At 64.0% G+C, this 45404-nt stretch carries 41 protein-coding genes and 2 tRNA genes (1 of these 43 cut by a window edge); 19 read left to right on the top strand and 24 right to left on the bottom strand.

Annotated elements, in window-relative coordinates; translation table 11 throughout:
- Positions 1-258 precede the first annotated feature (258 nt).
- Complete coding sequence (tyrS, locus tag FZZ93_RS13515) at positions 259-1458, bottom strand: tyrosine--tRNA ligase (protein WP_149322842.1); 1200 nt, start codon at positions 1456-1458, stop codon at positions 259-261.
- 111 nt (positions 1459-1569) lie between these two features.
- Between tyrS and FZZ93_RS13510 the strand changes: the two genes are divergently transcribed.
- Positions 1570-2700, top strand: coding sequence for an anhydro-N-acetylmuramic acid kinase (locus tag FZZ93_RS13510; protein WP_149322841.1), 1131 nt, complete (start codon positions 1570-1572; stop codon positions 2698-2700).
- A gap of 7 nt (positions 2701-2707) precedes the next feature.
- Here FZZ93_RS13510 and FZZ93_RS13505 read toward each other — a convergent pair whose 3' ends face one another.
- Entirely contained in the window at positions 2708-3742 is a 1035-nt protein-coding gene (locus FZZ93_RS13505; RefSeq protein ID WP_149322840.1) for a type IV pilus twitching motility protein PilT, read from the bottom strand.
- Positions 3743-3797: 55 nt separating this feature from the next.
- Here FZZ93_RS13505 and FZZ93_RS13500 point away from each other — a divergent pair, with 55 nt between their 5' ends.
- Genes FZZ93_RS13500 through metW form a run of 5 tightly spaced genes read left to right on the top strand, consistent with a single transcriptional unit; the run spans position 3798 to position 7834 of the window.
- Positions 3798-4502: a YggS family pyridoxal phosphate-dependent enzyme gene (locus FZZ93_RS13500; RefSeq protein WP_149322839.1), complete on the top strand. Its 705-nt coding sequence runs from the start codon at positions 3798-3800 to the stop codon at positions 4500-4502.
- Positions 4503-4562: 60 nt separating this feature from the next.
- A complete protein-coding gene (proC, locus tag FZZ93_RS13495) occupies positions 4563-5387 on the top strand; it encodes a pyrroline-5-carboxylate reductase (RefSeq protein WP_149322838.1) in 825 nt (274 codons plus the stop codon).
- 26 nt (positions 5388-5413) lie between these two features.
- Positions 5414-6007, top strand: coding sequence for a YggT family protein (locus FZZ93_RS13490; RefSeq protein ID WP_149322837.1), 594 nt, complete (start codon positions 5414-5416; stop codon positions 6005-6007).
- Positions 6008-6050: 43 nt separating this feature from the next.
- Positions 6051-7208, top strand: coding sequence for a homoserine O-succinyltransferase MetX (gene metX, locus FZZ93_RS13485; protein ID WP_149322836.1), 1158 nt, complete (start codon positions 6051-6053; stop codon positions 7206-7208).
- Positions 7208-7834 carry a methionine biosynthesis protein MetW gene (metW, locus tag FZZ93_RS13480; protein WP_149322849.1) on the top strand — a complete coding sequence of 209 codons (627 nt, stop codon included), beginning with the start codon at positions 7208-7210 and terminating at the stop codon, positions 7832-7834. Before metX ends, metW begins: the two co-directional genes overlap by 1 nt.
- Positions 7835-7840: 6 nt before the next feature.
- Here metW and sfsA read toward each other — a convergent pair whose 3' ends face one another.
- Together sfsA and FZZ93_RS13470 are read right to left on the bottom strand one after the other, a co-directional pair.
- Positions 7841-8572: a DNA/RNA nuclease SfsA gene (gene sfsA / locus FZZ93_RS13475; protein WP_149322835.1), complete on the bottom strand. Its 732-nt coding sequence runs from the start codon at positions 8570-8572 to the stop codon at positions 7841-7843.
- Entirely contained in the window at positions 8572-9744 is a 1173-nt protein-coding gene (locus FZZ93_RS13470; protein ID WP_149322834.1) for a pyridoxal phosphate-dependent aminotransferase, read from the bottom strand. The genes sfsA and FZZ93_RS13470 overlap by 1 nt, the downstream gene beginning before the upstream one ends.
- Before the next feature lie 250 nt (positions 9745-9994).
- Here FZZ93_RS13470 and dksA point away from each other — a divergent pair, with 250 nt between their 5' ends.
- The 12 genes from dksA (at position 9995) to FZZ93_RS13410 (ending at position 22286) form a co-directional block, all read left to right on the top strand.
- Entirely contained in the window at positions 9995-10432 is a 438-nt protein-coding gene (gene dksA / locus FZZ93_RS13465) for an RNA polymerase-binding protein DksA (protein WP_064700528.1), read from the top strand.
- Between the two features lie 134 nt (positions 10433-10566).
- On the top strand, positions 10567-11463 hold the full coding sequence (gene gluQRS, locus FZZ93_RS13460) for a tRNA glutamyl-Q(34) synthetase GluQRS (protein ID WP_149322833.1): 897 nt from the start codon (positions 10567-10569) through the stop codon (positions 11461-11463).
- An 8-nt stretch (positions 11464-11471) separates the two neighbouring features.
- Complete coding sequence (locus tag FZZ93_RS13455; RefSeq protein ID WP_149322832.1) at positions 11472-11651, top strand: hypothetical protein; 180 nt, start codon at positions 11472-11474, stop codon at positions 11649-11651.
- A gap of 15 nt (positions 11652-11666) precedes the next feature.
- On the top strand, positions 11667-14642 hold the full coding sequence (locus tag FZZ93_RS13450; RefSeq protein ID WP_149322831.1) for an ATP-binding protein: 2976 nt from the start codon (positions 11667-11669) through the stop codon (positions 14640-14642).
- Complete coding sequence (locus FZZ93_RS13445) at positions 14620-16005, top strand: sigma-54-dependent transcriptional regulator (RefSeq protein WP_149322830.1); 1386 nt, start codon at positions 14620-14622, stop codon at positions 16003-16005. The genes FZZ93_RS13450 and FZZ93_RS13445 overlap by 23 nt, the downstream gene beginning before the upstream one ends.
- A 250-nt stretch (positions 16006-16255) precedes the next feature.
- Positions 16256-16642, top strand: coding sequence for a hypothetical protein (locus FZZ93_RS13440; RefSeq protein WP_149322829.1), 387 nt, complete (start codon positions 16256-16258; stop codon positions 16640-16642).
- A gap of 275 nt (positions 16643-16917) precedes the next feature.
- Positions 16918-18318, top strand: a complete 1401-nt coding sequence (gene pcnB, locus FZZ93_RS13435) for a polynucleotide adenylyltransferase PcnB (RefSeq protein ID WP_149322828.1) — start codon at positions 16918-16920, stop codon at positions 18316-18318.
- Positions 18315-18818 (top strand): 2-amino-4-hydroxy-6-hydroxymethyldihydropteridine diphosphokinase, encoded by a 504-nt coding sequence (gene folK, locus FZZ93_RS13430; RefSeq protein ID WP_149322827.1) that lies wholly within the window; start codon positions 18315-18317, stop codon positions 18816-18818. The genes pcnB and folK overlap by 4 nt, the downstream gene beginning before the upstream one ends.
- Before the next feature lie 113 nt (positions 18819-18931).
- Positions 18932-19723, top strand: coding sequence for a 3-methyl-2-oxobutanoate hydroxymethyltransferase (gene panB, locus FZZ93_RS13425; protein ID WP_149322826.1), 792 nt, complete (start codon positions 18932-18934; stop codon positions 19721-19723).
- Entirely contained in the window at positions 19723-20571 is an 849-nt protein-coding gene (gene panC / locus FZZ93_RS13420; RefSeq protein ID WP_149322825.1) for a pantoate--beta-alanine ligase, read from the top strand. Before panB ends, panC begins: the two co-directional genes overlap by 1 nt.
- 29 nt (positions 20572-20600) lie before the next feature.
- Positions 20601-20981 carry an aspartate 1-decarboxylase gene (gene panD / locus FZZ93_RS13415; protein WP_149322824.1) on the top strand — a complete coding sequence of 127 codons (381 nt, stop codon included), beginning with the start codon at positions 20601-20603 and terminating at the stop codon, positions 20979-20981.
- A gap of 129 nt (positions 20982-21110) precedes the next feature.
- Positions 21111-22286 (top strand): acetyl-CoA C-acetyltransferase, encoded by a 1176-nt coding sequence (locus FZZ93_RS13410; protein WP_149322823.1) that lies wholly within the window; start codon positions 21111-21113, stop codon positions 22284-22286.
- A 59-nt stretch (positions 22287-22345) separates the two neighbouring features.
- Here FZZ93_RS13410 and FZZ93_RS13405 read toward each other — a convergent pair whose 3' ends face one another.
- The 16 genes from FZZ93_RS13405 to rlmE all read right to left on the bottom strand — a co-directional run bounded on the left by FZZ93_RS13405 (position 22346) and on the right by rlmE (position 39193).
- Positions 22346-23539, bottom strand: a complete 1194-nt coding sequence (locus tag FZZ93_RS13405; RefSeq protein ID WP_149322822.1) for an MFS transporter — start codon at positions 23537-23539, stop codon at positions 22346-22348.
- An 85-nt stretch (positions 23540-23624) separates the two neighbouring features.
- The gene (gene pnp, locus FZZ93_RS13400) at positions 23625-25757 is read right to left on the bottom strand and encodes a polyribonucleotide nucleotidyltransferase (protein WP_187774535.1); all 2133 of its coding nucleotides are present in this window, start codon (positions 25755-25757) and stop codon (positions 23625-23627) included.
- A 355-nt stretch (positions 25758-26112) separates the two neighbouring features.
- On the bottom strand, positions 26113-26382 hold the full coding sequence (rpsO, locus tag FZZ93_RS13395; protein ID WP_149322820.1) for a 30S ribosomal protein S15: 270 nt from the start codon (positions 26380-26382) through the stop codon (positions 26113-26115).
- A gap of 90 nt (positions 26383-26472) precedes the next feature.
- Complete coding sequence (gene truB, locus FZZ93_RS13390; RefSeq protein WP_149322819.1) at positions 26473-27399, bottom strand: tRNA pseudouridine(55) synthase TruB; 927 nt, start codon at positions 27397-27399, stop codon at positions 26473-26475.
- A complete protein-coding gene (gene rbfA, locus FZZ93_RS13385; RefSeq protein ID WP_149322818.1) occupies positions 27399-27818 on the bottom strand; it encodes a 30S ribosome-binding factor RbfA in 420 nt (139 codons plus the stop codon). The genes truB and rbfA overlap by 1 nt, the downstream gene beginning before the upstream one ends.
- A gap of 18 nt (positions 27819-27836) precedes the next feature.
- Positions 27837-30383: a translation initiation factor IF-2 gene (infB, locus tag FZZ93_RS13380; RefSeq protein WP_149322817.1), complete on the bottom strand. Its 2547-nt coding sequence runs from the start codon at positions 30381-30383 to the stop codon at positions 27837-27839.
- 28 nt (positions 30384-30411) lie between these two features.
- Positions 30412-31905 (bottom strand): transcription termination factor NusA, encoded by a 1494-nt coding sequence (nusA, locus tag FZZ93_RS13375; protein WP_149322816.1) that lies wholly within the window; start codon positions 31903-31905, stop codon positions 30412-30414.
- A gap of 40 nt (positions 31906-31945) precedes the next feature.
- Entirely contained in the window at positions 31946-32407 is a 462-nt protein-coding gene (gene rimP / locus FZZ93_RS13370) for a ribosome maturation factor RimP (protein ID WP_149322815.1), read from the bottom strand.
- Positions 32408-32628: 221 nt separating this feature from the next.
- A tRNA-Met gene (locus FZZ93_RS13365) sits at positions 32629-32705 on the bottom strand.
- A 123-nt stretch (positions 32706-32828) separates the two neighbouring features.
- Positions 32829-32915, bottom strand: a tRNA-Leu gene (locus FZZ93_RS13360).
- 29 nt (positions 32916-32944) lie between these two features.
- Positions 32945-33307: a preprotein translocase subunit SecG gene (gene secG / locus FZZ93_RS13355; protein ID WP_149322814.1), complete on the bottom strand. Its 363-nt coding sequence runs from the start codon at positions 33305-33307 to the stop codon at positions 32945-32947.
- 4 nt (positions 33308-33311) lie between these two features.
- Positions 33312-34061: a triose-phosphate isomerase gene (gene tpiA, locus FZZ93_RS13350; protein WP_149322813.1), complete on the bottom strand. Its 750-nt coding sequence runs from the start codon at positions 34059-34061 to the stop codon at positions 33312-33314.
- A 48-nt stretch (positions 34062-34109) separates the two neighbouring features.
- A complete protein-coding gene (glmM, locus tag FZZ93_RS13345; RefSeq protein ID WP_149322812.1) occupies positions 34110-35459 on the bottom strand; it encodes a phosphoglucosamine mutase in 1350 nt (449 codons plus the stop codon).
- Positions 35452-36318 (bottom strand): dihydropteroate synthase, encoded by an 867-nt coding sequence (gene folP / locus FZZ93_RS13340; protein ID WP_149322848.1) that lies wholly within the window; start codon positions 36316-36318, stop codon positions 35452-35454. The genes glmM and folP overlap by 8 nt, the downstream gene beginning before the upstream one ends.
- Positions 36319-36406: 88 nt before the next feature.
- Positions 36407-38386 (bottom strand): ATP-dependent zinc metalloprotease FtsH, encoded by a 1980-nt coding sequence (gene ftsH, locus FZZ93_RS13335; protein WP_149322811.1) that lies wholly within the window; start codon positions 38384-38386, stop codon positions 36407-36409.
- Positions 38387-38602: 216 nt separating this feature from the next.
- The gene (rlmE, locus tag FZZ93_RS13330; protein WP_149322847.1) at positions 38603-39193 is read right to left on the bottom strand and encodes a 23S rRNA (uridine(2552)-2'-O)-methyltransferase RlmE; all 591 of its coding nucleotides are present in this window, start codon (positions 39191-39193) and stop codon (positions 38603-38605) included.
- Positions 39194-39460: 267 nt separating this feature from the next.
- Here rlmE and FZZ93_RS13325 point away from each other — a divergent pair, with 267 nt between their 5' ends.
- The gene (locus FZZ93_RS13325; RefSeq protein ID WP_149322810.1) at positions 39461-39787 is read left to right on the top strand and encodes a YhbY family RNA-binding protein; all 327 of its coding nucleotides are present in this window, start codon (positions 39461-39463) and stop codon (positions 39785-39787) included.
- Positions 39788-39905: 118 nt separating this feature from the next.
- Here FZZ93_RS13325 and greA read toward each other — a convergent pair whose 3' ends face one another.
- The 4 genes from greA to dapB all read right to left on the bottom strand — a co-directional run.
- Positions 39906-40382, bottom strand: coding sequence for a transcription elongation factor GreA (gene greA / locus FZZ93_RS13320; RefSeq protein ID WP_149322809.1), 477 nt, complete (start codon positions 40380-40382; stop codon positions 39906-39908).
- Positions 40379-43609, bottom strand: coding sequence for a carbamoyl-phosphate synthase large subunit (carB, locus tag FZZ93_RS13315; protein ID WP_149322808.1), 3231 nt, complete (start codon positions 43607-43609; stop codon positions 40379-40381). Before carB ends, greA begins: the two co-directional genes overlap by 4 nt.
- A 57-nt stretch (positions 43610-43666) precedes the next feature.
- Positions 43667-44812, bottom strand: coding sequence for a glutamine-hydrolyzing carbamoyl-phosphate synthase small subunit (gene carA / locus FZZ93_RS13310; protein ID WP_149322807.1), 1146 nt, complete (start codon positions 44810-44812; stop codon positions 43667-43669).
- 287 nt (positions 44813-45099) lie between these two features.
- Positions 45100-45404 carry the final stretch of a 4-hydroxy-tetrahydrodipicolinate reductase gene (gene dapB / locus FZZ93_RS13305; RefSeq protein ID WP_149322806.1) on the bottom strand. The gene runs 502 nt beyond the window's last position, so only the last 305 of its 807 coding nucleotides appear in the window; the start codon falls outside the window, past its right edge — the gene reads right to left on this strand; it ends in the stop codon at positions 45100-45102.

Genomic DNA, 45404 nt, shown 5'->3' with positions numbered 1-45404 from the left:
GCAAAACAGGTGCTTCTGCCACCCTTCACCGCCTGCAACGTTGCCCGTCGCCGGCAGCGGATGCGTACTTTACGGATCTCAGGCCGGCGATGCAAGCCCTTTGCGACAAGAACGTGAAGAAAAGATAGCAAGCCGATGACAGTTCATCCACAACCCCTCGCAACACAGACCGGCTGTGTACAACCTTGCGCCCCGGCCGCCGACGAAAACGCCCGCTCGAGGCGGGCGTTCGTGGCCTTGTCACACGAGGAGCGGATATCAGGTGAGCGTCACTCGCGCATAGCGTTTCTTGCCAGCCTGGATCACATAGCTCTTACCAGTATCGAGCATGTGGTCGCGGGCGACCGCCTCACCATCAACCTTCACTCGGCCATTGCCCAGCATGTCCTTAGCCTGAGCGCTGTTTTGCACCAGTCCGGCGCGATTGAGCACGGCGGCGATGGGCGCCTGGTCATTTCCTTCGAAGTCGACATCCACTTCGGGCAGGTCTTCAGGCAGCTCGCCATCGGCCAGTTGATTGCCGGCACTGCGGTGCGCATTGGCCGCCGCTTCTTCGCCGTGATAACGGCCGATCAACTCACGCGCCAGTTCCATCTTGATGTCCCGAGGATTCGCCCCCTGCTCGACGGAGCGCTTGAGCGCGTCGATATCCTCGTTGGCCTTCAGGGATAGCAGATCGAAATAACGCCACATCAGGCTATCGGGCATGGATACGAGCTTGTTGAACATGGCACCCGGCGCTTCGTCGACCCCGACATAGTTGCCCAGCGACTTGGACATCTTCTGGACGCCGTCCAGCCCCTCCAGCAGCGGCATGGTGATGACGACCTGAGACTCCTGATCGAAGTGCTTCTGCACCTCCCTGCCCATCAGCAGGTTGAACTTCTGGTCGGTACCACCGAGCTCGATGTCGGCCTCCAGCGCCACGGAGTCATAGCCTTGCACGAGCGGATAGAGAAACTCGTGGATGGAAATCGACTGGCCGGCACGATAGCGCTTCTCGAAATCGTCACGCTCGAGCATGCGCGCCACGGTGCTCTGGGCCGCCAGCTCGATCATGTCGGCAGCACTCATGGAGGAGAACCATTCGGCATTGAAGCGCACTTCGGTCTTGGCGGGATCGAGCACCTTGAAGACCTGTTCCTTGTAGGTCTCGGCGTTGGCTCTCACTTCCTCTTCGGTGAGCGGCTTGCGCGTCACGTTCTTGCCGGTGGGATCGCCGATGCGTCCGGTGAAATCGCCGATCAGGAAAATGACCTCATGACCGAGATCCTGAAACTGACGCATCTTGGTCAGCAGCACACTGTGCCCCAAGTGCAGGTCCGGCGCGGTGGGATCGAACCCCGCCTTGATGCGCAGGGTACGGCCGGAGGCCAGTTTCTTCTCCAGCTCTTCTTCCAGAAGAATCTCGTGGGTACCGCGCTTGAGCAAGGCTAGCGCGTCGGCAACATCGGTCATTCTCTCCTCTCCACTCGGCAAGACGGTCCTCCCGGGACCTTGATCGGCGACTGTACCGCGCCAATGCTATCATGCTCGGCAACGACGGTTGAGCCTATCCCGGGAGTCCACATGAGCTTATTCATCGGCCTGATGTCCGGCACCAGTCTCGATGGCATCGACGCCGCCCTGGTCGACATTGCCCCCGACACACCACCACGACTCCTGGCGACACACGGCGAACCGATCCCGCCAGACCTGCGAAATCTCCTGTGGCGCCTCTGCCACGCCGAGCGCATCAGCTTCGCCGAGCTGGCTCGCGCTGAGGCCGATTTCTCTCGACTACAGGCCGGGACGGTCGACACCTTACTCGCCAAGCAGGACATCCCGGCTTCACGCATCGTCGCCATCGGCAGCCATGGCCAGACCGTGGAACACGCGCCGGCAGGTCACGATAGCGGCCCTGCCTATACCTTGCAGTTGGACAACCCCAGCCTGCTGGCCGAACTGACCGGCTGTCGCGTGGTCGCCGACTTCCGGCGCCGCGATCTGGCCGCGGGCGGTCAGGCCGCCCCCCTGGCTCCCGCCTTTCACCAGGCACTCTTCCGAGTCCCCGACGAGTGGCGGGCCATCCTCAACCTCGGCGGTTTCGCCAACCTCACCCTGCTGCCGCCCGAGGGCGATGCCCGTTTGCCACTGGGCTTCGACACCGGCCCCGCCAATGCGCTGCTGGACGCCTGGCACGCCCGGCATCGTGATGGGCACTTCGACGAGAACGGCGCCTGGGCGGCCTCGGGGCAAGTCGACGAGGCTCTCCTCGAGCGACTCCTGGACGAGCCGTTCTTTCACCAGCCACCACCGCGCAGCACCGGGCGCGAACTGTTCAACCCCGATTGGCTGGAGACGCGACTGTCCGGAAGCGAGCGCCCGCAGGATGTACAGGCGACGCTGGCCGAACTCACGGCCACCAGCATCGCAATGGGCATCGAAATGGCCCAGGAACGCCTCGAAGCCCCCTCGCCCGAACGCCTGATCCCCTGCGGCGGCGGCGCTCACAATCCCGATCTGCTGGCCAGGCTGGCCAGGCGATTGCCCGACACACCCCTGGAAGACAGTGCCAGCCTCGGCTGGCCCGCCGACTGGCTCGAGGCAGGCGCCTTCGCCTGGCTGGCCTGGAGAAGGCTCGAGCAATTGCCGGGCAACCTGCCCTCGGTCACCGGTGCCGCTGGGCCGCGCATCCTGGGAGGCATCTACGCGCCTTGACCCGGTATCACCTCCCCAGGGGAGCGTGCGCCCGCGATTGCGCCTCGTCAGGTGCCACCACGCCCTCGGCCACCAGCCGTGCCAGCGCCGCGTCCAGCGTCTGCATGCCCTGAGCGGCGCCGGTCTGCAGCACCGAATGGAGCTGCGCCACCTTGTCCTCGCGAATCAGGTTACGCACCGCCGGCGTGGCAACCATGACTTCATGAGCCGCCACGCGCCCGCCGCCATGGCGCTTCAACAGCACCTGCGAGACGACCGCCTGCAGGGATTCCGACAGCATCGCCCGCACCATGTCCTGTTCGGGGCCAGGGAAGGCATCGATGATACGGTCAATGGTCTTGGTCGCCGAGAGCGTATGCAGGGTTCCCAGTACCAGATGCCCCGTCTCGGCAGCGGTCAGCGCCAGCCGCATGGTCTCCAGGTCGCGCATTTCACCGACCATGATGACATCAGGATCCTCACGCAGCGCGCTACGCAAGGCGGCAGCGAAGCTTCGGGTATCCCGCGGCACCTCGCGCTGGCTGACCAGACACCGCTTGCCGTGATGCACGAACTCCACCGGATCCTCGATGGTCAGGATGTGCTCGCGGCGCGTCTCGTTGATGGCGTCGACGAGCGCCGCCAGGGTCGTGCTCTTGCCCGAACCGGTGGGGCCCGTCACCAGCACCAGCCCACGGCGCAACTCGGCCAGAGCCCCCAGAGTATCCGCCATGCCGAGCGCGGCCAGCCCCTGCACATCGCCGGGAATGGTACGAAATACCGCGCCGGTGCCTCGACCATGCTGAAAGACATTGCCCCGGAAACGCGCCACACCGGGAAGCTCCAGGGCAACGTCGGCTTCCAGATCGGACTCGAACGTTGCCCAATGCGACTCACCGAGCAGGCTTCGAAGTTCGCGGCGCAAGGTCGGGTCATCGACGGTCGGCACGTCGAGTGTTTCCAGTTCACCGTCGACGCGTATCATCGGCGCCATGCCCGCCGAAAGATGCAGATCGGAGGCACCCTGCTTTGCCGAGGATGCCAGCAGTTCGGTAATATTCATGCGATTCCCTCGCTCCCTGTACAGGGGTTCCTGTTGACATGACGGACCACACGACATGACGGATCCGGTGCTTTCCGAGTCCTTGACCGCCGTACGCGAACGCCTCGCGGCAGCACTGCGCGCCGCGGGCCGTCCCGATAACGACGCGCGCCTGCTGGCGGTCAGCAAGACCAAGCCCGCCGCCATGATCCGCGAGGCCTGGCGGCTCGGGCAGCGCGAGTTCGGCGAAAACTATGTCCAGGAAGCCCTGGACAAGCAGGCCGAACTGGCGGACCTGAACGACATCGTCTGGCATTTCATCGGCCCGCTGCAGTCCAACAAGAGCCGCATCGTCGCCGAACATTTCGCCTGGATTCATAGCGTAGACCGGGAACGGCTCGCGCGACGTCTCGACGCCCAACGCCCGGCCTCGTTGCCCCCCTTGAACGTCTGCCTGCAGGTCAACATCAGCGACGAGCCCAGCAAGTCCGGCGTCGAGCTCGCCGAGCTACCGGCCTTGGCCGAGGCCGTTCACGGCTTGCCGAATCTGCGGCTGCGTGGCCTGATGGCGATTCCGGCGCCCAGCGCCGACCCGAACGAACAACGTCGGCCCTTCATCCGGCTGCGCGAGGCTCTCGAGTCGCTGCGCGCGCGACTCCCCGAGGCACCGCTGGATACGCTGTCGATGGGCATGAGCGGCGACCTGGAAGCCGCAGTGCAGGAGGGCGCGACCCTGTTGCGCCTGGGCACCGCCATCTTCGGCACACGCCAGCGCCCCTGAAATTTTCTGCCCGCCGGCACGCCGTCGGGCCATCATTGTCACCCACACAGGACACACCGCATGGCAAGCCAAGTTACCTTCATCGGCGCCGGCAACATGGCCGGCGCGATCATCGGCGGGATGATCGACAGCGGTTATTCCCCCGACGCCATTACCGCCACCTCGCCCGATGACAGCGTGCTCGCACCGCTGCGCGAACGTCTGGGCATTCACACCGCGACCGACAACGCCAGCGCCGTGGCCCAGGCCGACGTGGTGGTCCTGGCGGTCAAGCCACAGATCATGCAGGACGTCTGCAGCGGCATGCGCGACGCCGTCCAGGCCCGCAAGCCGCTGATCATCTCGGTGGCGGCCGGCCTGCCCGCCGACACCCTGGAGCACTGGCTCGGTGGCGAACTGCCGGTGGTACGTTGCATGCCCAACACGCCGTCGCTGGTCGGCGCCGGTGCCGCCGGCCTGTATGCCAACACTCGAGTCACGCACGACCAGCAGCGCATCGCCGGTGAACTGCTCGAGGCCGTGGGGCTTGTCGAGTGGGTCGACGACGAGGCTCTGCTCGAGGCTGTGACCGCCGTCTCTGGCAGCGCCCCGGCCTATTTCTTCCTGATGTTCGAGGCCATGGAACAGGCCGGAGCCGACCTCGGCCTGCCCGCCGAAACGGCCCGCCGACTCGCCATGCAGACCGCCTACGGCGCTGCCCGCATGGCCATGGACAGCGACAAGACACCAGGCGAGCTCAAGCGCAACGTGATGTCGCCCGGCGGCACCACCGAGCGCGCCATCGAGCACATGGAAAACGCGGGCCTGCGCGACATCATGCAAGGCGCCATGCGCGCCTGCGCCGAACGCGCGAGCGAAATGGCCGACGAACTCGGCAAGCGCTGAAACACCACGGACACGGAGGAGCCCTGATGGGCAGTCAATTGGGAAACGCTGGCCTGCTGCTGGTCAACACTCTCGTCAACATCTATCTGTTCCTGCTGATGCTGCGCTTTCTGCTGCAGGCGTCACGGGCCGACTACTACAACCCCATCAGCCAGTCGGTGGTCAAGATCACCCAACCGGCGGTGCGCCCCTTCCAGAGTTTCCTGGGGCCGGTGATGGGACGCTTCGACCTGGCCACCCTGGCCAGTGGCCTGGTGCTCAAGCTCATCGCCATCATCGTCATTCTGCAAATCGCGGGTTATGGCATGGCGCCGCTGGGTAGCCTGGCCATCGGCGCGGTGGCCGCACTGGCCAATGCCATCCTCAAGATCTATTTCTTCGCACTGATCGCGATGATCATCCTTAGTTGGGTAGCACCACGCGCCAGCCACCCCGGGGCACTGCTGATCATGCAACTGGTGGAACCGATCATGGCACCGGTGCGCCGCGTCATCCCGCCGCTGGGCATGCTCGACCTGTCACCCATCGTGGTGTTCATCGCCATCAACCTGATCGATGGTATCGTGGTCGGCTCGCTGACCCGGGCCGCTGGCGTCGTCGGCGTGCTGGTTGGCCTCTAGGAATCCATACATAACGCCATAACGACGGGACACGACACGCCTGATGACCGAGATGCCTCGCGAATCGGTCGGCCTGGTGACGCCGCACACGGCGCACTTCGACGACCCTCTGGAACTGGCCTGCGGCAAGACGCTGCCGGCCTATGACCTGGTCTACGAGACCTACGGCACGCTCAATGCCGAGCGCAGCAATGCCGTGCTGATCTGTCATGCCCTGTCCGGGCATCACCACGCCGCCGGTTTCCATTCGCCGGAGGACCGCAAGCCCGGCTGGTGGGACGCCCACATCGGGCCAGGCAAGTCCATCGATACCGAGCGCTTCTTCGTGGTGTCGTTGAACAACCTCGGCGGCTGCCACGGCAGCACCGGTCCCACCAGCCTCAACCCGGAGACCGGCGAACCCTGGGGGCCCGACTTCCCGATGATGACGGTGCTCGACTGGGTGCACAGCCAGGCGCGGCTGGCCGACCGCCTCGGCATCCAGCGCTTCGCCGCCATCATCGGCGGCAGCCTGGGCGGCATGCAGGTGCTGCAGTGGGCGCTGACCTACCCCGATCGCATCGCCCATGCCGGGGTGATCGCGGCAACCCCCAAACTGTCGGCACAGAACATCGCCTTCAACGAGGTCGCCCGCCAGGCCATCCGCTCGGACCCCGACTTCTACGACGGACACTATGCCGACCACGACACTCTGCCCCGGCGCGGCCTCAAGCTAGCCCGCATGGTCGGCCACATCACCTACCTGTCGGAAGACGCCATGGGCAGCAAGTTCGGTCGCGACCTGCGCAGCGCCGACCTCAACTTCGGCTACGGCGTGGAGTTTCAGGTGGAGTCCTACCTGCGTCACCAGGGCGATACTTTCTCGTCATCCTTCGATGCTCATACCTATCTGTTGATGACCAAGGCCCTGGACTACTTCGATCCCGCCGCCAACTATGGTGGCGACCTGGCGGCAGCCGTGGCGCCCGCGAGCTGTCCCTTCCTGGTGATCAGCTTCTCCAGCGACTGGCGCTTCCCTCCCTCACGCTCCAGGGAGCTGGTCAATGCGCTGATCCGGGCCGGCAAGTCGGTCAGCTACGCCAACATCGACTCGCCACACGGCCATGACGCCTTCCTGCTGCCCGAACCTCGCTACCAGGCAGTATTTGCCGCCTTCATGGAACGCGTGGCACACGACCAGGGCCTGGAGGACCGCTCATGATGCGCACCGACCTGAAGCTGATCTATGACTGGGTCCCGCAAGGCGCCCGCCTGCTCGACCTGGGCTGCGGCGACGGGGCTCTGCTCGCCACCCTGGCCCGCGACAAGAACGTCACCGGCTACGGCCTGGAGATCGACCCCGAGGGCATCACCCGCTGCCTGGCACGCGGCGTCAACGTCATCGAGCAGAACCTCGACGACGGGTTGGCCAACTTCGAGGATGATGCCTGTGACCTGGTGGTGATGACCCAGGCCCTCCAGGCCCTGCGCCGCCCCGACCGAATGCTCGACGAGATGCTGCGCGTCGCCGAGGAATGCATCATCACCTTCCCCAACTTCGCCTACTGGCGCCACCGCGTATACCTCGGTTTGCGCGGCTACATGCCGGTGTCGAAATCCCTGCCCTATGCCTGGTACGACACGCCCAACATTCACCTGTCGACCTTCAACGACTTCGAGCACCTATGTCGCCAGAAGGACCTGGTGATCGTCGACCGGGCCGTCGGCGCCGGCGATTATCGCGACCACTGGGCCTCGCGGCTGTGGCCCAACCTGCTCGGCGAGATCGCCATCTTCCGGGTCACCCGTCGCAGCAACACACGCCAGGGGGTCAAGCCCTTCGGATGAGCCGCCTCACCTGAGCCGCACCGGCAGCGCTCCCCCCAAGCGGATGGCCAGGGGGCGCTGGCCATCGCCACGCTCGACGTCGATCCCCCTCGCCATGACCTCGACGCCCTGCCCGGCCACCCGGCGAAGGGTCTCGGCATAGGCCGGATCCAGATGCGCCGCCGGCGCCACATCGGCGATGGCCTCGTGGGCCACGAAAAACAGCAGGACGGCACGATGCCCCTCGGCCGCCAGGGTCGCCAGCGTTTCCAGGTGCTTGCGCCCACGCTCACTGACCGCATCGGGAAAGTAGCCGTGACCGTCCGTCTCGCGCAGGGTGACCTGCTTGACCTCGACATAGGTATCGCGCCCGGCCTCTCCCGGGCGGCGAAAATCCAGGCGCGCGCCCTCGACCCGGGCTTCACGGCGCCATTCGCCGACACCGGCCAATTCACCGACGACCTCTGCCCGCAACGCCTCCTCGACGATGCGATTGGCGCGCCCCGTATGCACCGAGGCCAACGCCATGCTGCCATCCGGCTGCGGCAACTCGATCAGCTCCCAGGTCCAGGCCAACTTGCGTTCGGGCTTGTCGCTCGGCGCCAGCCAGACCCGGCAGCCGGGTACGTTGACCGCGCGCATCGAGCCAGTATTCGGGCAATGGGCAACCACCTCGCGCCCATCATCGAGACGCACATCAGCCAGAAAGCGCTTGTAGCGTCGCACCAGGGTGCCGGCCACCAGCTCGGGGTAATGCATCAGGCACGCCCTCGCTGACGCACCAGGAAGCGCCCAAGACGCCCGACCGCCTCCTCCAGCCGGCCGACATCCGTGGTGAATGCGATGCGCACATGGCGCTCGCCACCCTGCAGGGCGAAGTCGGTCCCCGGCGTGATCGCGACGTTTTCCTCCTCGAGCAAGCGCAGGCAGAAGGCTTCGCTGTCGTCGCTGTAGCGCGAGATATCCAGCCACAGGTAGAAGGCGCCCTGAGGCGGCAGCGACGGTGCCAGTCCCAGCGAGGCCAGACCCTCGAGCAGGGCATCGCGGCGACGCTGTAGTTCGGCGCGACGCTGCTCGAGCACCTCCAGGCAATCGGGTCGGAAGGCCGCCAGGGCAGCGTGCTGTGCCGGCGTCGAGGCGGCCAGAAAGACATTCTGCGCCAGCCGGGTGAGCGGCTCGACCGCCGCCTCGGGCGCGGCCAGCCAGCCCAGGCGCCAGCCGGTCATGCCGAAATACTTGGAGAAGCTGTTGACGACGAAGGCCTCCGGCGCCACCGCGGCCGCCGACAAGGGTGTCAGGTCATAGGTCAGCCCCTGATAGATCTCGTCGACCAGCAGATGCCCGCCGCGCTCGGCCACCGCCCTCGCCACCTGGCCCAACTGCTCAGCATCGAGCATGTGACCGGTGGGGTTCGAGGGAGACGCTAGCATGGCCAGGCGGGTGTTCTCCTGCCAATGTCTCGCCACCAGCTCGACATCCAGTTGCCAGCCGCTCTGGGCATCGACCGGTACGGCATCGATCTCGGCGCCGGCCAGCGCCATGAAGTGGCGGTTACACGGATAGTTGGGATCGGCCATCAGCACCCGATTGCCTGGCTCCACCAGCAACTGACTGGCCAGCAGCAATGCGCCTGATGCACCGGGCGTGACCAGGATACGCTCGGGCGCCACCTCGGCGCCGAAGCGCTCGGCATAGTCTGCCGCGATAACCTCGCGTAGTGCCGGCAGACCAGCCGCCGGCGTGTAGCGAGTATGGCCCTCGCTCAGGGCCTTCTGCCCTGCCTCGATGACCGGCGCCGGTGTCGGGAAATCCGGCTCGCCGATCTCCAGGTGGATGACATCGTGCCCGGCCGCTTCGCGGGCCTGGGCGACCTCGAGCAGGTTCATCACGCGAAAGGCGGCGACGCCCTCCAGACGCGAGCTCCAGGACATGGCAGTCTCCTCTGCAGGTGAACGGCCTCTTTTGCCCGCGAGCGCCGCCGGCGGGCAACTTTCACGCTCGCCATGGTCAAAATTGGCATGTTACGACTTTTGGCACGCCGACGCAGTCTTATGGAGACTCGTGACACATTGGTCTTGCAAAGTCGTCATTTTTCCGATAAACAAGCATCCCTTTGGCGTGAGATACCTTAGCATCGCGGCGGGTATTGATCAGCAGTCACTAAAGTAGCGAGGCAGTCCCATGCCAGTAGCCGAACAGAAGATGGAAGCGCCCAAGAAATTCACCCCGTACGAGCCGGCGGCGGGTGAAGAGTACATGAACGAAAAGCAGCTTGAGCACTTCCGGCAAATCCTGCTGGGCTGGAAGCAGGAGCTGATGGAGGAGGTTGACCGCACGGTTCGCCACCTGCAGGAAGAGGCGAACAATTACGCCGACCCGGCCGATCGCGCTACCCAGGAAGAGGGGTTCAGCCTCGAACTGCGTACCCGTGATCGCGAGCGCAAGCTGCTGAAGAAGATCAACGAGACCATCGAGAAAATCGACGAGGACGACTACGGCTTCTGCGAGGCCTGCGGTGTCGAGATCGGCATTCGCCGTCTCGAGGCACGCCCCACCGCCACGCTGTGCGTCGACTGCAAGACCCTCGCCGAACTCAAGGAAAAGCAGCTCGGCGGCTGACACAGCGCTGTCACCGATGTTCCGCGCCGGGCCTGCATGGCCCGGCGTTCCTTCACCCGGGGAAACGCTGACGACAGCCGAGCGTACGCACCGGCATGCCAGCAGTGCCTCCCAGATCCGCCTCGGAGCCGTCCATGAGCGTCTATCGTGGCCGCTTCGCCCCCACGCCCTCTGGCCCCCTGCACTTTGGCTCGCTGATCGCGGCACTGGCCAGCTACCTCGATGCCCGTCACCAGCAAGGCCACTGGCTGCTGCGTATCGAGGATATCGACCCGCCACGCTGCCCGGCCGGCGCGGCAGACACCATCCTGCGCCAGCTCGAGGCCTTCGGCCTGCACTGGGACGGTCCGGTCCACTGGCAGCACGACCGGGGCGATGCCTATCAGGCGGCACTCGCCAGGCTCGAATCCCTGGACCTGGCCTACCCCTGTAGCTGCTCACGCAAGCAATGGCGTAATTACCCCATCTACCCCGGCTGGTGCCGGGCGGGCCCGCGCGAGCCTGACAAGCCCCTGGCCTGGCGCCTGCGCAGCGACCTCGGCCCGCGCCCGATCGTCTGGCGGGACCGCTTGTTCGGCCAGCAGCGCTTCGACCCCGCCGCTTTTGGCGATGTCGTCCTCAAGCGCAAGGATAATCTCTGGGCCTATCAGCTTGCCGTGGTGGTGGACGACGGCGAGCAGGGCATCACCGATGTCGTACGCGGCTTCGACCTGCTGGACAACACACCCTGGCAGCGCCAGCTGCAGCACGCCCTGGCGCTGCCGGAACCTCGTTACCTGCACCTGCCATTGATCCTCGATGACAATGGGCAGAAGCTGTCGAAGCAGAACCTGGCGCCGGCCCTGCCAGAACAAGCGGACGCAGTCCGCCCCCTGCTGCACCGTGCCCTGGTCGCTCTAGACCAGGCGCCCCCCGCAGCGCAGGCCACCGAACCGGTGAACGCGCAACTCGACTGGGCCATCGCCCATTGGTCACCACAGCGCCTGCAGGCAACCGCCGAAAAACGCGAGCCGCACGTCGCAAAACGCTGAGGAGGGTCATGTACGTCTACCGCATCATGCTGTTCCTGGTCTTCAGCGGTTATCTATTCTCGCCGCTGTTGATGAGCGGCTGGGCCAATCCCGGCGCCGCCTGGTATCGCCCCTTTCTCATCTGGGGTGGGCTGATCGCCCTGACCCTGTGGCTGGAACAGAAACGCAAGCTCGATGAACGGCGCTAGGGAGAAGAAACCGCAATGAGCCTGAATCTCCCCGGCCTGCTGGTACTCGGCATCGGCTATCTGTCATTGCTGTTTCTCTGCGCACTAGCCGTCGATCGCGGCTGGCTGCCGAGCCGGCTGGTCCGCCACCCGGCCGTCTACACCCTGGCGCTCGGCGTCTATGCCAGCGCCTGGGCGGTCTACGGCAGTCTCGAGTTCGCCAACCTCTACGGCTTTGGTTACCTGGCCTACTACCTGGGCGTCGCCGGCGCCTTCCTGCTGGCCCCGGTGCTGCTGGTGCCAATCCAGCGCATGACCCGCACCCACCAGCTCTCCTCGCTGGCCGACCTGTTCGCCTTTCGCTTCCGCTCGCGCTGGGTCGGCACCCTGCTGACCTTGATCAGCCTGCTGGCCGTGTTGCCCTTGCTGGCCCTGCAGATACAGACCATGGGCCACGCCATCCATCGCATCAGCGGTGTCGGCTCGCCCTCCCTGCTGGCCCTGGGCTTCAGCCTGTTGATCGCCTTGTTCGCCATGCTGTTCGGCGCTCGCCACTCACACCTCAGCGCCCGACACGACAGCCTGCTGGCCGTGATTGCCCTGGAGTCGCTGGTCAAACTGGCCGCCATGCTGGCCCTCGGCGCCGTCGCACTCTTCGGTGTCTTCGAGGGCCCAGCCGACCTGCAGACCTGGCTAGACGGTGCCGGACATGTCGATCAGACGCGCATCGCCCAGCTCGACCCGGCCCAATGGCGCACGCTGTTGCTGCTGTTCTTCTCGGCGGCTTTCTTGATGCCGCACATGTTCCACATCACCTTCGCCGAGACCCTCGATCGGCGCACCCTGCTCCAATCCAGCTGGGCGCTGCCGCTGTTCTTGCTGTTGATGGCCCTGCCGATACCGCTGATCCTGTGGGCCACGCAACGCCTGGGCATCGACGAAGTGGGGGCCAATGCCGCCTACCTGGCCTTCAACCTCTCCTCGTCATGGTGGGTCGATGGCCTGGCCTTCATCGCCGGCCTGGCCGCGGCAAGCGGCACCATGATCATCATCTCGCTGGCTCTGTCGGGGATGATTCTCAACCATCTCGTGCTGGTGGCACACCCGCCGATTGCCCAACCCGATCTCTATCGCTGGTTGCGCTGGCTGCGTCGCGGATTGATCGCGGCCGTGATCGTCGGCGGCTGGCTGTTCTATCGCCTGGTCGGCGTGCGCCACGACCTCTCCACCCTGGGGCTGGCTTCCTTCGTCGGCATGGCCCAGTGCCTGCCGGGCATGCTGGCCCTGCTGTACTGGCCGGGCGCCAACCGCAAGGGCATGGTATCCGGGCTCGCGGTAGGCCTGACGATCTGGCTGGCCGGCTTGTGGGTGCCCCTGCTCACCAACCATCCGCCGATGGTGTTCCTGCCGCCGGGGTTGGATACCCTGGCCGGCGAGCCCGCCTGGTACAGCGTCACCCTGGTCTCGCTGGCGGCGAATATCCTGACCTTCATCCTCGTCTCCCTGGCCACCCGGACCTCGGCCGGAGAGCGCGCAGCAGCCGAGGCCTGCTCCGTGGATGCCGTGGTACGCCCCATGCGATTGCCGCTGGTCGCCACCAATGGTGCCGAGTTCAAGCGCCATCTGGCTCGCGTGCTGGGCGAAGACGTGGCCCAGCGCGAGGTCGAGCGCGCCTTGACCGCCCTGCGGCTGTCACCCCTGGATAGCCGCCCCTATGCCCTGCGCCGCCTGCGCGACCGCATCCAGGCCAACCTCTCCGGCCTGATGGGGCCCTCGGTGGCCCAGGACATCGTCGACCGTTGCCTGCCCTATCGGCACAACGGCCCCAGCGCCACCGAGGACATCCATTTCGTCGAGAGCCGGCTGGAAGCCTATCGCTCACGGCTCACCGGCCTGGCACGCGAGCTCGATGGCCTGCGACGCTACCACCGCCGCACCCTGACCCGCTTGCCCATCGGCCTGTGCGCCTTCGGCGAGGATGGCGAGCTGCTGATGTGGAACGACGCCCTCGCCGAGCTTTCCGGCATCGAGGGCGACTCGGTGATCGGCGCCCACCGCGACACCCTCCCCGCGCCCTGGAACGACCTGCTCGGCCAGATTCTCGCCGCCCCCCAGGACCGCCTCTACAAGCAGCCGGCCAGCCTGGCACGGGGCGAACGTTACCTGACCCTGCACCGCGCCGGCCTGCAGGGCGAACAAGGGGAAGACGGCGGCAATGTCATCCTGGTGGAGGATCACAGCGAGATGAAGTGGCTGGAAGACGAGCTGGTCCACGCCGCCCGTCTCGCCTCCATCGGCCAGTTGGCCACCGGTGTCGCCCACGAGATCGGCAACCCCATCACCGGCATTTCCTCGCTGGCCCAGAACCTGCGTTACGACACCGACGACCCCGTCCTGCTCGAGACGGCTGACCAGATCCAGGCCCTGACCGACCGCGTCTCGAAGATCGTCGGTTCACTGGTCGGCTTCGCCCATGGTGGCCGACACGTGACCGGCGCGGATTTCGCGCCCACCTGCATGGCCGAGGTCACCGACGAGGCCTTGCACTTGATCCGGCTCGCCCGCTCGGGGGAGGATGTCCGATATCAGAACCGCTGTCCGACTGACCAGACCGTCACCGGAGACGCGCAGCGCCTGCAGCAGGTGATGATCAATCTGCTGGGCAATGCCCGGGATGCCAGCGAGCCGGGAGATCGTGTCATCGTCGAGGCCACGCCGGAAGATCGGTACCTGCACTTGACCATCACCGACGAAGGCCACGGCATCGACCCTCGAATGCGCGATCACCTGTTCGAGCCCTTCACCACCACAAAACCGGCAGGGGAAGGTACGGGGCTGGGCCTGCCGCTGGTCTACAGCATCATCGCCGAGCACGATGGTCAGATCGAGATCGAGTCCCCGCCCGCCGGGCTCGCCAGCGGCACCCGTATCCACCTGTGGCTGCCCCTCTATCCACAGAATGGCGAACCACAGAATAGCGAAAGCACCCATGAGCCGGATCCTGATCGTTGAAGACGAAGCCATCATTCGCAGCGCCCTGAGGCGCCTGCTGGAACGTCACGACCACGAGGTCAGTGAAGCCGGCTGCGTATCCGAGGCCCGCGAGCTCGATCCACAACGCTTCGACCTGGTGATCAGCGACCTGCGCCTGCCCGGCGACCCCGGCACCGACCTCATCACTCTCGCCGCCCCGGTGCCGGTGCTGATCATGACCAGCTACGCCAGCATGCGATCGGCAGTGGAAGCACTCAAGCTCGGCGCAGTCGACTACGTCGCCAAGCCCTTCGACCACGACGAATTGCTCGAGACTGTCTCTCGTGTGCTGCATCAGCAGGCCACCCGGCAAGCCGAGCCGCCCGACGTCACCGATGAGGGCGGCCAGCAGCAGACGATGATCGGCAACTGCCCCGCCATGCAAACCGTCTACTCACGTATTCGCAAGACCGCGCCTGCCGATGTCACCGTGCTGATTCAAGGGGAATCCGGCACCGGCAAGGAGCTGGTCGCCCGCGCCCTTCACCAGCAGAGCAAGCGCGCTGCCGCACCGCTGATCTGCGTCAACTGCGCGGCCATTCCAGAGACGCTGATCGAATCCGAACTGTTCGGCCACGAGAAGGGCGCCTTCACCGGCGCCAACACCGCGCGCACCGGCCTGGTGGAAGCTGCCGACCACGGCACCCTGTTTCTTGACGAGATCGGTGAATTGCCACCCGACGCCCAGGCCCGGTTGCTGCGCGTCCTCCAGGAAGGCGAGATCCGCAAGATTGGCTCGGTGGAAACACGCCACGTGAACGTGCGCCTGATTGCCGCCACCCACCGAGACCTGCACACGCTGTCGAAGACCGGCGAATTCCGCCTCGACCTGTATTACCGCCTCAACGTGATGCAGATCGACCTCCCGCCGCTGCGCGATCGCGAAGACGACATCCTGGAAATCGCCGACGCGCTGCTCGCCAAGGCCTGCCGTCGCCACGACCGCGAAGGCCTGCGCCTCTCTCGAGCCTCCCGACGCGTCATCCGCGACGCTCCCTGGCCCGGCAACGTCCGCGAACTGGAAAACGCCCTGGAGCGCGGCGTCATTCTTGCCGAAAGCCATCTCATCCATCCCGACGACCTGGGGCTCACACCGCCCCCTCGCCCGGCTCCGGCTCCCGAGACCAAGGTGATGACCCTCGACGACTCACCAGAAGACGACGACGACCTCGAAGATCTTTCCCTGGAAGACTACTTCCAGCACTTCGTGCTGGAACACCAGGACCAGATGAGCGAGACCGAACTGGCCCAGAAATTGGGCATCAGCCGCAAGTGCCTGTGGGAACGCCGCCAACGCCTGGGCATTCCCCGCAAGAAAGGCCCCCGCCGCAGCGCCGGCTGATTCGCACCGCGCGACCTCTCCCCCACCTCGACTAAAGTGCAAGCCCCCGTCTCCCTGAGCCGGGGGCGTTTTCATGGGGTCTCGAACCGGCATTACGCACCATTTGTTACCTTCCCACACAGCTTACGCGCCATCTCGGGGCAGTTTGGGTAACACTGCCATTGATGCATCAAGGTGACAAAATGATGAAAACCAATAAGTAACTGAAAATAAAGTGCTTTCCAGACAATGGCACAGCCTCTGCAACATTATGGACAAGAAAAACAAATCCGGATGCCGCCGCCGGTCCCAACAACAACAACAATGGCCAGACGCGGTGACAAGGCCCGAACCAACAACAACAAGTCTTTCGGGTCGAGACATTTGGCGCCATGCCGACAACAAGAACAGCAACGGCGATGGGCGCAGGTCCTTCGAGGTCAACAACAACAAGAACTCGAAGCCGGAGAAATCAGAACGCGACGCACCGGCAACCGGCCGACAACAAGAACAAGGGCCGTCAGGGTGCACTCCCGGTAACAACAACAAGCCACCGGGGGAAGGTATGCCAAGCATGCCGTCGTGGTTGGATTATTGTTTTGAATACGAGGCGGTCGCCGCCAGGAACGTCAATAAAGACAACAACATGCTTGCCTGAGACTCCTTGGTGACTGTGGTGCGTATTCAAGGCGATGTGCCATCACGAAGAAGAACCAGCAGCACGGATGCTGCACCTTGCTTGATCAGGGGAGGCCAGCCGGCCTCCCCTTTCTGTGTACGACCATGGCATGACAAGAACCCCGGCATCAGGCCGAATGAGACGTCCTGCACCTCGCGCACGACAGGGTCATGCTTTGCAAGGTGTCGGGTGTCCGCTACACTCAACGCTTTTCGTACTCTCCTTTTCGTACTCCCGCGAGTCGACATCACCGCATGATCAAAGGTTTTACCCGCTTTCTGCAGAGCCCGGGCGAGCATCTCAAGTCGCTGTTCGGCCCTCAGGATGCGCCAGCCGGAGGCCCTGTGCTGCGCATCATTCCCCGCGATGAACACCCTGTATCGCGTCAACTATTCAGTGATGCGGCGCTCAAGGTGCTGTACCGCCTGCACAATGCCGGATTCGAGGCCTTCCTTGTCGGCGGCTGCATCCGCGACGCCCTGCTCGGCCACATGCCCAAGGATTTCGACGTGGCCACCGACGCCACGCCGGACGAAGTGCGCGACCTGTTCCGCAATTCACGCATCATCGGGCGCCGCTTCCGCATCGTCCACGTGCGCTTCGGTCGCGAGATCATCGAGGTCACCACCTTCCGGGGCAAGCCCAACGATGACCACGGCAACCACATCGCCCAGCAATCCGACGACGGTATGCTGCTGCGCGACAACGTATGGGGCAACATCGAGGAAGACGCGCTGCGCCGCGACTTCACGATCAATGCCCTGTATTACAATATCGCCGATTTCTCGATTCATGATTTTGCGGACGGGGTGCGAGACATCGACGCCCGCACCCTGCGGCTGATCGGCGACCCAGCCACCCGTTATCGGGAAGATCCGGTTCGCATGCTGCGCGCCATACGCTTTGCCGCCAAGCTCGACTTCAGCCTGGCACCTGCCACCGAGGAACCCCTCGAGGAACTGTCCCCGCTGCTGCTGCAGGTACCAGCGGCCCGATTGTTCGACGAGGTCCTCAAGCTGTTCATGGGGGGTCATGGCGTCAAGACCTTTCACCTGCTGCGGGAATACGGGCTGTTTGCCATGCTGTTTCCCGAGGCCGACGAAGCTTTCGACGAGCTGCCCTGGGCCGAAGGCCTGATCGAGCAGGCCCTGGCAAGCACCGACAAGCGTGTCCAGGAAGAACGTCCGGTGACACCGGCCTTTCTGTTCGCCGCTCTGCTGTGGGGGCCGGTCCAGTTACGTCAACGCGCCCACCAGCAGGACGACATGCCGCCGGTTCCCGCGTTACAGGCGGCATCGCAGCAAGTGGTCTCTCGCCAGTTGCAGCACGTCTCCATCCCCAAGCGCTTCAGCCTGCCGATGCGCGATATCTGGGACCTGCAACAGCGCCTGCCGTCGCGTCGCGGCAAACGCGTCTTCCAGACCCGCGACCACCCACGCTTCCGCGCCGCCTACGACTTCCTGTTGCTGCGCGAGGCCGCCGGAGAAATCGAGCCCGGACTCGGCGACTGGTGGACCGCGTTTCAGCAGGCCGATGAACACGAGCAGCGTCGCCTGCTGGGCAAGGTCGATGCCGACCCGGCCGGAACCCCGGCGCCACGCAAGCGTCGCCGCCGTCGCCGGCGCAAGCCACGCAATCCCGCCGACGACACATGAGCCTTGCCTGGATCGGCCTCGGCAGCAACCTGGATGAGCCGAGCGCCCATGTCGAACGCGCCCTGGATGAGCTGGACAACTTACCGCTGACCCGGCGGCGCGGCGCCTCGCCGCTCTATGCCACGCGGCCCGTCGGCCCGGCGGACCAGCCGGACTTCATCAATGCCGTGGCTCAGTTGGAGACACGCCTGTCGCCGCTGGCCCTGCTTGACCAGTTGCAGGCTCTCGAGCAACGCCACGGGCGAATTCGCGAACGCCGCTGGGGGCCGCGCACCCTTGACCTGGACCTGCTGCTCTTCGATGAGCAGCGACTTGCTACCCCTCGCCTGACGCTCCCCCATCCGGAAATGACCCGGCGGGCTTTCGTGCTGGTGCCGCTGGCCGAGGTCGCCCCGGCCTTGGTGCTGCCGGACGGTCGAGATATCGCCTCCCTGACTGCCGCCCTGTCGGACGAGGCACCACCAAAGAGAATTCCACCCAAGGTGTTACCCAGAGCCTGACCAGGCCCGAGCAGTGTTACCTATCGACACTCCAGTGGGATTCGGGTAACAATCACGGGTTACACAGGGCCCCGGTCCCCGCCGGTTGGCCGATAACACAACGAGAGCACGCCATGAAAACCGTCACCCTGAGCACGCTGCAGGCCCACAAGCGCGCCGGTGAAGCCTTCAGCTGCCTGACCGCCTACGACACCACTTTCGCCCATGCCGCCAGCGATGCCGGCATCGAGGTCCTGCTGGTCGGAGATTCCCTGGGCATGGTGCTGCAAGGGCATTCCAGCACCCTGCCAGTGACCCTCGACGACATGCGTTACCACACCCGCTGCGTGGCCCGGGGCAAGGGTGCCAGCCTGCTGATGGTCGATCTGCCCTTCATGAGTAATGCCACCACCGAACGACTGCTTGAGGATGCCGGCGAGTTGATGCGTGCCGGCGCCGAGATGATCAAGGTGGAAGGCGAGGCCTGGATGGCCGAGGGCGTACGCGAACTGACGCGCCGCGGCGTGCCGGTCTGCGCCCACCTCGGCCTGACGCCACAGACCGTCCATCAACTGGGCGGTTACAAGGTCCAGGGGCGTGACGCCGATCAGGCCACGCGCATCCTGGAAGATGCCCGCCGCCTGGTCGAGGCCGGCGCCTCGGTGATCCTGCTGGAATGCGTGCCCGCCAGCTTGGGACGCGCCGTCACCGAGGCGCTCGATGTACCGGTCATCGGCATCGGCGCCGGCCCAGATACCGACGGCCAGATCCTGGTGATGCACGACATGCTGGGCGTGACGCCGGGGCGCAGCCCCCGCTTCGTGAAGAACTTCATGGCCGAGGCCGATGACATTGCGGATGCTTTCCGCCGTTATCATGAGGCCGTCAAGGCACGCCGTTTCCCGGCCGAGGAGCACTGTTTCTGATGCAATGCCTGCAAGAGATCCACGCACTGCGCGAGGTCTTGGCAAGCCACCGCCGCGCCGGCCGCACTATCGGCCTGGTGCCGACCATGGGCAACTTGCACGAGGGCCATCTCGCCCTGGTCGCCGAGGCCCGGCGGCGCGCCGATGTCGTGGTGGCCACCATCTTCGTCAACCCGACACAGTTCGGCCCCGACGAGGACCTGGACGCCTATCCACGCACCCTGGAAGCGGATCGACAAAAGCTCGCCGAGGCTGGCTGCGACCTGCTGTTCGCGCCCTCCGAGGCCACGCTCTATCCGCGCGGCGGCCATGCCCAGACCCTCGTTAGCGTGCCGGAAATCTCGGAAGGCTTGTGTGGCGGATCGCGACCGGGGCACTTCGACGGCGTGGCGACCGTGGTCACCATGCTCTTCAATCTGGTCCAGCCCGATCTGGCCTGCTTCGGTGAAAAGGACTATCAACAGCTGGCGGTCATCCGGCGCCTGGTGGACGATCTCCACCTGCCGATCGAGATCGTCGGCGTGCCCATCGTGCGCGACCACGACGGCCTGGCGCTGTCATCACGCAATGGCTATCTGAACACCGAACAGCGCCGCACGGCGGCTGAGCTTCAGCGTACCCTCCGCGAGCTGCGCGATGCCCTGGAAGGCGGTGCGGTGCTCGAGCCGACCCTCGCCACGGGACTGGCCCACCTGCGCGAATCCGGCTTCGAGCCCGACTATCTGGAACTGCGCGCTACCGACCTCGGCCCCGTCGACGCCTCGACGCGCGACGCCGTGCTGCTCGCCGCCGCGCGCCTCGGCCCAACACGCCTGATCGACAACCTGAGCCTGACCCTGCCGCGTTGAAGCGGGGCACCAACAAGAGGAGCTCATCCATGCTCACCCATATGCTCAAGGCCAAGCTGCACATGGCCCGCGTCACCCACGCCGTGCTCAACTATGAAGGCTCCTGCGCCATCGATGGCGAGCTGCTCGACATGTCCGGTATCCGCGAGAACGAGCAGATCCAGATCTACAACGTCGAGAACGGGCAGCGCTTCACCACCTATGCCATCCGCGCCGAGGAAGGCTCCAGGATGATCTCGGTGAATGGCGCTGCCGCCCACCTGGCCAGCGAAGGCCAGCGGGTGATCATCTGCAGCTACGCCATGTATACCGACGCCGAACTCGAGGCCCACCAGCCGGCCCTGGTCTATCTGCAGGAAGGCAATGCGGTCAGCCATACCAGCAACGCCATTCCCGTTCAGCTGGCCTGAGCGAAAACGCCGCCGGGTATGACACCCGGCGGCGTCTCCAGCCCCCTCCCTCATTCAGGGATTGCCGCAGCGCACAATGGTCGCCTATCCTGAAAGTCGGCACGTCCGCAAATTTCAGGAGTCATGATCATGTCAGAAGTGGTGATCGTCGCCGCACGCCGCACCGCCGTTGGCGCCTTCGGCGGCTCTCTCGCCGGCATTCCCGCCAGCGACCTCGGTGCCCATGTCATCAAGGATATCCTCGCCAGCACAGGCGTGGCCGCCGACCAGGTGGATGAAGTCCTGCTCGGCCAGGTACTGACGGCCGGCACCGGCCAGAATCCAGCCCGCCAGGCGTCCATCAAGGCCGGGCTGCCCGAGGCCGTGCCCGCCATGACCATCAACAAGGTCTGCGGCTCCGGTCTCAAGGCCCTGCACCTGGCCACCCAGGCGATTCGCTGCGGCGATGCCGAGCTGATCCTGGCCGGTGGTCAAGAGAACATGTCGCTCTCCCCCCACGTGCTGCCCAACTCGCGCAACGGCCAGCGCATGGGCGACTGGAAAGCCATCGACTCCATGGTCCACGACGGCCTGTGGGATGCCTTCAACGACTACCACATGGGCATCACCGCCGAGAATCTGGCCGAAAAATACGCCATCACCCGCGAGGCCATGGACGAGTTCGCCGCCGGCTCCCAGCAGAAAGCCGCCGCCGCCATCCGCGAGGGTCGCTTCAAGGGCCAGATCGTCGGCATCGACATTCCCCAGCGCAAGGGCGACCCGGTGCACTTCGACACCGACGAAAACCCGCGCGAGGTGACCGCCGAGAAGCTCGGCGCCATGCGTCCGGCCTTCAAGAAGGACGGCAGCGTCACCGCCGGCAATGCCTCGGCACTCAACGACGGCGCCGCCGTGGTAATGATGTGCAGCGCCGAGAAGGCCGAAGCACTCGGCCTGACGCCTCTGGCACGCATCAAGGCCTACGCCAATGCCGGCGTCGATCCCTCGATCATGGGCATCGGCCCCGCTCCGGCCACGCGCCGTTGCATGGAACGCGCCGGCTGGAGTCTCGACGAGCTGGACCTGATCGAAGCCAACGAGGCCTTCGCTGCCCAGGCGCTGTCGGTGAACAAGGAGCTCGGCTGGGATACCGACAAGGTCAACGTCAACGGCGGTGCCATCGCACTCGGCCACCCCATCGGCGCTTCGGGCTGCCGCATCCTGGTTACCCTGGTGCACGAGATGATCGCCCGCGACGCCCACAAGGGCCTGGCGACCCTGTGCATCGGCGGCGGGCAAGGCGTGGCACTGGCCATCGAGCGCTGAACGAACGACCTTCCACCCTCTTGCACCGAAACATGATGCCCCGCTTGCCGGGGCATCTTCTAGCGTGTCTTCTCGCCGACCACACTCGCCGGCGTACGCAGCACCAGCAGCGTGGCAACCAGGAAGAACCCGCCGGCCATCCAGGTCACGCCGGGCAGGCTGATACCGTCGACGACCCTTCCACCGACCATGGCGCCCAGACCGATCGACAGGTTGAACACGAAGGCCATCAGCGCGGTGGCGGCTTCGGTATTCGGCGCCGTGCGCAGGATCCAGGTCTGAATGCTGACCGAGACACTACCGAACACCGCTCCCCAGCCCATCAGGAGCGCCACGCCACCCACCGGCTGCCCACCGAGCCACGGGAAGCTGGCGACGACCAGCAACAGCAGGCTCGGTATCGCCAACACCGCGCGATAGGGGTGATAACCAGCGAAGGCACCGGCGGCCACGTTACCGATGATGCCGGCCGCGCCGTAGAGCAGGAGCAGGGTGCCGACATCATTCCGGGCAATGCCGCTGATCTGCTGCAGGATGGGGCTGATGAAGGTATAGGCGGAGAAATGGCCAACCACCACCAGGCCCGTGGCGATCACCGCCACCCGGACACCTCGATTCCCCAGTTGCTGGCCGAGCATTCGCAGCCGTACCGGCTCAGTAGGCGGGAGCCGTGGCAGCCAGACCCACAATGCCAGCGCGGTCATCAGGCTCAATCCGCCCAGGGCGCCGAAGGCCACGCGCCAATGGCTGTATTCCCCCAGCAAGGTGCCTACCGGCACGCCCAGCACCGAGGCGGCGGCTACCCCGCCGAAGATCACCGTCATTGCCCTTGGCACCTTGTCGGATGGCACCAGGCGGGGCGCGATACTGCCGGCAATGGCCCAGAATCCGCCGATGCTCATGCCAACCAGCACCCTCGCGCCCAGCAAGAGCTCGAAGCTGTCGGCCAGTACCGTCAGCATACTGCCGGCGACCATCAATATCATCAGCCCAGTCAGCATGATCCGACGATCCAGGCGCCCCACGGCGACCGGCAGCAGCGGTGCCGAGAAGGCCGCCACCACGCCGGGAACCGTGACCATCAAGCCGGCCAGCCCCGGCGTCACGCCCATGGATGCAGCGACCTGCGACAGCAAACCGATCGGCAACTGCTCGGCGGTAACCAGCAGAAAGATACCGGCCATCACCGCGACCACGCCCCACCAGTGAGCGCCGACCGTTTCCCCGGTACCGGCCGTGCGAGCGTCTTCCATGATCCCTCTCCCTTGATGACCAAACGAAACCGCCCTCGCAGCTTACGCTGCAAGGGCGGTTTACCTGGAGCTTCAGCTCCGGGCGTTACAGCTCGGCGTCGGCCGTCTCGGCTTCGAAGGCCGACTTCTCTTCGGGGGTGATCTCCTTGATAGTGAGCTTCACCCGGTTGCGATTGTCGATATCGAGCACCTTGACGATCGGCTCGTCGCCTTCGTTCAAGAAGTCGCGCACATCGTTGACCCGCTCGGGCACGATCTGCGAGATGTGCACCAGGCCATCGGTGCCAGGAATGATATTGACGAAAGCACCGAAGTCGGCGATGCGCACCACCTTGCCACGATACAGCTTGCCGATCTCGGGCACGGCGGTGATGGCCAGCACGGTGTCGATAGCCGCCTTGGCCGCCGATTTCTCCTCGGCATAGATGCGCACGGTGCCGTCGTCGTCCAGGTCGATGGAGGCGCCGGTATCCTCGCAGATCTTGCGGATCATGGCGCCACCCTTGCCGATGACGTCGCGGATCTTCTCCGGGTCGATCTTGATGGTGGCCATCGACGGCGCGTTCTCGGAGACTTCCTCACGACTCTGGCCGATCACCTTGTTCATCTGCTCGAGGATCTGCTGACGAGCTTCATGGGCCTGCTGCAGCGCCTGCTCCATGATTTCCTCGTTGATGCCCTCGATCTTGATGTCCATCTGCAGGGCGGTCACGCCTTCCGCGCTACCGGCCACCTTGAAGTCCATGTCGCCGAGGTGGTCCTCGTCGCCCAGGATATCGGTGAGCACGGCGAAGCCGTCTTCATCCTTGACCAGGCCCATGGCGATGCCCGCGACGGGCGCCTTCATCGGCACGCCGGCGTCCATCAGGGCCAGCGAGGAACCGCACACCGAGGCCATCGAGCTGGAGCCATTGGATTCGGTGATCTCGGAGACCACCCGGATGGTGTAGGGGAACTCGTCCTCGGAAGGCAGCATGGCCTCCACGCCCCGGCGCGCCAGGCGGCCATGGCCGATCTCGCGACGCTTGGGACCGCCCATGAAGCCAGCCTCACCCACGCAGTAAGGAGGGAAGTTGTAGTGCAGCAGGAAGCGATCCTTGCGCTCTCCTTCCAGTGACTCGATCAACTGGGCATCACGCAGGGTACCCAGCGTCGCCACCACGACGGCCTGAGTCTCACCGCGAGTAAAGACCGCCGAGCCATGGGTCTTGGGCAGGCTGCCGACCTCGATATCCAGCGGACGCACGGTCTTCAGGTCGCGGCCATCGATACGCGGCTCGCCCTTGACCACACGGCTACGCACCACGCGCTTCTCGAGACCGGCAAAAGCGCCCTTGACCTCATCGGCCCCGAACTTGCCTTCCTCTTCGCCGGCCAGCTGCTCCACCGCCTCGTCCTTCAGGGCAGCCAGGGCATCCTGACGCTGCATCTTGTCGGTAATGCGATATGCCTCGCCGACCTTGGCTTCGAAGCCGCTGGCCATGGCATCCTTGAGCGCCGTGTTCTCGGCAGGGGCTTGCCAGTCCCAACGCGGCTTGCCAGCTTCGGCGGCCAGCTCATTGACGGCATTGATCGCCACCTGCATTTCCTGATGGCCATAGAGCACCGCGCCCAGCATCTCGTCCTCGAGCAGCTCATTGGCCTCGGACTCGACCATCAGCACGGCCTTCTCGGTACCGGCCACCACCATGTTGAGCTCGGAACTGGCCAGTTCCTCGACGGTCGGGTTGAGGAAGTAGCCATGCTCTTCGGTGAAACCGACCCGAGCAGCGCCGATGGGGCCGTTGAAGGGCACGCCGGAGATCGCCAAGGCCGCGGATGTGCCGATCATGGCGGCAATGTCGGGGTCATGATTGCGATCAGTGGAAAGCACCGTACATACAACCTGGACCTCGTTCATGAACCCCTTGGGGAACAACGGACGAATCGGGCGATCGATCAGGCGCGAGGTGAGCGTCTCCTTCTCGGTGGGACGCCCCTCGCGCTTGAAGAAACCGCCGGGAATCTTGCCGACCGCGTAGGTCTTCTCCTGGTAATGGACGGAGAGCGGGAAAAAGGGCTGGGAAGGATTGACGTCCTTCTTCGCTACCACAGTGCACAGCACCACGGTATCGTCCATGGTGACCATCACGGCACCGTTGGCCTGGCGGGCGATACGCCCGGTTTCCAGGGTGACGGTACTGCGACCGTATTCAAATGTTTTCTTGACCGGATTCACGGCGACTTCCTTCAACTTTTCGATTCATGTTCGGGTCGTTTTGACTCGGCGACCATTTTAGGGGTTGACGGTCGCGAGGGCCACCGGTTAAGCGGCTCACCCGCCAAAGTGGTGGCCCGGATGCCGTTCCGTGAGTGCTGGTCACCGGCAATATTCCCATAAACGCAAAACGGGCAGCCCTGGGGCTGCCCGTTTCGAATGGCCTGCAGTGAAGAAAAGGAGGAATTCGCGTGATGAGCGATGAGAGGCTGGTCGCCGCCGGCGCGCAGGACCCGGAGTGTAGATGAAACTACATGAGGAGTCCGAGCACCGCCGGCGGCCAGGATCTCGAGCGCAGTAGCGAATTACCCTTTTCTTAGCGGCGCAGGCCGAGGCGCTGGATAATCGACTGATAACGCTCGAAATCCTTGCGCTTCAGATAGTCGAGCAGCTTACGACGCTGGTTGACCATGCGGATCAGGCCACGACGCGAGTGGTGATCCTGCTTGTTGGTCTTGAAGTGATCCTGCAGGCCGTCGATGTTGGCAGTCAGCAGAGCCACCTGTACCTCGGGGGAACCGGTGTCGTTTTCACCGCGACCGTATTCGTTGACGATCGTGGCTTTCTGTTCAGCGGTCAGTGCCATCTGTCTCTCCAGTAAGCAATATGCCTGAATGATGAATGTCGGGGACCACGCATATTTGCAGTCCCCACGCCCAGCCCCGTCGGGGCTGGCTCATGCCGAGCCCGCCACGGCGGAACTCAGCAGGCGCCGAGGGGCGATATCCCCGGCCGCCGTCACCACGCCGAGTCCCAGAAAGGCATCGCCGTGATAGAGCCTGGTCAAACTGTCGGCGGGCAAGCCGCCCGCCTCTCCTGTCGCCGCCTGTCCGAAGCGCAGGCAACGGGCGCCGGAAGCGCTCATGTCACGGCGCGGCAGATGCGCGACCAGCACATCGACCGGCAATAATGCCTCGTCCTGTGCCGCATCCCCAGTCAAGCCCTCGAGTGCCTCGAGGCTCAACATGCCTTCGCCTTCGAAGGGGCCTGTCTTGAGTCGCCGTAGGCCACTGATGTGGCCGCCGCATCCCAGGGCCTGGCCGATATCCTCGGCCAGCGTTCTAATGTAGGTGCCCTTGCTGACCCGCACCTCCATCTCGAAGGCCGCCTTCTCGCATGCGAGGAGGCGCGCATCATACACCGTCACGCGGCGCGCTGCACGCTCCACCGTCTTGCCCTCACGAGCCAGCTCGTAGAGCTTGCGACCCTGATGCTTGAGCGCCGAATACATCGGCGGCACCTGGTCGATCTCGCCGATGAAACCCCTCAGCGTCTCGCGCAGCCCGGCCTCATCGAGCACCGGCACCTCTCGGCGCTCGACGACCTCGCCCTCGGCGTCGCCCGAGTCGGTGATCGTGCCGAGTTCAACCCGGGTGCGGTACACCTTGTCGGCATCGAGCAGGAAAGAGGAGAACTTGGTAGCCTCGCCGAAGCACACCGGCAGCAGGCCAGTGGCCATCGGATCGAGCGTGCCGGTGTGCCCCGCCTTCTGGGCCTGAAACAGGCGCCGTGCCCGCTGCAAGGCATGGTTGCTGGACGCGCCCTGGGGCTTGTCGAGCAACAGCACGCCGTTCACCGGCAGTCCGCGACGGCGACGCGCCATCAGTCGCGCGCTCCCTCACCGTGCTCGTCATCACCCCCCTCGGGCTCATCGTCGCGACGGTCGCGATCGTTCGCCACCGCCTCGTCGATCAGCGAGGAGAGATGCTGGCCACGCACCACGCTCTCGTCGTAGTGAAAGCGCAGCTCGGGCGCGTGACGCAGCTTGATGCGACGTGCGATCTGGCTGCGCAGGAAACCGGCGGCGCGCTTGAGTACCGCCATGTTTTCCTTGATGCGCTCGGCATCCTGCTCGCCGAGCAGCGTCACGTGGACGTCGGCATAGCCGAGGTCGCGACTGACCTCGACACCACTGACGGTGACCATGCCCAGACGCGGATCCTTGATCTCGCGCTGGATTAGGACCGCCAGCTCCTTCTGGAGCTGATCGGCCACCCGGTCGGTACGCTTGAACTCACGCATGCTCGACTCCTCAGGCGATTAGAGCGTCCGCTCGACCTTGACCTGATCGAAGACCTCGATCTTGTCGCCGACCTGGACGTCATTGTAGTTCTTCACGCCGATGCCACACTCCATGCCGTTACGCACTTCATTGACGTCGTCCTTGTAACGGCGCAGGGATTCGAGTTCGCCCTCGTAGATCACCACGTTCTCGCGCAGCACGCGGATCTTCTTGTGGCGATGGACAATTCCCTCGACCACCATGCAACCAGCCACGGCACCGATCTTGGGTGCACGGAAGACGTCGCGGACTTCGGCCACACCAACGATCTCTTCCTTCCACTCCGGCTCGAGCATGCCACTCATGGCCTGCTTGACCTCGTCGATCAGCTGGTAGATGACGCTGTAGTAGCGCAATTCCAGGCCTTCACGTTCGATGATCTCGCGAGCAGCGGCGTCGGCGCGCACGTTGAAGCCGATCACGATGGCCTCGGAGGCCAACGCCAGGTTGGCATCGGTGCCGGTGATGCCACCCACACCGGAAGACACCACGGAAACCTGCACCTCACCGGTAGACAGTTCCTCGAGCGCCCCCTTGATGGCCTCCAGGGAGCCCTGCACATCGGCCTTGAGCACGATGTTAAGCTTGGCGGCTTCTTCCTGGCCCATCTGGCTGAACATGTTCTCCAGCTTGGCCTTCTGCTGACGCGCCAGGCGAACCTCGCGGTACTTGCCTTGGCGGAAGTTGGCGACTTCACGCGCCTTCTTCTCGTCGTCGAGCACCATGAAGTCGTCACCGGCTTCCGGCGTACCATCCAGGCCCTGGATCTCGACCGGCATGGCCGGACCAGCCTCATCGACCTGCTTGCCGAGCTCGTTGGTCAAGGCACGCACGCGGCCATAGTGCAGGCCGGCGAGCACGATATCGCCCCTTTTCAGGGTGCCGTTCTGAACCAGTACCGTGGCCACCGGACCGCGGCCCTTGTCGAGCCGTGACTCGACCACCACGCCCTTGCCGGGCGCTTCGGGCACGGCCTTGAGCTCGAGCACTTCGGAAACCAGCTGGATCGACTCCAGCAGGCCCTCGATGCCCTCACCGTTATGGGCGGAAACGTGCACGAACTGGGTGTCGCCGCCCCACTCTTCGGAGATCACGCCGTGCTGCGACAGCTCACTCTTGACACGGTCTGGATCGGCGTTCGACTTATCGATCTTGTTGACCGCGACCACCATCGGCACGCCTGCAGCCTTGGAGTGCTCGACCGCCTCGATGGTCTGGGGCATGACACCGTCATCGGCGGCCACCACCAGCACCACCACGTCAGTGGCCTTGGCACCGCGAGCACGCATGGCGGTAAACGCCGCGTGGCCCGGTGTATCGAGGAAGGTCACGCCACCGTGGTCGTCCTCGACATGATAGGCACCGATGTGCTGAGTAATGCCGCCAGCCTCGCCGGTAGCCACCTTGGCGCGACGAATGTAGTCGAGCAGCGAGGTCTTGCCGTGGTCGACGTGACCCATGACGGTGACAACGGGCGAGCGCGAGATTTCCTCGCCTTCGTAGGAGATGCCCTCGAGGACCTCGGTCTCCAGCGCATCGTCCTTGACCAGCTTGGGCTTGTGGCCCATTTCCTCGACCACGATGGCCGCGGTGTCCTGATCGATGGTCTGGTTGATGGTCACCGCCGCACCCATGGTGAACATGGCCTTGATGACCTCATTGGCCTTGATCGACATCTTGTCGGCCAGGTCGGCCACGCTGATGGATTCCGGAATGGAAACCTCGCGGACGATCGGCTGGGTCGGCTTCTGGAAGCCATGCTTACCGCCGCCCTGGCCACCACCACCACGGCGGCTGCCGCGACGCTCGGCGCGCTTGGCCTTGCGACCACCACGGCGGCGCTCCTCGCGGTCGCCGCGATCCTCCTCACGGTCGCCACGGTCTTTCTTGCCAGGCTTGCCGCTGGCCTTCTTGACCGCTGCGCGACGCCCCTCGGTGCGGCCTTCCTTGGGTGGTGCAGGTGCTTCCTCGGGCGCTGGAGCTGAGGTGTCGAGTTCCGGCACCGGAATCTCGAGCTCGGGCTCAGCCTTGGTAGCTTGTTTGGCTTGCGCCTGTTCCGCCTCGGCTTTCTCCGCCTCGGCCTTTTCGGCAGCCTGACGCGCAGCTTCCTCGGCACGATGCTTGGCTTCCTCAGCCTCCTGAGCCTCACGCTTGGCCTCGGCTTCGGCCATGTCTCCCACCAACTGGCGGGGGCCATGATCCTCGACCTTGGGCTCCTCGTCCGGCTCTTCCTCGCGCTTCACGTAGGTACGCTTCTTGCGAACCTGCACCTCGATGCTCTTGCCGCGCTCGCCGGTATTGATACGGCTGCGGGTCTTACGGGTCAGGGTGATGCGGTTCTTCGCCCCCGAGCCACTGCCACCGTGGCTCTTGGTGAGGTAATCGAGCAGCTTGCGCTTGTCCTCTTCGGACACGGCGTCGCCCTCGGACTTGTGCTCGAGTCCGGCTTCTTTCATCTGCTCCAGCAGACGGGGCACTTCGCGCCCCACCTTCGCTGCAAAATCCTTAACGGTCATTTCTGACATTACGACCCTCCTCAGCCCGTGACCCGTATTACTGTTCGCTCTCGAACCATGGCGCGCGGGCGGTCATGATCAGTGACGCGGCGCGCTCGTCGTCCAGTTCCTCGATATCGGTCAGATCATCGACGGACTGTTCGGCAAGGTCCTCCATGGTGACGATGCCCCGACTGGCCAGGATGAAGGCCAAGTGGCGCTCCATGCCGTCCATCGCCAGCAGGTCGTCGGCCGGCTGGGCGCCATCGAGTTCTTCCTCGGAGGCGATCGCCAGGTTCAACAACTCGTCCTTGGCGCGAGCGCGCAGCTCCTCGATGAGATCTTCATCGAACTCATCGATCTCCAACATTTCTTCCACCGGGACATAGGCGACCTCTTCAAGCGAGGTGAAGCCCTCTTCGACCAACAGACGAGCCACGTCGTCGTCGATGTCCAGATGCTGAATAAAGTGCTCGACCAGACTATCGATTTCCTGGTCGCGCTTGTTTTCAGCCTCAACCTCGGTCATGACGTTCAGACGCCAGCCGGTAAGCTCTGAGGCCAAACGCACGTTCTGACCGCTGCGGCCGATGGCCTGGGCCAGATTGTCCTCGGCGACAGCCACGTCCATGGCATGGGCGTCTTCATCGACAAGGATAGAGGCGACATCCGCCGGCGCCATGGCATTGATGACCAATTGGGCCGGATTGTCGTCCCACAGCACGATATCCACCCGCTCGTTCTGCAGCTCGGTGGAGACTGCCTGGACCCGCGAGCCGCGCATGCCGACGCAGGCGCCCACAGGATCGATACGTCGGTCATTGGTCTTGACCGCGATCTTGGCGCGCGACCCGGGGTCCCGGGCCGCACCCTTGATTTCGATGAGCTGCTCGGCAATCTCGGGCACCTCGATCTTGAACAACTCGATGATCAGTTCCGGACAGGTCCGGGACAGGATCAACTGAGCGCCACGCGCCTCGGGATCGACCTTGGTCAGCAAGGCACGTACCCGCTCGTTCATGCGGTAGCGCTCGCCGGGAATCATCTCGCTGCGCGGCAGAAACGCCTCGGCGTTGTCACCCAGGTCAATGATCAGCCCATCGCGTGTCGTCTTCTTGACAATGCCAGCCACCAGTTCGCCTTCGCGCTCGGCATAGAGGTTCACGACCTCGGCGCGCTCGGCCTCGCGAACCTTCTGCACGATGACCTGCTTGGCGGTCTGGGCCGCGATCCGACCGAAGACGGCATTCTCGATCCGTTCTTCGACCACATCACCCAGGCCCAGCGGTGGATCACGACGCTCGGCGAAAGAGAGCTTGATCTGGGCATCCGGTCCATCGAAGTCGTCGTCTTCTACCACCTCCCAACGCCGGAAGGTCTCGTAGTCGCCGGTGTAGCGGTCGATATGCACGCGCACACTGGCTTCCTCGTCCTCGAAGCGCTTGCGAGACGCGCTGGCCAGCGCGGCCTCGACGGCCTCGAAGATCACCTCGCGGGGGACCCCCTTCTCGTTGGAGATCGCATCGACGACCGCCAGAATCTCTTTACTCATGACTTAGCCTCGCCAGAAAACCCGTCCTTTTGCATCAACATCACCCATCGAACCGAGGAACGATGCGTGCCTGATCGATGCTCTCGATGGGAAAGCAATATTCCTCGCCGTCGAGTTGCAACAGCACCTCGTCGCCTTCAATACCGGCCAGCAGCCCCTGGAACTTGCGTCGCCCGTCGAACGGCGTACGCAATTTCACGGCCACGGTGTGGCCCGCATAACGCTCGAACTGTTCGAGAGTGAACAACGGCCGATCCATCCCGGGCGACGACACCTCGAGCCGATACTCCCCGGCAATGGGGTCCTCGACATCCAGCACCGCACTGACCTGGCGGCTGATATCGGCGCAATCATCCACGCCCACGCCTTGCGCATGATCGATGAAGATCACCAACCGTGAGTGCTTGCCCTGAGACAGATAATCGATACCCCAGAGCTCGAAGCCCATGGCCGTTACCACTGGTTCGATCAGCGTCTTCAGCGCGGTATCCTTGGTTGCCATGGAAGAATGCTCCTACAGCCGTTGCATCAGGCACCTGGCCAGGAGTGAACAGGAAAGTCAGGTGGCTGATTGGCGTTGCCTCGGGACAGCCGGCCGATTTCGACCGACAGGCTGGCCGCTAACAAAAAGCCCCTTCGCAGGAAGGGGCTTTTACAAGAAACCTGTATACCACTTCGGCTCTTTGGCATGCCCCTAACATCTCTGCATGCCTGCCAGGAAGATGGTAGCGGGGACCGGATTTGAACCGATGACCTTCGGGTTATGAGCCCGACGAGCTACCAGACTGCTCCACCCCGCATCAATCTAGGCCGGTGATTGTATGCTCGAACCCTATTAGCGTCAAGCTACAATGCTACCGTCTTGCCAATCCTGCTACTGAGGCCGACAGCTTGGCGAGGCGTCTCACCGTGTCGGTTTCAGATGGTGCCGAAGGCGGGACTTGAACCCGCACGACCGTAAGGTCACTACCCCCTCAAGATAGCGTGTCTACCAATTCCACCACTTCGGCATCAGGGGACGGCTGGAATAACAAGGGCTTTAGTTGCCGCCCTCCTCCAGCACTGGCGCTGCATTATCCGCACCATTGGAGCTTTCGTCAAGGGTTGGCTCGGCACTTTGTTGTTCGATCACCTTGGCATCAGGGATACCCGCTGCTTCCGGCGCCTCGCCCGCCTGGGACGCGAAGTACGCCAGGGCCAGGGAGGTGGCGAAAAAGGCCGCCGCCAGCACGGCGGTCGCGCGAGACAGGAAGCTGCCGCTGCCGCGAGAACCGAACACAGTCTGAGAGGCACCACCACCGAAGGAGGCGCCGGCATCGGCGCCCTTACCCTGCTGCAGCAGGATCAAGGCGACCAGGGCGATAGCGATCGCCACATGGATCATGAGAATGGCAACTTGCATGGATTCAACCTGCTGACTGACAAATGGCTAGGAAATCATCGATCTTGAGGGAGGCACCGCCTACCAGGCCGCCGTCGATATCCGGCTGGGCCAATAGCTCGGCGGCATTATCGGCCTTCATGCTACCGCCGTACAGCAACTGAGTCCCTTCAGCGAGACCGTCACCGTAGCGAGCGAGGCGGCGGCGGAGCGCGGCGTGAATCGCCTGCGCCTGTTCGGGGGTCGCGGTACGACCGGTACCAATGGCCCAGACTGGCTCGTAGGCAATGATCAGTCGGCGGCGCTGCTCGGCTTCCAGGCCATCCAGCACCGCTTCCAACTGGCCGATCACTACCTCCTCGCCGCGCTCGGCATCACGCTCCTCGAGGGTCTCGCCCAGGCACAGCACCGGCGTGAGTCCGGCCTCCAGTGCGCGACGCACGCGAGCCAGCACCGCCGAGTCATCTTCACCGAACAGCGTACGCCGCTCGGAATGACCGACCAACACCAGGCTCGCGCCGACCTCACGCAGCATCTCGCCACTCACCTCACCGGTGAAGGCACCGGAAGGCTGGTCACTGAGCGTTTGTGCTCCCAGGGCGGCCCGAGAACCGGCCAAGGCACGCGAGGCAGATTCCAGATAGGGAAAGGGCACCATCAACGCGACCTCGAGGTGCGACGGCAGGTCGGCATCGGTGAGCGCCTGGCCAAAGGACTCGACCAGGTTCAGGGAACCGTTCATCTTCCAGTTGCCGGCGATCAGCGGCATAGGCATGCGACATCCTCTTTCAAGGTGGGCCGAAATGGTATAGGAGCGCCATTGTCAAGACAACATGCTCTCGACATCATCGGCCAGGCGACGTGCCAGAGACTGAACATCCAGATGGGGGCGCCCCTCGACCATGACACGGATCAGCGGCTCGGTTCCCGAGGGGCGAAGCAACACGCGCCCCTGCCCCTCCAGCTCGGTTTCCATGGCGGATACCGCTTCCTGCAAAGCAGTGTCTTCCATCAGGGCCCGAGCGTCGGTGCCCGGCGTCAGGCGCACATTGATCAACGCCTGGGGCGCTTTCTCGAGGCCCTCTAGCAACTCGCCCAGCGCCCGCCCCTCACGCGCCATCACCGACAACACCTGAAGGGCCGACACGATGCCGTCACCCGTGGTCTGCACATGGCCGCAGACGATGTGCCCCGAGGACTCGCCTCCCAGCTGCCAACCGTTCGCGGCCAGTCGCTCCATGACGTAACGATCGCCGACCTTGGCGCGCTCGAAGGGCACATCCAGCGTTTCCAGCGCCGCGGCCAGGCCGAAATTGCTCATCAGGGTTCCCACGACCCCGCCTCCGAGCTCGCCTCGAGCGTGGCGGTCCCGGGCGATGATGTAGAGGATGTCGTCACCATCGACCTCGCGACCATCGGCATCCACCAGCAGGACGCGGTCGCCATCACCGTCGAAGGCCACCCCCAGATCGGCACCTTCGCGGATAACCGCCGCCCGCAGTGCCGCCGGCTGAGTGGAGCCGACCTCATGGTTGATATTGAGCCCGTCTGGATTGGCACCGATCAGGCTGACGTCGGCGCCCAGCTCGCGGAACACGCTGGGCGCGATGTGGTAGGTGGCGCCATGGGCGCAGTCGACGACCATCCGCAAGCCATGCAGGTTGACCCGGTCGGGAATGGTCGACTTGCAGAACTCGATATAGCGGCCGGCAGCATCGTCCACCCGCCGGGCCTTGCCCAGCTCATGTGGCGCCACCGTGGTCAAGGGCTCGTCGAGCATTGCCTCGATGCGCTCCTCGACGGCGTCGGCCAGCTTGACGCCCTCGGCGGAGAAGAACTTGATGCCATTGTCGGCGAAGGCGTTGTGGGACGCCGAGATGACGATACCGGCATCGGCCCGGAAAGTCCGCGTCAAGTAGGCGATGCCCGGTGTCGGCATCGGACCGAGCAAGATGACATCGACGCCGGCGGCGGACAGTCCGGCCTCCAGCGCCGACTCGAACATGTAGCCGGAAATCCGCGTGTCCTTACCGATCAACACCTTGGCATGACCAGATTCGCGCGTCAGCACCCGACCAGTGGCCCACCCCAACTTTAACATGAAGTCTGCGGTGATAGGCGCTTCACCGACGGTGCCGCGAATGCCATCGGTACCAAAATAGCGTCTAGTCATTATCGCAACCTTCCTTGAGTACGGCCCAGGCCATGTTCACCGCGTCCACGTGGGGCCCCACATCATGCACGCGTAGGATGCGTGCGCCTCGCTCCACGGCCAGAGCGGATAATGCCAGCCCACCGGCGAGACGCTCCTCCACCGGCCGCTCGAGCACCTTGCCGATCATGCTCTTGCGTGACATGCCCACCAGGATGGGCAGCTCCAGCGAGGTCAAGCGATCCATGTATTTGAGAAGACGTAGATTGTGCTCGACGGTCTTGGCAAAGCCAAATCCGGGATCGATCAACAAGCGCTCGCGGCGCAGTCCCGACGCCTCGCAAGCGGCCACTCGTGCCTCGAGGAATTCGGCCACGGCCTCTTCCACGGGTCGATCATAGTGCGGCGCGTCCTGCATGTCGCCCGGCTCGCCAAGCATATGCATCAGACACACCGGCAGCCCGGTGGCAGCGGCAGCCCTCATCGCACCATCACGGCGCAGATTGCGGACATCGTTGAGCATGCCGGCCCCGGCGTTGGCCGCTTCACGCATCACCTCCGGGGTACTGGTGTCCACCGACACCAGAGCATCGAGTTCACGGCTCAGCGTTTCCACCACCGGTATCACTCGATCCAGTTCCTGCTGAACCGATACCTCGGCCGCCCCGGGGCGCGTCGATTCTCCGCCCACATCGATGATCGCCGCGCCCTCGGCAAGCATCTGCTCGGCACGCGCCAAGGCGTCATCCAGGGCGACATGGTGCCCGCCATCAGAAAAGGAGTCGGGCGTGACGTTGAGAATCCCCATCACATGAGGGAAGGAAAGATCGAGCCGGTGGCGACCGCACTGCAGGGGTTTCAAAGTCGTGGTCTGCATCATCGTCCTGGACAACATCGGGCCGGAGCCCTCGACGGCAAAGGCGCCCCGCAGGGCGCCTCGAGATCAACGGAGACGGGCGCCGCCGGGGTCAGGTACCGGCGGGACCACCCAAGGGGTCGGAGGGGCGACGTCGTGGCGTGTCTTCGTCGCCCGCGTCACCATCATCGGAAGCTTCTTCCGATGACGTGGACGTGTCGCCTGAGCCGGTCACCGGCGAGCCGCCACCGGAGCCGTCATCTTCCCAATCCTCGGGCGGCCGGGGATCGCGGCCCGCCATGATGTCCTTGAGCTGATTGGCATCGATGGTCTCGTACTTGACCAGCGCCTCGGCCATGGCATCCAGCTTGTCGCGATTGTCTTCCAGAATCTGCTTCGCCTGGGCGTAGCAATCGTCGATGATCCGACGCACTTCCTTGTCGAGGCGAGTCGTGGTCTCGCCAGACTTCAGCATACCGCCCTGACTGCCGCCACCGAGGAACTGGTGCGACTCGTCCTCGTCGTACATGATCGGCCCCATCTCCTCGGACAGACCCCACTTGGCGACCATGTTGTGCGCCAGCTCGGTGGCACGCTTGATGTCGTTGGAGGCACCGGTCGTCACGCCATTCGGCCCAAGCGTCATTTCCTCGGCGATACGGCCGCCGAACAGCGAACAGATCTGGCTGAGGATCTGCTGACGCGACAGGCTGTAGCGATCTTCCTCGGGCAAGAACATGGTCACGCCCAGCGCTCGGCCACGGGGAATGATGGTGACCTTGTAGACCGGATCGTGCTCCGGCATCACCAGGCCGATGATCGCATGCCCCGATTCGTGATAGGCGGTGTTGAGCTTGTCCTTCTCGGTCATGACCATGGAACGACGCTCGGCGCCCATCATGATCTTGTCCTTGGCCATCTCCAGCTCGTCCATACCCACCAGGCGCTTGTTGCCACGCGCCGCAAACAGCGCTGCCTCATTGACCAGGTTGGCCAGGTCGGCACCGGAAAAGCCGGGTGTACCACGCGCGATATAGGTCGGCTTGACATCGTCGGCCAGCGGCACCTTGCGCAGGTGCACGTTAAGGATATGCTCGCGGCCCCGGATATCGGGCAGCGGCACGGTCACCTGACGGTCGAAACGCCCCGGACGCAGCAGCGCCGGGTCAAGCACGTCCGGACGGTTGGTCGCGGCGATGACGATGATGCCTTCATTGGCCTCGAAGCCATCCATCTCCACCAGCAGTTGGTTCAGGGTCTGCTCGCGCTCGTCGTTGCCGCCGCCCATGCCAGCGCCACGGGAACGGCCCACGGCGTCGATCTCGTCGATAAAGATGATGCACGGCGCCTGCTTCTTGGCCTGCTCGAACATGTCGCGCACACGGGAGGCGCCGACACCGACGAACATCTCGACGAAGTCGGAACCGGAAATCGAGAAGAAGGGCACGCTGGCCTCGCCAGCGATGGACTTGGCGAGCAGGGTCTTGCCGGTACCCGGCGGGCCGACCATCAGCACGCCTCGGGGAATGGTGCCACCCAGGCGCTGGAACTTGGTCGGATCGCGCAGGAAGTCGACCAGTTCCTCGACCTCCTCCTTGGCCTCGTCACAGCCGGCGACATCGGCGAAGGTGGTCTTGATCTGGTCCTGGGAAAGCAACTTGGCCTTCGACTTGCCGAAGCTCATCGGCCCGCCCTTGCCGCTGCCGCCGCCCTGCATCTGGCGCATGAAGAAGATGAAGATGGCCAGGATCAGCAGGATCGGGAAGCTGGCGATCAGCAAACGCGTCCACAGGCTCTGTTGCTCAGGCTCCTTGCCGACCACGGTCACGTTGTGGGCCAGCAGATCATCCATCAGCTTGGGATCTTCCGCTGCCGGCCGAACGGTCTGAAACTGGGAGCCATCGGTACGCTGACCAGTGATCGTATAACCATCGATGGTCACGCTTTCGACACGCTCGCTCTGCACCTGCTGGACGAACTGGGAATAGTTCATCGACTGCGGTGCATTATCGACACTGAAATTGTTGAACACCGTCAGCAACACCGCCGCGATGACCAACCACAGAATCAGGTTCTTCGCCATATCGTTCAAGGGACTACCCTCAATTGCAAGAATCCGTCGGCCGAATGCGTCTTAGTGCTTCGACACTACATCAGGGACACATGTTCAGCCAGGATGCGGACACGGTCCACTCCATTGCTGCCCACTGTGGCATACTTGCGCCGCCTTGTCCGGCATCGCACTGTTAGCCCCAGCCTATGGGCAGATTGTCATACCCCGTGGCTGAGCCACCCCGCCAGGGCCGGCTCAGCCACGAAAACCTTCCGCCAGCAGATAAACCTCACGGGACCTTGCCCGTGACGCCTCAGGCTTGCGCGTCACCACCCGCTTGAAACCGCCACGCAGCTCCTTCAGGTAGGCCTCGAACCCTTCGCCCTGGAACACCTTGGCCAGGAAAACGCCACCGGGCGACAGGGTCTGGCGCGCCAGGTCCAGGGCCAATTCCACCAAATACATGGCCTGGGGCTGATCGATAGCCGCCATACCACTCATATTGGGGGCCATGTCCGACATCACAAGGTCCACCGGGCGATTCTCGAGCCGCGCCAGAATCTCCTCGAGCACGCTGTCCTCGGTAAAATCACCCTGCACGAAATCGACACCGGCCAAGGCGTCCATCTCAAGAATGTCGGAAGCGATCACCCGGCCCTCATCACCGACTTTCTCCGCGGCAACCTGGCTCCACCCACCGGGCGCAGCGCCGAGATCGATCACCGTCATGCCGGCACGCAACAGCTTGTCCTTCTCATCAAGCGCCAGCAGCTTGTAACTGGCCCTGCTACGGTAACCGTCCTGCCAGCTCTGCTGGACATAACGATCATCGAAGTGCTCTTTCATCCAGCCGGTACGAGGCTTTTGGGCACCGCGCCGACCAGCGCCTTTGGCGCGAGCGTCTTTCGGGCGAGAATCATGGGAAGATGCCACGGCATCACCTGTAGAATGATCTGGATGTCGGGCGGTCGAGCGAATTCCGCAATGACCTGGGACGAGGTACTGACCTGCGGGCCCGGCGGTTCAGAGCGATAACGAGACGCGGCGGTTTCGCCGCGACGCGATACGCCGTACCATACGCGCAGCGCGCCAACCGGGAAGAATCAAGATACCATGAGCTTGTCACAGGCACAAAAGAAAGCATTCCGCAGCATCGGCCATTACCTCGACCCCGTGGTCACGGTGTCGGAGAACGGGATATCCGAAGGAGTGGTCGCCGAACTGGACCGCGCCCTCACCGACCATGAGCTGATCAAGGTCAAGCTGGCCTTGCCCGAGCGCGACGACCGCGCCGCCATGATCGACGAACTGCTCGACGCCAGCAGCGCCGAACTGATCCAGAAGATCGGCAAGGTCGCCCTGCTCTATCGCCACAACCCCAAGGTCAACCCGAAGCTCTCCAACATCAAGCGCTTCGAGGAGCATCACGGGCGGCGATGAGTCTGAAGCGGCGAGCTACGAAGAGCGAGACGCGAACCCCAAAAAAGCCCGCGGCATGACCGCGGGCTTTTTTTGCTGTTGGCTCGTAGCTCGTAGCTCGTAGCTCGTAGCTCGTAGCTCAGAGATGCTCGACACTCGAGATTTCGTACTCGACATCGCCGCCAGGCGTGCGCACCAGCACCGTCTCGCCTTCTTCCTTGCCGATCAGGGCGCGGGCGATGGGCGAGGTCACGGAGATCCGACCCGACTTTATGTCGGCCTCGTCCTCGCCGACGATGCGATAGGCCACTTCCTCGTCGTTCTCCAGGTTGATCAGCTCCACGGTCACCCCGAAGATCACCTTGCCGGTCTTGGGGAGCTTGGTGACATCGATGACCTGCGCATTGGAGAGCTTGCCTTCGATCTCCTGAATCCGGCCTTCGATGAATCCCTGCTGCTCGCGAGCGGCATGATATTCGGCGTTCTCCTTGAGATCGCCATGTTCGCGCGCCTCGGCGATAGCGGCGATGACATTCGGCCGTTCCTCACTCTTGAGGTGTTCGAGCTCATCGCGAAGACGCTGCTCGCCGACGACGGTCATCGGAACCTTGTTCATTGACTGACTCCTGCATGCAATTCCTGTAACCGCCGCACGGTGATGGCATTACCATATTCGAGTGCCAAGCAAACGGCATTGGCCCCCGCCAGTGTGGTGGCATAGGGAACCTTGCGAGCGAGTGCAGTGCGGCGGATCACCGAGGAATCATTAATGGCCTGGCGGCCCTCGGTAGTGTTGACGATATAGGCGACCTCGTCGTTCTTGAGCAGATCGACGATATGAGGACGGCCTTCATAAACCTTGTTGACGACGTCCACGGGCAGGTCGGCTTGTTGCAGGGCCGATGCCGTGCCACGCGTCGCGCACAGTGTGAACCCTAATCCTAACAAAGATCGGGCCACATCGATAACACCCTGCTTGTCGGGGTCACGCACCGAGAGGAATGCCTTGCGCTCGCCCTCCAGGGCCGGGATCGCCTCGCCAGCGCCCAGCTGCGCCTTGTAGAAGGCTTCGGCAAAGGTATCGCCGCTGCCCATCACCTCGCCGGTGGACTTCATTTCCGGCGAGAGAATCGGGTCGACACCGGGGAACTTGGCGAACGGGAACACCGCCTCCTTGACGCTGTAGAAGTGCGGCACGATCTCCTCGACGAAACCCTGCTCAGCAAGCGAAACACCGGCCATGCAACGCGCCGCGACCTGCGCCAGCGAGGTGCCGACGCACTTGGAGACGAAAGGCACGGTACGCGAGGCACGAGGGTTGACCTCGATGACGTAGATCTCGCCATCCTGCCAGGCCAGCTGCACGTTCATCAGGCCCTTGACCCCGAGCTCCACAGCCATGCGCTTGACCTGATCGCGCATCTCGTCCTGGACGTCGGTCGGCAACGAGTACGGCGGCAAGGCACAGGCAGAATCGCCCGAGTGCACCCCGGCCTGCTCGATGTGCTGCATGATGCCACCGATCACCACCTGATGACCGTCGGACACGGCGTCGATGTCGATCTCGATGGCGGCATTGAGGAAGTGGTCGAGCAGCACCGGCGAGTCATTGGAGACCTTGACCGCATGGGTCATGTAGTTCTCCAGCTCGGAAGCGTCGTAGACGATCTCCATGGCTCGACCCCCCAGCACATAGGAGGGGCGCACCACCAGCGGGTAACCGATGGCCTCGGCCTTGGCGAAGGCCTCCTCGAAGCTGCGCGCAGTGGCGTTGGGCGGCTGCTTGAGCCCCAGCTTGTCGATCATATGCTGGAAACGCTCGCGATCCTCGGCCCGATCGATGGCATCCGGCGTAGTGCCGATGATCGGCACCCCGGCGGCCTCGAGCTCACGCGCCAGCTTGAGTGGCGTCTGGCCACCGAACTGCACGATCACCCCGGCCGGCTTCTCCTTGTCGGCGATCTCCAGCACGTCCTCGAGCGTCACCGGCTCGAAGTAGAGCCGATCCGAGGTGTCATAGTCGGTGGAGACGGTCTCCGGGTTACAGTTGACCATGATGGTTTCATAGCCATCGTCACGCATGGCGAGCGCGGCATGCACACAGCAGTAGTCGAACTCGATGCCCTGACCGATACGGTTGGGGCCGCCGCCCAGCACCATGATCTTGGGCCGATCGGAAACCTCCGCCTCGCACTCTTCCTCATAGGAGGAGTACATGTAGGCCGTGTCGGTGGCGAACTCGGCGGCACAGGTGTCGACCCGCTTGTAGACGGGGCGGATACCGGCTGCCTGACGGGTCCGGCGGAAATCCTTCTCTGCAACGCCAAGCAGCCCAGCCAGCCGCGCGTCGGAGAATCCCTTGCGCTTGAGAGCGAACAGCTCGCGAGGTGTCAGCTCGGAGAGCGAACGCTTGGCCAGCTCGGCCTCGGTACGCACCAGGTCTTCGAGCTGAACCAGGAACCAACGGTCGATATTGGTCAGGCGGAACAGTTCCTCGACACTCAAGCCCGCGCGCATGGCATCGGCCACATAGAAGATGCGCTCGGCACCGGCCACCTGCAGCTCGCCCTTGATATGCGCCATGCCATCGTCATTGAAGCGCGTGACTTTCGGATCAAGGCCATCATTACCGGTTTCCAGGCCACGCAGCGCCTTCTGCAGGGATTCCTGGAAGGTGCGCCCGATGGCCATCACTTCGCCGACCGACTTCATCTGAGTGGTCAGGCGGTCATTGGCCTGAGGGAATTTCTCGAAAGTGAAACGCGGGATCTTGGTAACCACGTAATCGATGGATGGCTCGAACGAGGCCGGAGTGCGCCCGCCGGTAATGTCGTTCGAGAGCTCATCCAGGGTATAGCCGACGGCCAGCTTGGCGGCGATCTTGGCGATGGGGAAGCCGGTGGCCTTGGAGGCCAGCGCCGAGGAACGACTCACCCGCGGGTTCATCTCGATGACCACCACGCGCCCGGTGTCAGGGTCGACGCCAAACTGAACGTTGGAGCCCCCCGTCTCGACGCCGATCTCACGCAACACCGCCAGGGAGGCGTCGCGCATGTTCTGGTATTCCTTGTCCGTCAGCGTCTGGGCGGGTGCCACGGTGATGGAATCCCCGGTGTGCACGCCCATGGGATCGAAGTTCTCGATGGCACAGACGATGATGCAGTTGTCGTTCTTGTCGCGAACGACCTCCATCTCGTATTCCTTCCAGCCCAGCAGCGACTCGTCGATCAACAACTCATGGTTGTTGGAGAGCTCGAAACCCCGAGTGCAGATTTCCTCGAACTCTTCCTTGTTGTAGGCCACACCGCCGCCGGAGCCCCCCATGGTGTAGGAGGGGCGAATGATGACCGGAAAGCCCAGCTCGCTCTGGATCTGCCAGGCCTCGTCCATGCTGTGGGCGACCTTGGCCTTGGGGCACTCCAGGCCGATGCGCTTCATCGCCTGATCGAAGAGGTCACGGTCTTCGGCCATATTGATGGCGTCGGCGTTGGCACCGATCATTTCCACACCGAACTTCTCGAGTACGCCGTGCTTGTCCAGGTCCAGGGCACAGTTGAGGGCCGTCTGGCCACCCATGGTCGGCAGCACGGCGTCGGGGCGCTCGGCCTCGATGATCTTCTCCACGGCCTGCCAGGTGATTGGCTCGATATAAGTGGCATCAGCCATCACCGGGTCAGTCATGATGGTCGCCGGGTTGGAGTTGACCAGAATGACCCGGAAGCCTTCCTCGCGCAGGGCCTTGCAGGCCTGGGCGCCGGAATAGTCGAATTCACAGGCCTGGCCGATGACGATGGGGCCTGCGCCGATGATCAGGATGCTCTGGATGTCGGTACGTTTGGGCATGGTGCTTCCCGCAAGAATAGTGGCAGACGAGGGGCGGCGATCGATCGTGTACGGGCGTCAGCGCCGGTGCCGCATCATCTCGACGAAGCGGTCGAACAGCGGAGCTACGTCCCTGGGGCCGGGACTCGCCTCGGGGTGTCCCTGGAAGCTGAACGCCGGGCGGTCGGTGCGCTCGATACCCTGCAAGGTGCCATCGAACAAGGAACGATGAATGGCGCGCAGGTTATCGGGCAGGGTGGATTCCTCGACGGCGAAACCATGGTTCTGGCTGGTGATCATCACCCGGCCGCTATCGAGATCCTGTACCGGATGATTGGCGCCATGGTGGCCATGGCTCATCTTCACCGTTTGTGCGCCGCTGGCCAGCGCCAGCAACTGGTGGCCAAGGCAAATACCGAAGACCGGGATCTCGGTCTCCAGAAACGCCTGGATGGCGCTGATGGCGTAGTCGCAGGGCTCGGGGTCTCCCGGACCGTTGGAAAGGAAGATGCCATCCGGGTTCATCCCCAGCACTTCCTCGGCCGGCGTCTGGGCCGGCACCACGGTCAGCCGGCAGCCCCGAGAGGCCAGCATGCGCAGGATGTTGCGCTTCATCCCGTAATCGTAGGCGACGACGTGATAGGGCCGCTCGTCCTGAGAGACATCGGCATACCCGCTGCCCAGCGTCCACTCACCTTCGCTCCACTCATAGGGCTCGGCGCAGGAGACGACCTTGGCCAGATCCATGCCCTTCAGGCCGGGAAAGGCCCTGGCCGCTTCCAGGGCTCGCGCCTCGGCATCCTCGCCCTCGGCGTCGGAGCCGGCCAGGATGGCGCCATTCTGGGAGCCCTTGTCGCGCAGCAGGCGAGTCAGCCGGCGGGTATCGATATCGGCGATGCCCAGCACGTTCTGCTGCGCCAGATAATCTGACAACGACTGCTCACAACGAAAACTGCTGGCCAGCAGCGGCAGGTCGCGAATCACCAGCCCGGCGGCAGCGATGCTCGAAGACTCCACATCCTCGCTGTTGACGCCGGTATTACCAATGTGTGGATAGGTCAGGGTGACGATCTGACGGCTGTAGGACGGATCGGTGAGGATCTCCTGGTAGCCTGTCATGGCCGTATTGAACACCACCTCACCGCTGGTTTGCCCATCGGCGCCAATGGCGGTGCCATGAAACACACTGCCATCTTCCAGGGCCAGTATCGCGGGTTTGCTCAATGCAACGTCCTCCCATATGTTTACAGACAGCTATAAGAGCCAGCTCGTCAAGGAATGCTTCTCGAATGGCGCTCGACAGCCAGGGTGAGCCCGACAGCCTCCGATTCTCGCCTGGCTGTTACCCGCAAAAAAGCGGGACGAAACCCGACGATAAAGACCGGTTTCATCCCGCTTGTTGTCATTCGCTCGGAATGCTGGGCCGACGCAACAAGCGTTTGCGCGGCGATAGCCGGCGCCCGGCCAAAATTTGTGGGATTCTAAAGCATCCGACGCCGTTCGGCTACCCTTCAATCCAGCCCGATGACGTCCTGCATGTCATAACGCCCTGCCGGCTGGCCGGCCAACCAGCGTGCCGCCCGCACGGCGCCCTTGGCGAAGGTCATGCGGCTGGAGGCCTTGTGGGTAATCTCGATGCGCTCGCCCTCGGTGGCGAACATCACGGTATGCTCACCGACGATGTCACCGGCCCGCACCGTGGCGAAACCGATCTCCTTGTCGCTGCGCGGGCCGCACTGCCCGACACGCTCGAAGACCCCATCGGTTTTCAGGTCACGCCCCAGGGCATCGGCCACCACCTCGCCCAGCTTCAGGG

Origin of the sequence: Halomonas eurihalina (genome assembly GCF_008274785.1) — a bacterium.
GTDB lineage: Bacteria > Pseudomonadota > Gammaproteobacteria > Pseudomonadales > Halomonadaceae > Halomonas > Halomonas eurihalina.
The sequence above is the reverse complement of the archived record's forward strand: the minus strand, read 5'-3'. Positions and strand labels throughout refer to the sequence as shown.

Coding starts and splice junctions, on each gene's coding strand:
- tyrS (WP_149322842.1), bottom strand. CDS start 1,458: ATGACCGATGTTGCCGACGCGCTAGCCTTGCTCAAGCGCGGTACCCAC.
- FZZ93_RS13510 (WP_149322841.1), top strand. CDS start 1,570: ATGAGCTTATTCATCGGCCTGATGTCCGGCACCAGTCTCGATGGCATC.
- FZZ93_RS13505 (WP_149322840.1), bottom strand. CDS start 3,742: ATGAATATTACCGAACTGCTGGCATCCTCGGCAAAGCAGGGTGCCTCC.
- FZZ93_RS13500 (WP_149322839.1), top strand. CDS start 3,798: ATGACGGATCCGGTGCTTTCCGAGTCCTTGACCGCCGTACGCGAACGC.
- proC (WP_149322838.1), top strand. CDS start 4,563: ATGGCAAGCCAAGTTACCTTCATCGGCGCCGGCAACATGGCCGGCGCG.
- FZZ93_RS13490 (WP_149322837.1), top strand. CDS start 5,414: ATGGGCAGTCAATTGGGAAACGCTGGCCTGCTGCTGGTCAACACTCTC.
- metX (WP_149322836.1), top strand. CDS start 6,051: ATGACCGAGATGCCTCGCGAATCGGTCGGCCTGGTGACGCCGCACACG.
- metW (WP_149322849.1), top strand. CDS start 7,208: ATGCGCACCGACCTGAAGCTGATCTATGACTGGGTCCCGCAAGGCGCC.
- sfsA (WP_149322835.1), bottom strand. CDS start 8,572: ATGCATTACCCCGAGCTGGTGGCCGGCACCCTGGTGCGACGCTACAAG.
- FZZ93_RS13470 (WP_149322834.1), bottom strand. CDS start 9,744: ATGTCCTGGAGCTCGCGTCTGGAGGGCGTCGCCGCCTTTCGCGTGATG.
- dksA (WP_064700528.1), top strand. CDS start 9,995: ATGCCAGTAGCCGAACAGAAGATGGAAGCGCCCAAGAAATTCACCCCG.
- gluQRS (WP_149322833.1), top strand. CDS start 10,567: ATGAGCGTCTATCGTGGCCGCTTCGCCCCCACGCCCTCTGGCCCCCTG.
- FZZ93_RS13455 (WP_149322832.1), top strand. CDS start 11,472: ATGTACGTCTACCGCATCATGCTGTTCCTGGTCTTCAGCGGTTATCTA.
- FZZ93_RS13450 (WP_149322831.1), top strand. CDS start 11,667: ATGAGCCTGAATCTCCCCGGCCTGCTGGTACTCGGCATCGGCTATCTG.
- FZZ93_RS13445 (WP_149322830.1), top strand. CDS start 14,620: ATGAGCCGGATCCTGATCGTTGAAGACGAAGCCATCATTCGCAGCGCC.
- FZZ93_RS13440 (WP_149322829.1), top strand. CDS start 16,256: ATGGACAAGAAAAACAAATCCGGATGCCGCCGCCGGTCCCAACAACAA.
- pcnB (WP_149322828.1), top strand. CDS start 16,918: ATGATCAAAGGTTTTACCCGCTTTCTGCAGAGCCCGGGCGAGCATCTC.
- folK (WP_149322827.1), top strand. CDS start 18,315: ATGAGCCTTGCCTGGATCGGCCTCGGCAGCAACCTGGATGAGCCGAGC.
- panB (WP_149322826.1), top strand. CDS start 18,932: ATGAAAACCGTCACCCTGAGCACGCTGCAGGCCCACAAGCGCGCCGGT.
- panC (WP_149322825.1), top strand. CDS start 19,723: ATGCAATGCCTGCAAGAGATCCACGCACTGCGCGAGGTCTTGGCAAGC.
- panD (WP_149322824.1), top strand. CDS start 20,601: ATGCTCACCCATATGCTCAAGGCCAAGCTGCACATGGCCCGCGTCACC.
- FZZ93_RS13410 (WP_149322823.1), top strand. CDS start 21,111: ATGTCAGAAGTGGTGATCGTCGCCGCACGCCGCACCGCCGTTGGCGCC.
- FZZ93_RS13405 (WP_149322822.1), bottom strand. CDS start 23,539: ATGGAAGACGCTCGCACGGCCGGTACCGGGGAAACGGTCGGCGCTCAC.
- rpsO (WP_149322820.1), bottom strand. CDS start 26,382: ATGGCACTGACCGCTGAACAGAAAGCCACGATCGTCAACGAATACGGT.
- truB (WP_149322819.1), bottom strand. CDS start 27,399: ATGGCGCGTCGCCGTCGCGGACTGCCGGTGAACGGCGTGCTGTTGCTC.
- rbfA (WP_149322818.1), bottom strand. CDS start 27,818: ATGCGTGAGTTCAAGCGTACCGACCGGGTGGCCGATCAGCTCCAGAAG.
- infB (WP_149322817.1), bottom strand. CDS start 30,383: ATGTCAGAAATGACCGTTAAGGATTTTGCAGCGAAGGTGGGGCGCGAA.
- nusA (WP_149322816.1), bottom strand. CDS start 31,905: ATGAGTAAAGAGATTCTGGCGGTCGTCGATGCGATCTCCAACGAGAAG.
- rimP (WP_149322815.1), bottom strand. CDS start 32,407: ATGGCAACCAAGGATACCGCGCTGAAGACGCTGATCGAACCAGTGGTA.
- secG (WP_149322814.1), bottom strand. CDS start 33,307: ATGCAAGTTGCCATTCTCATGATCCATGTGGCGATCGCTATCGCCCTG.
- tpiA (WP_149322813.1), bottom strand. CDS start 34,061: ATGCCTATGCCGCTGATCGCCGGCAACTGGAAGATGAACGGTTCCCTG.
- glmM (WP_149322812.1), bottom strand. CDS start 35,459: ATGACTAGACGCTATTTTGGTACCGATGGCATTCGCGGCACCGTCGGT.
- folP (WP_149322848.1), bottom strand. CDS start 36,318: ATGATGCAGACCACGACTTTGAAACCCCTGCAGTGCGGTCGCCACCGG.
- rlmE (WP_149322847.1), bottom strand. CDS start 39,193: ATGAAAGAGCACTTCGATGATCGTTATGTCCAGCAGAGCTGGCAGGAC.
- FZZ93_RS13325 (WP_149322810.1), top strand. CDS start 39,461: ATGAGCTTGTCACAGGCACAAAAGAAAGCATTCCGCAGCATCGGCCAT.
- greA (WP_149322809.1), bottom strand. CDS start 40,382: ATGAACAAGGTTCCGATGACCGTCGTCGGCGAGCAGCGTCTTCGCGAT.
- carB (WP_149322808.1), bottom strand. CDS start 43,609: ATGCCCAAACGTACCGACATCCAGAGCATCCTGATCATCGGCGCAGGC.